The sequence below is a fragment of the Pseudomonas sp. LS2P72 genome (assembly GCF_054897865.1).
The window spans coordinates 3,948,159-4,005,161 of the sequence record NZ_CM142708.1 but is presented as its reverse complement, the minus strand read 5'-3'; the positions used below and the strand labels follow the sequence as shown (position 1 = coordinate 4,005,161).

The window sequence follows — 57,003 nt, the reverse complement described above, 5'->3', positions numbered from 1 at the left end:
ATCAGGTTAAAGGCAAGTGCGAAATATTATTATCAGGTTTATATGTCGATGTGTTTCGTTATTGGCTAATAGCTATGCTGGCATCATAACTAATGACGCTGCGCACCCGATAAATAGTGGTGAGAAAGAGGTGTTGTGCTCTAAGGGTAAAATACTACCGTTTATATCCGAGGCGGAGTGTTGCGCAATATATACAGCCCAACGTTAACTTCAGCGTTGATACTGCCCCGGTGTCGCCGCCAGATGCTGTTTGAACACCCGCTGAAAGTGGGCCTGATCGGCAAATCCCGCCTCCAGCGCCACATCGGCGATCAGCTTGCCGCTGCGTAACCGGTCCCGGGCAAACTGGATGCGCCGGTTGAGCAAAAACGCATGGGGCGTCATCCCGTAATGCTGTTTGAATGCGCGGATCAGGTAGGACGGCGATAACTGGGCCGCCGCGCAAATGTCTTCGAGCTTGAGCAGTTGCGTACAGTTGTCGCGGATGTAGTCGGCTGCCCGTTCCAGTTTGAAATTGGGCTCGCGCAACGGTTGATCAATCGGATTGAGTCGCTGCTGCACGTCGGTGAAAAACTCCACGGCCGCGCTTTGCTTGTGCAACACGTCTTGCTGCGCATCGACCAGCACGTCGTACAAACCGTTCAGGCCGGCAAACAGGTCGCTGTCGTCAGTGTGGGTGATGGAAAACCGGCGAAACGCCAAGTCCTGGCTGAAGCCGAGCTGGTGCTGCAAATCGGTCAGCCAGGGTGTCTCGACGTACAGCATCAGGTACGACCACGGCTCGTCATCGATGGGATTGCAGGCGTGGACATCACCGGGATTCATCAGCACCACGGTGCCGGCACTGACCTGAAATTGCGATTGCTCGTGGAGGTAGGTACTGCGCCCGGCCGTGATCGCACCGATGGAAAAATGCTCGTGGGAATGCCGGGTGTAACAGACCTCGCGGCCGTCGGCGATAGAACGGGCTTCGATGAAGGGCAGGGCGTCGTCGCGCCAGAAGCGCGGGGCTTTGTCAGCGTCTTTGGCAACGGCGGGCTTCATGGTCAGCGTCCTCGGCAGGTCAGCGTCGAAGTGTATTAGCTCTCACCGTCAAAGGCTCGTTGCAGTGCAGCGATGTCGAGTTTTTTCATCTGCAACATCGCCGTCATGGCGCGTTGTGATTTTGCCGTGTCAGGGTCCTTCATCATGTCGGTCAGGGCCACCGGCACGATCTGCCAGGACACGCCGAATTTGTCCTTGAGCCAGCCGCATTGCTGGGCCTCAACGGGCCCACCCACGGACAGACGCCCCCAGAAGTGGTCGACTTCTTCCTGAGTATGGCAATTGACCTGAAACGAAACGGCTTCATTGAACTTGAAAACGGGACCGCCATTGAGGCCGGTAAAACTCTGCCCGTCCAGTTCGAAACTGACCGTCATCACCGAGCCTTCGGGCCTGCCATGGATCTCCTGTCCGGCCTTGCCGTAGTGAGTGGTGGCGCTGATTTTCGAATGATCGAAGATCGCACAGTAGAACTTCGCGGCCTCCTCGGCTTGATCGTCGAACCACAGGCAGGGCGTGAGTTTTTGAACGCGATGCATGGTGTAGCTCCTCTACGAATGACTCAGGCTGGACTTTCAGCGTAGTCAGCCTCGGGTCGTCTGGCCGTACCGTAGATCGACAAGTTGAAGGAGTTTCCTTGCGATGGAATCAAGGGGCGGCGGTCAGGTGCAGCTGGGAAAGTACAGGTACAACGCCGAGCTGAGTGGCACGAAGGGGCAGCACCCGCTCCAGGCGTACATCCGCCAACTCGTCGGCAATCTCCAGATCACAGGCATAGGCCAAACCTGAACCGCTGCGTGCGGCCGCCACCAACAACTTGCGGTCATTGACGATCACGCCACCCTTGACGCCCACGGTGAAGGAACACCTTCGTCGCCGATAAGTTGCAGGCGTGGCGTGAGCTGTCGGTGTCCACCGGCTTCTAAGCCCCAACCGCTCCGTGTAGCAGCTGCCGAGCCCGCGAGGCTGCGTTCGGCGACGAAGTCGTCGTAAACCTTGCGCATGCAGTTTTCCTGGCACACCGCAGTGCCTGACTTCACGACGACTTCGTCGCCGAACGCAGCCTCGCGGGCTCGGCAGCTGCTACACAGTGCGGGTTACTTCAGTCTTTTTTGTGTGACCGGTGGTCGATGAACCGGTCTCGCCCGGCAATTTGCGCTTAGCTGTAGGGATAACCCGAGGTTCCCGAGAGCCCGCCGACCCTGTAGGAGCCGAGCTTGCTCGCGATGGCGTCAGGTCTGACACACCGCGTTATCGTTCATCGCGAGCAAGCTCGGCTCCTACAAGGGCCTAACGAGAGCCTCTTCAGAACACCGTGAGTCTGAGGAAAATCGCAATGCTGACCCTCAACATCAATGGCAAGGACCAGGCGCTGGATGTCCCCGCGGACATGCCGCTCCTGTGGGTACTGCGCGATGTCGCGCACCTGACTGGCACCAAATTCGGTTGCGGCATGGCCCAGTGTGGCGCCTGCACCGTGCACGTCGATGGTGCGCCGCTGCGCTCCTGCATCACGCCCGCCACCGCGGTGGCCCATGGGCAAAAAATCCTCACCATCGAAGGCCTGTCCACCGACGGTTCGCACCCGGTGCAGCAAGCCTGGGCCGAACTCGACGTGGTTCAGTGTGGTTACTGCCAGTCCGGTCAGATCATGTCGGCCGCCGCGTTGCTGGCGAAAATCCCCAAGCCCACCGACAGCGACATCGATCAGGCGCTGTCCGGCAATATCTGCCGCTGCGGCACCTACCCAAGGATCCGCGCAGCGGTCAAACGCGCCGCCGAGATCGGTTGATGCCACGTTGACGGGAGTCTGAACAATGAACAGCCTCAATCCTCTGTCACGCCGTGGTTTCCTCAAGGGCAGCGCAGTGCTGGGCGGCGGTCTGGTGGTGGCGTTTGTCATCCCCGGTGGTCATCGCTTTGCCATGAGTGCGGAGAATGAAGGAAACGTTTTCGCGCCCAATGCGTTTTTACGAATCGGCAATGACAACAGCGTCACCATGCTGCTCGGCCATTCGGAAATGGGCCAGGGCATCTGGACCGGCCTGACCATGTTGATCGCCGAAGAGCTGGACGCCGACTGGTCGAAGATTCGTGTTGAGCATGCACCGGCTTCGGCCGCCGAGTACGGCCTGGCCGGGTTTGGCGGGATGCAGATTACCGGTGGTTCGACCTCGACCTGGATGGAATTCGACCGTTATCGGCAGGCCGGTGCAGCGGCGCGATTGATGTTGATCGACGCGGCGGCTAAGCGCTTCAACGTTGCGCCTTCCGAAATTCGCACCGAATCGGGTGTGGTGGTTGCTGGCGACAACCGCGCCACCTACGGCGAACTGGCCGATGACGCCGGCAAGTTGCCGGTGCCGGATCCAGCGTCGATCAAGCTCAAGGAGTCCAAGGACTGGAAAATCATTGGTAAACCGACCAAGCGTCTGGACACTCCGGAGAAAATCACCGGCCGCGCCAAGTTCGGCATGGACGTGCAGTTCGACGGCTTGATGACCGCCATGGTCGCGCGCTCGCCGGTGTTCGGTGGCAGCGTCAAATCCTTCGAAGGCGCCGAGGCGCTGGCGATTCCGGGCGTGCACAAAGTGGTGCAGGTGCCCACCGGGGTGGCGGTGATTGCCGATCATTACTGGGCGGCGAAGCTGGGGCGCGATGCGTTGAAGGTCGATTGGGATCTGGGGCCGAACACCGGGCTCGACAGTCAGACACTGCTGGAAAGCTTCCGCAAACTCGCCACCACCCCTGGCGCTTCGGCCAGTCAGGCCGGTGATGTCGCGGCAGGCCTGGGTAAAGCATTGAAGACCATCGATGTCGAGTACAACGTGCCGTACCTGGCCCATGCGCCGATGGAGCCGCTCAACTGCACAGTGAAAATCACCAAAGACAAATGCGAAATCTGGACCGGCACCCAGTTCCAGACCCTGGATCAAATGGTCGCCGGGAAAATCACCGGGCTCAAACCCGAGCAGGTGGAGATTCACACCGAGTTTCTCGGCGGTGGTTTCGGTCGCCGGGCCAATCCAACCTCTGATTTTGTCGCTGAAGCCGTGGAAGTCGCCAAGGCAGCGGGCGCACCGGTGAAAACCGTCTGGTCCCGGGAGGACGACATTCGCGGTGGATACTACCGCTCGGCATTCCTCCATCAGGCCCGTATCGGCCTCGATGCCGGTGGTCTGCCGATCGCCTGGAAGCATGTGATGGTCGGGCAGTCGATCATGGCGGGCACGTCATTCGAGGCGACCATGGTCAAGAATGGCATCGACAAGACCTCTGTTGAAGGGGTCGCGGACAGTCCGTACCTTGAAGGGGTGGCGAATCACCAGGTGGATCTGCATTCGCCACAAACCGGTATCCGCGTGCTCTGGCTGCGTTCGGTAGGGCACACCCACACCGCATTCGTGATGGAGTCGCTGATCGACGAACTGGCCGAGGCGGCCGGCAAGGATCCGGTCGAGTACCGACGAACCTTGCTCAAGGACCATCCGCGGCATCTTGGCGTGTTGAACCTGGCCGTCGAGAAAGCCAACTGGAAGGCGCCACTGCCGGACGGCCATGCGTTGGGCATTGCGGTGCATGAGTCTTTCGGCAGCTACGTCGCCCAGGTGGCCGAGGTGTCCCAGGACAACCTGGCGATCCGCGTACACCGCGTGGTGTGTGCGGTGGATTGCGGCATTGCGGTCAACCCGATGAGCATCGCGGCGCAAATGGAATCGGCCATCACCTTTGGCCTCGGGTTTACCTTGCACAGCAAACTGACCTTCAAGAACGGCCAAGTGGTGCAGTCTAATTACCACGACTATCAAGTGCTGCGGCTCAATGAAATGCCGGTGGTGCAAGTGCATATCGTGCCCAGCAGCGACAAACCCGGCGGCATCGGCGAGGCCGGTGTGCCGCCCACGGCGCCGGCAGTGGCCAACGCGGTGTTCGCCCTGACCGGCCAACGCCTGCGGGAACTGCCGCTGCAACTGTCGGGGGTGTGAGATGAGACGACATCTGATTCTTGGCGCGGTGGTATTGATCGGCCTGGTCGGCTACGCCGAAGACCTGTTCGCTGACGATAAGGAAGCGATCAAGGCGTTCGATACCGTGCAAAAGGTCTTCCAGAGCCCGCGCTGCCAGAACTGCCATATCCCCGGCGATTCGCCGTTGCAGTTCGACGGCGGCATTCCTCACGCAATGAACGTCGTGCGGGGCATGGACGGCAAGGGAGCAGCGGGTTTGCCCTGCGCTACCTGCCACGCCGAGCGTAATCCGCCTGCCAGTTACGGCGCCCACACACCGCCGGGGGCGCCACACTGGAGCCTGCCGCCCGCCGCGCACAAAATGGCCTGGATCGGTCTGCCGGCCGACCAGTTGTGCGCAATGATCAAGGACCGTTCCAGCAATGGCGACCGCGATTTCGCCGCGCTGATCAAGCATGTCAGCGACGACAAATTAGTGCTGTGGGGCTGGAATCCGGGTGAGGGAAGGGCGCCGGTGCCGGTGCCGCACGACATTTTCGTCACCCAGTTCAAGCTTTGGGCAGACGCGGGAGGGCCCTGTCCGGTCGTGGGTAGTTGACCGGCGGTCCGTTAACAGGGAGTCAAACCGGGTATTGACGGCTCTAAGAAATATACCCGCCAATGGAGTGAGTAATGCTGATCCCAGGCAAACCGGTAAAACCAGGCGCATGCGCCGACCCGTTGCGCACGCCACTGCAGGAGCGCGAGCTGCTGCGTGACCTGGCCCGCAAGGCCGAGGAGGAGTTGATGGGCGTGCAGATGGCGAGCATGGACGAGTTGACGCTGCTCTCCAACCGACACGGTTTTACAGCGCTGGCCCAACAAGGGCTGTATGTCTGCCACCAGCTGAAGAAGCCAGCGACGCTGCTGCTCTTCAATATTGATGACTTCAAGCACATCAATTATCTCTATGGTCGTGCCGAGGGCGATAACGCCCTGAAAACCTTTGCTGATGTGCTGCGCATTGCCTTTCGCGAAAGCGACGTGATCGGCCGCTTGGGCAGCGACAAATTCGTCGCGTTGCTGACCGGATCAAGCATTGTGGAGATTCCCGCGATCAGGGCGCGACTCGAAGAAATACTCGAAGAGCGCAATGCCACGGTGCATCGCGGTTATGACATCCACTTCAGTATCGGACAAATCGAGTGCAACCCTCTGCTTCCCGGCTCGATCGAAGAGCTGACGGCGCAAGCCGATGCGTTCACTTGGCAAATAGCTGAGTCTCATCCTTGAATGCCTTGAACTCAAGCGCGTTGCCGCAGGGATCGACGAGAAACATCGTTGCTTGCTCACCCACCATGCCCTGAAAGCGAATGCCCGGTTCGATCACGAATCGGGTGTCGAGGGCTTTCAGTCGCTTGGCCAGAGCCTCCCATTCCGCCATGCCCAACACCACGCCGAAATGCGGTACCGGTACGTCATGACCGTCGACAGCATTGGTGTGCGCAGTTTCTTGAGAGGCGTTTTTCGGCGCCAGGTGAATGACGAGTTGATGGCCGAAAAAATTGAAATCGACCCAATGATCGCTTGAGCGACCTTCTTCCAGGCCGAACACTTCGCCATAAAAATTCCGTGCGGCAGTCAGGTCGTTGACCGGGATGGCCAAGTGAAAAGGGGAGAGTTGCATCGGATGTGCCTCGGCTGTGTGGATTCAGACTGAGTTTAGCTCTGTGCTTTTTGATTAAAAGACGATAATTTTTGCATCGAGCTCAAATTTTTTCGATCAATCGAGTACGCCATGCTGCGGGAACTGAAAACCTTCATTGCGGTGACGCGCTACGGCACTTTTGCCGCGGCCGGGATGCACATCGGCCTGACCCAGTCGGCTGTCAGCGCGCAGATTCGCAATCTGGAACAAGCCTTGGGCATTCGTTTGTTCGACCGCACCGGACGTCAGGCGCTGCTCAATGCGGCGGGCCATCGGGCATTGCCGATGGCCAGGGAAATACTGGAGACCTTCAGCCGCATGGCGGTCAGCGATGATGTCAGCGAGTATCGCGGCGAGTTGAAAATAGGCGCGGTGGCCACGGCCCAGACCGGACTGCTGCCCCAGGCGTTGCTTCGACTGAGGCAACAGGCGCCGTTGCTGGAGCCGAAACTGGTGCCCGGCGTGTCGCTGAACCTGTTGAGCCAGGTGGACACCGGTGAGGTGGATCTGGCGATTCTGATCAAGCCGCCGTTCGAGTTGCCCAAAGAACTGTCAGCGCAGGTCATCCGCAAGGAACCGTTTGTATTGATCGTGCCGGCGGACCTTGAAGGTGATGAGCCGTTGCAGATCCTCGCGAGCCATCCGCACGTGCGCTACGACCGCAATTCGTTCGGTGGAAGATTGGTGACGCGGTTTTTGCGTGAGCAGCAGATTGATGTGCAGGTGGCTTTGGAGCTGGATGAGTTGGAAGCCATCGTGAAGATGGTTGAATGCGGGTTGGGGGTGTCGCTACTACCCGAGGCGGGGCTCTGGCTCGAGCATGGGGCGAAGGTACGGATCATCCCGTTGGGGGAGTTGACGTTCTACCGCGAGATCGTCCTGTTGCAGCGCTATAGCCAGCGCACACAACCAATCCAGCAGCTATTTTCCAGCTGCCTGACACACATTTCCGGCTAAACACCAAACCCTGTGGGAGCGAGCCTGCTCGCGATAGCGGACTAACCGTCAAAATTGATGTTGACTGACACTCCGCCATCGCGAGCAGGCTCGCTCCCACAGGGGATCTGCGCCAGACCTGAAATTACAGGCACAAAAAACCCGCCTGAACAGGCGGGTTTTTTAGTGGGCTGACCGAAGATTACTCTTCCAGGCTACCCATGGCCGTGGTGTTGAAGCCACCGTCCACGTACATGATTTCGCCGCTGATGCCGGACGCCAGGTCCGAGCACAGAAAGGCGCCGGCGTTGCCGACTTCGTCGATGGTGACGTTACGACGCAGCGGGGTTTGCGCTTCGTTGGCGGCCAGCATCTTGCGGAAGTTCTTGATGCCGGAAGCGGCGAGGGTACGGATAGGGCCAGCCGATACGCAGTTGACGCGGGTGCCGTCCGGGCCCAGGGAGCCGGCCAGGTAACGAACGCCAGCTTCCAGGGAAGCTTTGGCCATGCCCATTACGTTGTAGTTCGGCATGGTGCGCTCGGCACCCAGGTACGACAGGGTCAGCAGGCTGCCGTTGCGGCCTTTCATCATTTCGCGGCCGGCTTTGGCCAGGGCCACGAAGCTGTAGGCGCTGATGTCGTGAGCGATGCGGAAACCTTCACGGGTGGTGGCTTCGGTGAAGTCGCCATCCAGTTGGTCGCCCGGGGCGAAGCCGACGGAGTGCACGATGCAGTCCAGGCCGTCCCACTTCTTGCCCAGCTCGACGAAAACCTTGGCGATTTCTTCATCGCTGGCCACGTCGCACGGGAAGCACAGGTCAGGGTTGGAACCCCAGCTTTGTGCGAACTCTTCGACACGACCCTTGAGTTTGTCGTTCTGATAAGTGAAGGCAAGCTCAGCGCCCTCGCGATGCATGGCGGCAGCGATGCCGGATGCGATGGACAGCTTGCTGGCGACACCGACGATCAGTACGCGCTTACCGGCGAGAAAACCCATGTGTTGCTCCTCTCTTTCAGGTTATTGCGCAGTGGCTGGGGCCAGGAAAGCGGCTTCCAGCAACTGCTGTGTATACGGATGTTTGGGGGCCGCAAAAATACTTTGCGCGTCTCCCTGTTCGACCACTTGGCCTTGCTTGACCACCATCAACTGGTGGCTCAGCGCTTTGACGACAGCCAGGTCATGGCTGATAAACAGATACGTCAGGTTGTACTTGGTTTGCAGTGAACGCAAAAGCTCCACCACTTGGCGTTGCACTGTCCGGTCGAGGGCCGATGTCGGCTCGTCCAGCAGAATCAACGCCGGTTTTAGCACTAATGCCCGGGCAATGGCGATTCTCTGCCGTTGCCCGCCGGAAAATTCGTGGGGGTAGCGGTGCCGGGTTTCCGGATCCAGACCTACCTCCTTGAGTGCCGCAATAATCGCCAGTTCCTGTTCCGCCTCGGTGCCCATCTTGTGGATCCGCAGGCCTTCACCGACGATCTGGCTCACGCACATCCGTGGGCTCAGGCTGCCGAACGGGTCCTGAAACACCACCTGCATCTGCCGCCGCAGCGGTCGAACCTGTTGCTGCGTCAGGCAGTCTAGCTGCTTGCCATCAAAACGGATGGCACCTTTGCTGCCGATCAGCCGCAAAATCGCCAAACCCAGCGTCGACTTGCCCGAACCGCTTTCTCCCACAATCCCCAGGGTCTGGCCCTGAGGCAGGCTGAAGTTGATTCCGTCCACCGCTTTGATGTGGTCGACGGTCTTTTTCAGAAAGCCTTTCTTGATCGGGAACCAGACTTTCAGGTCCTCGACTTGCAGCAATGGCGGGCCGATAACGTTAGTTGCCGGCTTGCCGCTGGGCTCCGCTGCCAGCAGTTCCCGAGTGTACGGATGCTGTGGCGCGCGGAACAACTCTTCGCACGATGCCTGTTCGACGATGCAACCGCGCTGCATGACACATACGCGATGCGCAATTCTTCGTACAAGGTTCAAATCGTGACTGATCAGTAGCAGTGCCATGCCCAATCGGGCCTGTAATTCCTTGAGCAATTCGAGGATTTTCAGCTGAACGGTGACGTCCAGCGCGGTGGTCGGCTCGTCGGCGATCAGCAGTTCCGGCTCATTGGCCAGCGCCATGGCAATCATCACCCGCTGGCGCTGGCCGCCGGACAATTCGTGGGGCAAAGCCTTGAGGCGCTTGTGCGGCTCAGGAATGCCGACCATTTCCAGCAACTCGAGCGTGCGCTTGGTCGCGATTTTGCCGATCAGGCCTTTGTGAACGCCCAACACCTCGTTGATCTGCTTCTCGATCGAGTGCAGCGGATTGAGCGAGGTCATCGGCTCCTGGAAGATCATTGCGATCCGGTTGCCGCGGATGTGGCGGATGGTTTTCTCTTTCAGGTCCAACAGGTTCTGGTCGGAATAGGTAATGGTGCCGGACGGGTGCCGGGCCAGCGGGTAGGGCAGCAGCCGCAGGATCGAGTGGGCGGTCACCGATTTACCGGAACCACTTTCGCCCACCAGCGCCAGGGTTTCGCCGCGCTTGATATCGAAGCTCACGCCTTCGACCACCCGTTGAACACGCTCGCCGACGACAAATTCGACGGCCAGGTCGCGCACTTCGATCAGATTGTCCTGATTCATTTCACTTCCTCGGGTCGAAGGCATCGCGAGCGGACTCGCCGATGAACACCAGCAAACTCAACATCAACGCCAGCACGGCAAACGCGCTCATGCCGAGCCATGGCGCTTGCAGGTTGGATTTGCCCTGGGCCACCAATTCACCCAGCGACGGCGCGCCAGGCGGCAGACCGAAGCCCAGAAAGTCGAGAGCGGTCAGGGTGCCGATGGCGCCGGTCAGGATAAACGGCATGAAGGTCATGGTCGAGACCATGGCATTGGGCAGGATGTGGCGGAACATGATCGCACCATTCTGCATCCCCAACGCCCGCGCGGCGCGCACGTATTCCAGATTACGCCCTCGCAGGAATTCGGCGCGGACCACGTCCACCAGGCTCATCCACGAGAACAGCAGCATGATCCCCAGCAGCCACCAGAAATTCGGCTGGACGAAACTGGCGAGAATGATCAGCAGGTACAGCACCGGCAGCCCGGACCAGATCTCCAGAAAGCGCTGCCCGGCCAGATCGACCCAGCCGCCATAAAAACCCTGCAAGGCTCCGGCAATCACGCCGATGATCGAGCTGAGAATGGTCAGCGTCAGGGCGAACAGCACCGAAATCCGGAAACCATAAATCACCCGAGCCAACACATCGCGACCCTGATCGTCGGTGCCTAGCAGGTTATCGGCCGAGGGCGGTGCGGGGGCCGGGACTTTCAGGTCGTAATTGATGCTCTGGTAGCTGTAGGGGATCGGCGCCCACAAGACCCAAGCGTCCTTGGCCTTGAGCAGTTCGCGGATGTACGGGCTCTTGTAGTTGGCTTCCAACGGGAATTCGCCGCCGAACGCGGTTTCCGGGTAGCGCTTGAGTGCCGGGAAGTACCAGGCATTGTCGTAATGCACCACCAGCGGTTTGTCGTTGGCGATCAGTTCGGCACCGAGGCTTGCGCCGAACAGAATCAGGAACAGCCACAGCGACCACCAGCCACGCTTGTTGGCCTTGAACAGTTCGAAACGTCGGCGATTGAGAGGGGACAGATTCATCTCAATGCTCCCGGCTTTCGAAGTCGATGCGCGGATCGACAAAGGTGTAGGTGAGGTCGCCGATGAGTTTCACCACCAAACCCAACAGGGTGAATATGAACAGCGTGCCAAAAACTACCGGGTAATCGCGGTTGATCGCCGCCTCAAAACTCATCAGGCCGAGGCCGTCGAGGGAGAAGATCACTTCCACCAGCAACGAGCCGGTGAAGAAGATGCCGATAAACGCCGACGGGAACCCGGCGATCACCAGCAGCATGGCGTTGCGGAATACATGGCCGTAGAGCACGCGGTGATGGGTCAGGCCCTTGGCCTTGGCGGTGACCACGTACTGCTTGTTAATCTCGTCGAGGAAGCTGTTTTTGGTCAGCAGCGTCATGGTCGCGAAGTTGCCGATCACCAGCGCCGTCACCGGCAATGCCAGGTGCCAGAAGTAATCGAGAATTTTGCCGCCCATGCTCAACTCGTCGAAGTTGTTGGAGGTCAGTCCTCTGAGCGGGAACCAGTCGAAATAGCTGCCGCCGGCGAACACCACGATCAGCAGAATGGCGAACAGGAACGCCGGGATCGCATAGCCGACGATGATCGCCGAACTGGTCCAGACGTCGAAGTGGCTGCCGTGTCGTGTCGCCTTGGCGATCCCCAGCGGGATCGACACCAGGTACATGATCAGCGTGCTCCACAACCCGAGGGAGATCGACACCGGCAGCTTTTCCTTGATCAGGTCGATGACTTTGGCGTCGCGGAAGAAGCTGTCGCCGAAATCCAGCGTGGCGTAGTTCTTGATCATGATCCACAAGCGTTCCGGCGCCGATTTATCGAAGCCATACATGTGCTCGATTTCCTTGACCAGCGCCGGGTCCAGGCCTTGGGCGCCGCGATAAGCGGAGCCGGCCACCGAGACTTCGGCACCGCCGCCGGCGATACGGCTGGTGGCGCCTTCGAAGCCTTCGAGCTTGGCGATCATCTGCTCCACGGGCCCGCCAGGGGCGGCCTGGATGATCACGAAGTTGATCAGCAAAATGCCGAGCAAGGTCGGGATGATCAGCAGCAGTCGCCGAAAAATATACGCCAGCATCTGATTACTCCGTGCCCGCAGGGTCGGCTTGCAGTTTGGTTTCGACTTCTATCGCCGGGGTGGCGTCTGGCTTGACCCACCAGGTGTTAATGCCGATGTCGTACTTGGGGGAAACTTTCGGATGACCGATGTGGTTCCAGTACGCGACGCGCCAGGTTTTGATGTGCCAGTTGGGGATCACGTAATAACCCCATTGCAGCACGCGGTCCAGCGCACGGGCGTGGGCCACCAGGCTTTTGCGCGAATCGGCATTGATCAGTTGCTCGACCAATTGGTCCACCACCGGGTCTTTCAAGCCCATGGAATTACGGCTGCCGGGTTTGTCGGCGGCGTCAGACATCCAGAATTCACGCTGTTCATTGCCCGGTGAATTGGACTGCGGGAAGCTGCCGACAATCATGTCGAAGTCCCGTGAACGCACGCGGTTGATGTACTGCGAGACGTCGACCCGGCGGATGACCAGGTCGATGCCCAGGTCACTGATGTTGCGCTTGAACGGCAGCAACACCCGCTCGAATTCGGTTTGGGCCAGCAGGAACTCGATGGTCACCGGTTTGCCATTGGCGTCGACCATCTTGTCATCGACGATCCGCCAGCCCGCCTCTTGCAGCAGTTGATAGGCTTTGCGCTGCTGGGCACGGATCATGCCGCTGGCGTCGGTCACCGGGTTCTGAAACGCCTCGCTGAACACCTGCTCGGGAATCTTGCCGCGGAACGGGTCGAGGATCGCCAATTGATCGGCGTCCGGCAGGCCGCTGGCAGCCATTTCCGAATTTTCGAAGTAACTGCGGGTGCGCGCGTAGGCACCGTTGAACAGTTGCTTGTTGGTCCATTCGAAATCCAGCAACAGGGTCAGGGCCTGGCGCACGCGCACGTCCTGGAACACCGGGCGGCGCAGGTTGAATACAAAGCCTTGCATGCCGGTGGGGTTACCGTTGGGGATCTGTTCCTTGATCAACCGGCCCTCGGTGACGGCCGGAATGTTGTAGGCGTTGGCCCAGTTCTTGGCTGCCATTTCGAGCCAGTAATCGAACTGCCCGGCCTTGAGCGCTTCCAGGGCCACGGTGTTGTCGCGGTAGTAGTCGGTGGTCATCACATCGAAGTTGTAGAACCCGCGGTTCGCCGGCAGGTCCTTGGCCCAGTAATCCTTGACCCGCTCATAGCGCACCGAACGCCCGGCCTTGACCTCGCTGACCTTGTACGGGCCGCTGCCCAACGGTATTTCCAGGTTGCCCTTGGTAAAATCGCGCGTCGCCCACCAATGCTTGGGCAGCACCGGCAACTGGCCGAGGATCAGAGGCAGCTCGCGGTTGTTGTTGTGTTTGAACTTGAACAACACCGTCAGCGGATCTTCAGCGACCACTTCCTCGACATCGCTGTAGTAACCGCGGAACAGCGGCGCGCCGTCCTTGATCAGGGTCTGGAAGCTGAACACCACGTCCTCGGCGCGCATCGGATGCCCGTCGTGGAAGCGCGCCTCGGGGCGCAGGTAGAAACGCACCCAGCTGTTGTCCGGGGCCTTTTCAATCTTGCCGGCGACCAGGCCGTACTCGGTGAACGGTTCATCCAGGCCCTGTTTGGCAAGAGTGTCGTAGATCATGCTGATGTCGTCGGCCGCGACACCCTTGTTGATGAAGGGGTTGAGGCTGTCAAAGCCGCCGAAACCGGCCTGACGGAAGATCCCGCCCTTGGGCGCGTCCGGGTTTACATAATCGAAATGTTTGAAATCGGCCGGGTATTTCGGCGGCTCGTTGTACAGGGTCAGGGCATGTTGCGGGGCGGCACAGGCCAGCCCGGCGAACAACAGACCGCTGGCCTGCAAGAGCAGGGTGCGTACGGGTTTCATCGATCTTTCTCCGAAGATTTCAGCCACCACGCGCTCAGGCCCAATGTGTAGGGCGGCGTGGTGACGAAGGCGAACCGGTTGCGGTAGGCCAGGCGGTGATAATTGAGATACCAGTTGGGAATGATGTAGTGCTGCCACAGCAACACCCGGTCCAGGGCCTTGCCGGCGGCGACCTGTTCATCGCGGGTCTGGGCGGCGAGCAATTGTTCGAGTAAATGATCGACCACCGGATTGGCGATGCCGGCGTAGTTTTTGCTGCCCTTGACCCCGACCTGGCTGGAATGAAAGTACTGCCATTGTTCCAGGCCCGGACTGAGCGTCTGGTTGAGGGTCATCAGGATCATGTCGAAATCGAACTGGTCGAGGCGTTGTTTGTACTGGGCGCGATCAACCGTGCGCAGCCGGGCATCGATGCCGATGCTGGCGAGGTTCTCGACGTATGGCTGAAGGATGCGCTCCAGGTTCGGGTTGACCAGTAGGATCTCCAGACGCAACGGTTGGCCGATGGTGTTCTGTAGCCGTTGATCGTTGAGCTTCCAGCCGGCCTCGGCGAGTAACTCCAGGGCCTTGCGCATGGTTTCCCGCGGAATGCCGCGGCCTTCGGTCTGCGGCAGGCTGAACGGCTCGGTGAGCAGCTTGGCGGGCAACTGATCGCGATAGGGCTTGAGCAATAGCCACTCATGACCGACCGGTAGCCCGGTGGCGGAGAACTCGCTGTTGGGGTAATAACTCATGGCGCGCTTGTAGGCGCCGCTGAACAGTGTGCGGTTGGTCCACTCGAAGTCGAACATCAGCCCCAGCGCTTCGCGGACCTTGGCCTCGGCGAAGGTTGGTCGCCGGGTGTTCATGAACAAGCCCTGGCTCTGGGTCGGGATCTGGTGCGCGATTTGCGCCTTGGTCACATCGCCACGGCGCACGGCCGGGAAGTTGTATCCGTTGGCCCAGTTCTTCGCCTGGTGCTCGATGTAGATGTCGAATTCGCCGGCCTTGAAGGCTTCGAACGCGACGTCGCTGTCGCGGTAGAACTCGACTTCCATTCGATCGAAGTTGTATTTGCCGCGATTGACCGGCAGGTCCTTGCCCCAGTAATCCTTGACTCGTTCGAAAATGATCTGCCGCCCAGGCTCTACCGACGTGATGCGATACGGTCCGCTGCCCAGTGGCGCTTCGAAGGTGGTGGCCTTGAAGTCGCGACCTTTCCAGTAATGCTGGGGCAACACCGGCAATTCGCCCAGGCGCAGGATCAGCAACGGATTGCCGGCGCGCTTGAAGACAAAACGAATGCGCTGCGGATTGAGGATGTCGACCCGCGACACTTCCTGAAGGTTGGTGCGGTATTGCGGATGGCCTTCCTTGAGCAACAAACGGTAGGAAAACGCCACGTCATAGGCGGTAATCGGTGTGCCGTCGTGGAAACGCGCTTCGGGGCGCAAATTGAACACCACCCAGCTGCGGTCTTCGCTGTATTCCACTGATTGGGCGATCAGGCCATAGCTGGAGGTCGGCTCATCGCCGGACGGCGCGTATTGACCGGTGCCGACCATCAGCGGTTCATTGAGTTCGTTGATGCCGTATTGCAGGAAATTCGGCGTGGAAACCGGGCTTGAACCTTTGAACGTGTAGGGGTTGAGCGTATCGAAGGTGCCAAACGCCATCACCCGCAACGTACCGCCCTTGGGCGCTTGCGGGTTGACCCAGTCGAAGTGGGTAAATCTGGCTGAGTACTTGAGCGTGCCGAACTGCGCATAACCATGGCTTTCGCTGATCGTCGCGCTTGCGGGGGAGCTCAAGGCCAGGCAGATCAGGAGCAGGAGGAGGGGACACTTCAAGTCAGGGATCCGATCCAGGCGGCTTGGGCTTTGTGGCCCGTACAGTAACAGCTTGTATCGACAGGAAAAAGACGGGGCTTAATGCGGGGGTAATTGCGTCAATGGTCTCCCTGTAGCAACTGGCGAAGTGTGGCGAGGGGATTTATCCCCGTTGGGCTGCGAAGCGGCCCCATCAGTTCATCGGCAACACGCATTTACAGAATTGACGACTGCTTCGCAGCCGAACGGGGCGGTGCGACGTTTCGCTAAATCCCCTCGCCACACTTCGCCAGCTACAAGGATTTGGGTAAATCCTTGGGATCGAGTAGGAGGCGGCTTCACAGCCGCCGTCCTCTCACACCACCGTACGTACGGTTCCGTATACGGCGGTTCAGGTTATGCGGCTAAGCCGGTTTATCGTATCCAGTATCGAGACCAACCCGAGTCGATCCCACAGCTTCTTCGGTAGCGCCTGATTCATATGCGACGCTCCCGAGTTCCACCATGGGCCTCGGCCATTGGTCGCCGATTTCCACGCCCGCGCCTCGTCGAGTCCCAAACGTATCAAGTTGCGCGCCCTCGTAGAGGGCCGCTTCCATTGACGCCAGATGACACAACGAAGTTTGTGACGCACCCATCCGTCCAGTTCCTCAAGTGGCCGCTTGCTCTGAGTCAGCTTGAAGTAGCCAGCCCAACCACGCAGTACGGGCGTTACTTGCTCGACGATATACCTCATTGAGCGAGCCCGTATCCGACGCAAGATTTCCCTGAGTCGATCGCGTAGGCGGTGCAGGCTTATGCTCGCTACCCTCAGCTTTGGCTGTTTATGCCAGCTCATCCCATAGCCCAAGTAGTCGCAGACCCAAGGCCGTGCTACGCAGCTCTTTTCCCGATTCAGCGTCAGTTTCAGACGCTGATTCAGGTAGCGCTCAACCCCAGCCAACACTCGCTCACCCGCACGACGACTGCGCACATAAATGTTGGCGTCGTCGGCATAACGCACGAAGCGATGGCCTCGCCGTTCCAGTTCGCGATCGAGTTCGTTGAGCAGGATGTTCGACAGCAACGGCGAGAGCGGGCCGCCTTGCGGCGTCCCTTCCTGCCGTCGGCTGACGAGTCCGCCCGACATCGTTCCCGCTTCGAGGTAACGACGGATCAGCGCGAGCACCCGCTTATCTTCGATTTGACGCGTCACGTAAGCCATCAGGACATCGTGGTTGACCCGATCAAAGAACTTCTCGAGATCAAGTTCCACGCACCAGCGGTGACCCGCTGCCACATGGTCCCGAGCGGTTTCGAGGGCTTGGTGGGCGCTTCTGCCCGGACGAAAACCGTAGCTGTAGTCCGAGAACAGCGGGTCGAAGATCGGCGTGAGCTGTTGCAGCAGAGCCTGCTGGATCAGGCGATCCACGACGCTGGGGATACCCAGCTGTCTTGTGCCGCCTTTGGGTTTGGGGATGTCGACGGCGCATACACCTTGCGGGTGGTACTCACCGGCCAGCAACCGATCCTTGAGGGTCGGCCAATACTGTTTTACGTAGCCCGCCAAGTCATCGACCGTCATGCCATCGGCACCCGGTGCGCCCTTGTTGCTGACCACGCGGTGATACGCACGCTTGAGGTTCGCCGGTGCAAGCACCCGCGCCATCAGCGTGTCCGGCTCCGCGTTCGTCCACGCCACAGACGCCGTCGATACCTCTGCCCTGTCAGCCGTCATCCTCGGATACTGTCCGGGACTCGGGGTAACAGTCTTCTCTGGGAGAAATTTCTGCATTTCGATACTCGACGAGACTCTGACGCCTACTGGCGGCATAACCTGTTCGGCCCTTGGTGACGTGGTTATTCGTCACTTACTACGGCCTCGGCTGACTTCTGCACGTTCATCCCGTCGCCTCTCGACGCTCGGTAGCACAGTGGCAAACGTGCAGATCTCCCAGGGTAATTCGCGCGACCTTCCTGCTTATGCCTGTCGGATTTACGTCACAGCGTTCCGTGCAAGTATTGGGCTTTGACGATTTGGGCCGTCTTACCCCGCTGCGCCGCCTCTATCCGCTTCCTGTTCGTCAGGCCAGCATTTTGCCTCGGGCTTCCTTCAGATTCGCAGTCACCCGCGACACCCTTGCCTCTGGCTAACACTTCCCCTTGCCGGGTGTGTAGAGGACTCTCACCTCCAAGTCACCAGCGTGGCCACCACAGCCAAACTGGTTGCGCTTACGCGCAACGCGCCATGCCTGGCGCACCCAAAAAAAAGCCCCTGAAATCAGGGGCTCATTTAGCGTGGGGAAGCCACCGTCAGCATCTGGCCAGGCTTAAGCGCCTGGCCAACACGTGGGTTCCAGCGCTTGAGGTGTTGCATTTCAACGTTGAAACGCTTGGCCACCATGTACAGCGAATCACCTTGCTTGACCTTGTATTGGGTCTGCGGCTTCTGTTTGTCAGCTTTGCTGTTTGTTTTGCTGTTCGCCGCCACGACGGTGTTGACCCGACCGCTGCTGCGCTTGGTGGTGTCCTGCATGACCAGTGTCTGGCCAACCTTGAGGTTTTTGCCGGTCAGCTTGTTCCAGCGTTGCAGGTCCTTGATATCGACCTTGTTGGCCTTGGCGATGGTGCCGAGGTTGTCGCCGCGTTTAACGCGGTAGGCGCGTTTGAGACTGGCGAGTTCGGCGTCGTCCGAGCCTTCGAATACCGGCTTGAGCGGCTTCTTGCTGATCAACTCTTCAGGACGCATGGTCGACAGGCTGGCAGTCAGCAATTGCGCCTTGGACGTTGGGACCAGCAAATGCTGGGGGCCATCGATGGTGGTGCGCTGCTTGAAGGCCGGGTTGAGCTGGAACAGTTCGTCTTCGTCGATATTAGCCACCGCGGCGACCTTGGACAGGTCCATGCGCTGGTTGATTTCGACGACCTGGAAGTAGGGTTCGTTGGCGATCGGGTTCAGGTTCACGCCGTAGGCTTCAGGTGCCAGCACCACTTGCGACAGGGCCAGCAGTTTCGGCACGTAGGCCTGGGTTTCGGCCGGCAGCGGCAGGTTCCAGTAGTCGGTCGGCAAGCCGAGCTTTTCGTTACGCTCGATGGCCCGGCTGACCGTGCCTTCGCCGGCGTTATAGGCCGCCAGCGCCAGCAGCCAGTCGCCGTTGAACATGTCGTGCAGGCGGGTCAGGTAATCCATGGCCGCGGTGGTCGAGGCGGTGATATCGCGACGGCCATCATAGAAGCGGGTTTGACGCAGGTTGAAGTAACGCCCGGTGGAAGGGATGAATTGCCACAAGCCAACCGCGTTGGCCCGGGAATAAGCCATCGGGTTGTAGGCGCTTTCAATCACCGGCAACAGCGCCAGTTCCAGCGGCATGTTGCGTTCTTCAAGGCGTTCGACGATGTAGTGAATGTAAAGGCTGCCGCGTTCGCCGGCGTTTTCGAGGAAGGACGGGTTGCTGGCGAACCACAGGCGCTGTTGCTCGATGCGCGGGTTGACACCTACGTTGTCCTGCAACTGGAAGCCTTGGCGCATGCGCTCCCAGACATCTTGTGGAATTTGTGGAGTCGGTTTTTCGCTGAGCCAGATAGGTTTCTGCTTGGCCCGGGCGGCGATATTCGGAGTGTGTGTCGCTTCGGTCTGCGGCACATGGCTTGAGCAGCCCGCCAAAGTGGCGGACACAGCCACCGCAATGGCTTGAGCCAAGCGGGTCAATGCGTCTGAATTGATGGCTTTACGAATAGATGACGACATTGGCTGGAAGTAAGTTCCGGGCAAAAATGTCGGGCGATTCTAGAAAGCGTACCCCCTGCGGTCAACCATTCAGAATTTTTGTACCAAGGTGATGGCTACTTAGAACTTATCTTTCCAAGCACGTAGAGCCGCAAAAACCGCACTCGGAGCCCGGTTTTGGGTTCCATTCCGTTCGTCCACTTTTTCTTTAACGGATGTTTCGTCGACACGTAAAAAAGGGTTGGTAAGCTTTTCAAGTGCCAGAGTAGAGGGCAGCGTCATGATTCCGGCTTCACGTTGTGCGGTGACTTTTTCCAGACGTGCGGCGGTGTCCGGATTGCCCGGTTCGACCGCTGCGGCAAACTTCAGATTGCTCAGGGTGTACTCGTGAGTGCAGTAGACCAGCGTATCTTCAGGCAGCGCGGCCAGGCGCGTCAGCGAGGTATGCATTTGCTCCGGCGTGCCTTCGAACAAGCGCCCGCAACCGGCGGCAAACAGGGTGTCACCGCAGAACAGCAAACCATGATGGTAATAGGCGATATGTCCCAGGGTGTGGCCGGGGACTGCAAAAACATCGAAGTTCAAGCCCAGCACGCTGACGCGGTCGTTGTCCTTGAGCGCCACGTCCCGCAGCGGTATGGTTTCGCTGGCCGGACCGTAGACTGTCGCGTCTGTCTCTTTTTTAAGCTGCTCGACGCCGCCGACGTGGTCATGATGATGGTGAGTGATCAAAATATCACTCAACACCCAACCCGGATGCGCTGCGAGCCAGGCCTTCACTGGCGCGGCATCGCCCGGATCGACCACGGCGCAGCGCTGGGTGCTGTGGTCTTGTAACAACCAGATGTAGTTGTCGGTGAAGGCGGGCAGGGCACTGATCTGTATCATCGTCGGATTCGCCAAGCGGAAAACATTGGCGCATCTTAGAACTTCCTGGCGCGTTGGAGAATGCAATGACCGATAAAGCGTTCGCTCAGGCTGATCCTGAATGGCTGACATTGATCAGCGCGGCCCGTGAATGGCTGTCCGGCCCCATCGGGCAATTTCTGCTGGACGAAGAACGTCGCATGCTCGAAGACGAGTTGGGACGGTTCTTCGGTGGCTACCTGGTACATTACGGCCCGTCGGCCCAAACGCCGCCGTCGGCGCCGCAAGTCCAGCGCAATGTGCGGCTCGGCGCGCCGTTGCCGGGTGTCGAGATCGTCTGCGAAGAGCAGGCGTGGCCTTTGAGCGAGCATGCCGCCGATGTGGTGGTGTTGCAGCATGGGCTGGATTTCTGCCTGTCGCCCCACGGTTTGCTGCGTGAAGCGGCGAGCAGCGTACGGCCCGGCGGGCATCTGCTGATCGTCGGGATCAACCCCTGGAGCACCTGGGGTTTGCGTCACGTTTTCGCTCACGACGCCTTGCGCAAGGCTCGCTGCATCTCCCCGTCGCGGGTCGGCGACTGGCTGAACCTGCTGGGTTTCGCGCTGGAGAAACGCCGCTTCGGATGCTATCGTCCGCCGCTTGCGTCACCCACCTGGCAGGCTCGTCTGGCCGGTTGGGAACGCAAGGCCGGTGACTGGCAACTGTCAGGTGGCGGCTTCTATTTATTGGTCGCGCGCAAGATCGTGGTGGGCCTGCGGCCCGTCCGTCAGGAGCGGCGCGAACCGATGGGCAAGCTGATTCCATTGCCGATGGCCAAGGTCAATCGTCGCCGCATCGATCCGTAATACACTTTTTATTTTCCCGGCCGGGTTTGCCCCGGCCTCGGGCATCGTCGATCACCGATCGGCGAGCCACCGCATTTTCTGGATAGATTGGCATGAGCGATAGCGTAGAACTCTTCACTGACGGCGCCTGCAAAGGCAACCCTGGCCCGGGCGGCTGGGGCGCTTTGCTGGTGTGCAAGGGCATTGAAAAAGAACTGTGGGGCGGCGAAGCCAACACCACCAACAACCGCATGGAGCTGATGGGCGCGATCCGTGGCCTTGAAGAACTCAAACGCTCCTGCGACGTGCTGCTGGTCACCGACTCGCAGTACGTGATGAAAGGCATCAACGAGTGGATGGACAACTGGAAGAAGCGCGGCTGGAAAACCGCCGCGAAAGAACCGGTGAAAAACGCTGATCTGTGGAAGCTGCTGGATGAGCAGGTCAATCGCCACAACGTCACCTGGAAATGGGTGCGCGGGCACATCGGTCACCATGGCAACGAACGGGCTGACCAATTGGCCAACCGTGGCGTGGATGAAGTGCGCGGTTACAAACAGGCTTGATTCAGTTTTTGCCAATACATCGCGTCGCGGCCAATCGCGAGCAGGCTCGCTCCCACATTGGAATGCGTTCCCCTGTGGGAGCGAGCCTGCTCGCGATGGGTGCAACACGGTGTACCTGAAAGACCCCGGCGGGCGTGTTAACATCGCCGCTTTTGCACGAATGACCCGTTGAGAGCTGAGCACTGATGGCCACCAGATCCGTTGTACTCGATACCGAAACCACCGGCATGCCGGTGACCGACGGCCACCGGATTATCGAAATCGGTTGTGTCGAGTTGATCGGTCGGCGCCTGACGGGCCGGCATTTCCACGTTTACCTGCAACCGGACCGCGAGAGTGATGAAGGCGCCATTGGCGTCCACGGCATCACCAACGAATTTTTGGTCGGCAAGCCGCGCTTCACTGAAGTCGCCGATGAGTTCTTTGAATTCATCAAGGGTGCGCAGCTGATCATCCATAACGCGGCGTTCGACGTTGGCTTCATTAACAACGAATTCGCCCTGATGGGTCAGCACGATCGTGCGGACATCACGCAGCACTGCTCGATTCTCGACACCCTGATGATGGCCCGGGAGCGTCACCCGGGGCAGCGCAACAGTCTCGACGCCTTGTGCAAACGCTATGGCGTCGACAACTCCGGTCGCGAACTGCACGGCGCCTTGCTCGACTCCGAGATCCTCGCCGACGTTTACCTGACCATGACGGGCGGCCAGACCAGTCTGTCGCTGGCCGGTAATGCCTCCGACGGCAACGGTTCGGGTGAAGGTGCGGACAATTCCGCCACCGAGATCCGTCGTCTGCCAGCCGACCGTCAGCCGACGCGGATTATCCGTGCCAGCGAAGATGACCTGGCGCAACACGTGGCGCGCCTGGAAGCCATCGCCAGATCCGCCGGCGCTGCGTCGCTCTGGCAGCAACTGGCCGAGGCCAAGGCTCAAGCCTGATTTTTCGCCACACAATGGTGCGCCCGATGACCTTCTTCGGGGCGCCGCACTCGCTACATGCGCTCGAACCCTCTACCCTGAGGTGATTGGCGGACCACGGTCTGCCGCCTCAGGACACTGAGCCTCATGTATAAAGATTTGAAATTTCCGGTCCTGATCGTCCATCGCGACATCAAGGCCGACACCGTCGCCGGTGATCGCGTGCGCGGCATCGCCCGGGAGCTGGAGCAGGAAGGCTTCAGCATTGTCTCGGCGGTGGATTACACCGAAGGGCGTCTGGTCGCCTCGACCCACCACGGTCTTTCCTGCATGTTGATTGCGGCCGAAGACGCCAGCACTCACTCTCATCTATTGCACAACATGGCCGAGCTGATTGGCCTGGCGCGGGTGCGTGCGCCTGACTTGCCTATCTTCGCGCTGGGTGAGCAGGTGACCCTGGAGAACGCTCCGGCCGACGCCATGGCCGAACTCAACCAGCTGCGCGGGATTCTTTACCTGTTCGAAGACACCGTGCCTTTTCTGGCCAGGCAGGTCGCCCGAGCGGCACGCAAGTATCTGGATGGTCTGCTGCCGCCGTTTTTCAAAGCGCTGGTGCAGCACACGGCCGACTCCAATTATTCCTGGCACACACCCGGCCATGGCGGCGGCGTGGCGTACCACAAGAGCCCGGTGGGCCAAGCGTTTCACCAGTTCTTCGGGGAAAATACCCTGCGTTCCGATTTGTCGGTGTCGGTGCCGGAACTCGGTTCTTTGCTCGATCACACCGGTCCGCTGGCAGAAGCCGAGGCCCGTGCTGCCCGCAATTTCGGCGCCGATCACACCTTCTTTGTGATCAATGGCACCTCGACCGCCAACAAAATCGTATGGCATTCGATGGTCGCTCGCGATGACTTGGTGTTGGTGGATCGCAACTGCCACAAGTCGATATTGCACTCGATCATCATGACCGGCGCCATTCCGCTGTACCTGTGCCCGGAGCGCAATGAGCTGGGGATCATCGGCCCGATTCCATTGAGCGAATTCAGTCGTGAATCGATTCAGGCCAAGATCGACGCCAGCCCGCTGACCAAGGGCCGGGCGCCCAAGGTCAAGTTGGCGGTGGTGACCAATTCGACGTACGACGGCCTCTGCTACAACGCTGAGCTGATCAAGCAGCAACTGGGCAACAGCGTCGAGGTCTTGCATTTCGATGAGGCCTGGTACGCCTACGCGGCGTTTCACGAGTTCTTCGCCGGACGTTACGGCATGGGCACTTCCCGTAGTGAAGACGGCCCGCTGGTGTTCACCACCCATTCCACCCACAAACTGCTGGCGGCGTTCAGCCAGGCGTCGATGATTCACGTCCAGGACGGTGGCGCGCGGCAACTGGATCGGGATCGCTTCAATGAAGCGTTCATGATGCACATCTCTACCTCGCCGCAGTACAGCATCATTGCTTCGCTGGATGTGGCGTCGGCCATGATGGAAGGTCCGGCCGGGCGTTCGCTGTTGCAGGAAATGTTTGACGAAGCGCTGAGCTTTCGCCGGGCGCTGGCCAATTTGCGCCAGCACATCGCCGCTGACGATTGGTGGTTTTCCATCTGGCAGCCGCCGTCGGTGGAGGGCATCAACCGTGTGGTCACCGATGACTGGCTGCTGCAACCCGACGCCGACTGGCACGGCTTTGGCGGCGTGACCGACGACTACGTGCTGCTTGATCCGATCAAGGTCACGTTGGTGATGCCGGGGCTGACGGCTGGTGGCGCCCTCAGCGAGCGCGGGATTCCGGCGGCGGTGGTCAGCAAATTCCTTTGGGAGCGGGGGTTGGTCGTTGAAAAGACCGGGCTGTATTCGTTCCTGGTGTTGTTCTCCATGGGCATCACCAAGGGTAAATGGAGCACGCTGCTGACCGAGTTGCTGGAGTTCAAGCGCAGCTACGATGCCAATGTCAGCCTCGCGACGTGCCTGCCGTGCGTGGCACAAGAGAATGTCGCGCGCTATCAGGGCATGGGTTTGCGCGATCTGTGCGATCAACTGCACGCCTGCTATCGCAGCAATGCCACGGCCAAACACCTCAAGCGCATGTACACGGTGCTACCGGAAATCGCCATGAAGCCGTCTGACGCCTATGATCAGTTGGTGCGTGGCGAAGTTGAAGCGGTGTCGATCGATGCCCTGGATGGGCGGATCGCCGCGGTGATGCTGGTGCCGTATCCACCGGGGATTCCGTTGATCATGCCCGGCGAGCGTTTTACCGAGTCGACGCGCTCGATCATCGACTACCTGGTATTTGCGCGCACGTTCGATAGCAGCTTCCCGGGGTTTGTCGCTGATGTGCACGGATTGCAACACGAAGACGAGGGCAATGGACGGCATTACACCGTTGATTGCATCAAGGAATGAGGACCTTTCCCAGTATGCAACCGATCATGAATCCGAAATACCCAGGGCTGTCGGTGCGCATTGCCGACGATGGTTTTGCAGCCTACATCTGGGGCAGTGATTTCAGTTTTGAAGTCGCGACCTACGGTGCCGCCGAAATCGGTAAACCGGTGGAGCAGTGGCCGGTGACGCCGATCACGCCCTATCGCAAGTGCTACGGCATTGATCCCGAAGAGTTCAGCAGTTTCCGCGATGCCGCTGACAGCGCGATTTTCATGGCTTATCTCGATGATGAGCCGGTGGGTCACCTGGTGGTCAGCACCAACTGGAATGGCTTTGCCCATATCGACGAGTTGGCGGTGCATGCGCCAGCGCGCCGTCATGGCGTGGCCAAGGCGTTGCTGGATGTGGCGCAGTTCTGGAGCCGCAAAAAGAAACTGCCGGGGATCATGCTCGAAACCCAGAACAACAACCTGGGGGCCTGCCGGCTCTATGAGCGCCGCGGTTACGTCTTGGGCGGAATCGATCATCTGCGTTATCGCGGGATCGATCGGAACACCGCCGAAGTGGCGCTGTTCTGGTATCGATTGTTCGATAATCCGCTGGAAACCCCGGTTAGTTCGCCAACATCGCCACGGCTTGTTCCGTGATGATGCCCAGCAATGCCTGAATCGCCGGTGATGGCTCGCCGTTCTTGAGGGTCAAGGCATATAGGCTGATCGGCACGGCCGGCGCCAGCGGGCAGGCATCCAGCCCGGCCGATTTAGCCCCGAGGGCGGTGAAAGGGTCGACGATGGCCAGGCCTTCACCAGCCTCGACCATGCTGCGCATCATCTGGTGAGTCTGAACCCGGGTTTGAATGACCGGGGCAGGGCGCAGGGCATGCAGCTTGTTTTCCAGCGCCGGGCTCAGCGGATCATGGCCTTCCAGGCCCACCATCGATTGGCCGGCCAGGTCCTGCAGCGAGATGTACTTTTGTTTGGGTTGCAACCAGCCGTGGGGCGCGAGCAGCTGAAGTTTCCCCTGGGCGATCACCTGGCAATGAATGTCGGCGTGATCGGGGTCATGCAGGCTTAGGCCCAGATCGCTTTCGCGCAGCAGCAGGTTTTTGACGATCTCGCGAGTAGGTTGACTCAGAAGGGTGCAAGGGGCGTCAGGCAGGCGTCGGCGCAGGGCGGCAATGCTCTGTGGCAGTAGTTGCTGGGAAAGGGGCGGCGTGCAGACGATCCGCAAGGGCGGAGCCTGATATTGCTTGAGGCTGTTGGCCAGGCGCTGGACCGGCTCGAGCGCTTCATAGACGTGGGCGATCTGGACCTGCAATTCCCGCGCCTCGCGCGTGGCCTGCAAACGTCCACGCACGCTGGAAAACAGCATGAAACCCAACTGATCCTCGGCGTCGCGCAGAATCCCTTCGACTTCGGCCACAGGCAACTGCAGCCATTCGGCGGCGGTGCCCAGGTGACCGGTCTGCAGGAGCGCCTGGATCACTTCGATATGACGTAAACGCATGCGTGAAGTCCATGTTCAGCAGGTGAGGGAGTCAGTGGCTGAATCCTAACTCAAGTGCGCGCATATGACTTCTGCTCATAACGCGGGGTTATGAAGCGACGTTGGTTTCCGGCCGGCTGCCGACATAGGTGTCGGGCTCGCGCACGATAGTGACGTCCGATTGCACCAGCAAAAACTGGTTGTCATCAAGCTTCTTTACGCGATCGCCAATGGCCAGCTTGTAAGTGGTGACAGGCACCGAGCCAGTGAGGCCGTCTGCCGACGGGGTGGATTCCTGGAACTCATGCACGGAATAAACGCGGCCTTCCGCGTCTCTTGCATGGAACTGACCGACGAGTACTGCTGCCATCTGCTTAGAACCTCTGGGGATAAATCACTCAATTTGCGGCTCTGTAGACCGTGGTTGGGCGAGGTAAGTTTTCCTACAGGAAAAAAATAGTCAGGGGCGGCGTTTTTCAGTCGCCCACTGCTTGAATCGTCATCTATAACTACAAGCTCTTTCCATCGGACAGTCGAGAATCTTCCATGAGCAACGTCTATACGATCGCTGTACTGGTCGGCAGCTTGAGAAAGGAATCGATCAATCGCAAGGTGGCGCTGGCCCTGGCCGACCTGGCGCCTGCCAATCTCAAACTGGTTATCGTCGAAATCGGCGATCTGCCGCTCTACAACGAGGACATCGATGGTGCTACACCGCCGGCAGCCTACAGCACTTTCCGGCAACAAGTGAGCTCATCCGACGCCGTGCTGTTCGTCACCCCCGAATACAACCGTTCGGTGCCTGCGCCAATGAAGAACGCGATTGATGTGGGTTCGCGTCCGTATGGCAAGAGTGCCTGGAGCGGCAAGCCCGGAGCGGTGATCAGTGCTTCGCCGGGCGCTATCGGCGGTTTTGGTGCCAACCATCACCTGCGCCAGTCCATGGTGTTTCTGGATGTGCCGTGCATGCAGCAACCGGAAGCCTATCTGAGCGGCGCCGGTTCAGCGTTCGACGAGGCGGGTAACCTGTCCGAGTCGCTAAAACCGTTTTTGCAAAAATTCATCAATGCTTATGGGCAGTGGGTCGAACAACACAAGAAGGAGTGACAAATCCCCTGGGTTACGGGGAGCTGGCCAGTCGGCTACAGATCATTGCTTCCATTTCCGACAGCCACGCGGCGGTTTGCTCCGCCGCCGGTTGCGCAGTGATGCAATAACGACGGCCACCCCAGGCCATGATTACCCAGGCATCAATGGTTGGTGCCGACGGTTGAGTGGGCAAGTCCTCGCAGGAGGCGAAGGCTTCACGCCATTTCTGCGACAGCTCCTGGAATAGCCGTCGGTGATGTTTGGGTTCGGCGATCCGGTGTTCGATCGCCAACACATCATCGTTGAACAGTGGTTGAAACGTATCGTCAGGGTCGCAGGTCAGGCGTATCAAACGTTTGACCCGGACGGGCCAGTTCAGCTCTTTCGCGTGCACGACGTGCTCATCGAGGCGCAGTAACAAGGCGTCCAGGCAGTGCCGAATGTAGCCTGACAACAAGGCTTCCTTGCTCGGGAAGTAATCGTACAACGTGCCAATGGCGACGCCTGCTTCCAGGGCCACCGCGCGCGTAGTCAAACCCGACCAGCCGTCGCGTTGCCAAATCCGAACAAATGCTTCGTAAATCGCCTCTACGGTGAAAATCGCCCGGGCCTGGCTCGGCCGTTTCAGCGGCTTTGCGCGGGGATTGAGGGTGGGCGCGATGCCCTTGTTGTTTCCGAACCCGCTCTTCATCGGCTGCCACTACTCTGGTGCTACCCGCCATTCACTCGCAGCAGGAGTCTGAAAGATGCAAAGTCCGAGCACGGTAACACGGCTGATCACCCGCAAAAACGCCCTTGACCAAAGCCGAATCGAGCAGGAGCAACGTAGCCTGATTCCGGCGGCCGGCGAGGTGATTTTCAAGATCGACCGGTGCGCGTTGACCACCAACAACATTACTTACGCGGCCTATGGCAATTCGATGAACTACTGGGAGTTCTTTCCTACAGGGTTGGCGGAATGGGGACACGTCCCGACGTGGGGCTTTGCTGATGTCATTGCGTCTGATGTGGCAGGTCTCAAAGTCGGGGAGCGCTTCTACGGGTATTTTCCGATTGCCAGCCATCTGTGGATGCGCCCGGAACGGGTCACCGAGCGTGGTTTCTATGACGCCGCCGAGCATCGGCAGGCACTGACGTCGGCCTACAATCAATACACCCGTTGCAGCTGGGATTCGTACTACAGCCCTGAAACCGAAAACCTGCAAATTTTACTCAAGCCGTTATTCCTGACGTCGTCGATGCTCGCGGACTTCCTCCAGGACAACCAGTTTTTCGGCGCAACCCGGCTGGTGTTCTCCAGCGCTTCGAGTAAAACCGCCTATGGCACGGCGGTCTGCCTGGAAAATCACCCTGACCTGGAACGTGTGGCCCTGACCTCGACCGGCAACAAGGCGTTTGTCGAGCAACTCGGTTGTTACGAGCGAACGGTGGCCTACGCAGAACTGGCGAGCCTGGCCAATGACCGTCCTACGTTGTATGTGGATTTTTCCGGCGACCTGGATTTACGTGATCAAGTCCACCAGCATTTTGCCGGGCAGTTGGTTTACAGCTGCTTCGCCGGTTCTGCGCAAAGCACCGATGAGGCTCGATTGACGGCTATTGAGGGACCGCAGCCGGTGTTCTTTTTTGCGCCGATCCAGATCCGCAAGCGCAATACCGAGTGGGGGCCGGAAGGGGTCAGTCAGCATATTGGTGAGGGTTTGCAGCGTTTCTACCGGCAGTTGACCGCGGCTGATAAACCATTGCTGGAAGTGGTCGAGGACAAAGGCTATGAAGCCGCGCAGAGCGTGATTGCCCGGCTGTTCCACGGCCAGATCGCACCGATCGAGGGGCATGTGATTCGGCTGTAGCACATTGATCTGTGGTAGCAGCTGCCTTGTGGCGAGGGGATTTATCCCCGTTCGGCGGCGAAGCCGTCGTAATCCATTGGACGCGGTGTGGCTGAAAAAACAGGGCCGCTTCGCAGCCCAACGGGGATAAATCCCCTCGCCACAGTGCGTTTAGGGGAAGGCCGCAAGTTTGGGCTTTACTCCGCTCGTGTGTTGCGGCTGAATCGCGGTTTGTTTTTCCGACAAGGCTGTACTGCATGTTGACCGCATCGTTGATTTTCCTGCTGACCATCACTTTGGTGATCTGGCAGCCAAAAGGCCTTGGCGTTGGCTGGAGTGCGGTATTCGGCGCGGTGCTTGCGCTGATTTTCGGGGTCGTACACCTGAGCGATATCCCGCTGGTGTGGCAGATTATCTGGAACGCCACCGGGACGTTTGTCGCACTGATTGTCATCAGTCTGCTGCTGGACGAGGCGGGGTTCTTCGCCTGGGCGGCATTGCATGTGGCCCGTTGGGGGCGGGGCAGCGGGCGCAAGCTGTTTGCTTATATGGTGCTGCTCGGTGCGTTGGTGTCGGCGTTGTTCGCCAACGACGGGGCAGCGCTGATTCTCACGCCCATCGTGATTTCCATGCTGCTGGCGTTGCGCTTTTCTCCGGCGGCGACCCTGGCGTTCGTCATGGGCGCCGGTTTCATCGCTGACACGGCGAGTCTGCCGTTGGTGGTGTCGAACCTGGTGAACATCGTTTCCGCAGACTTCTTCAACATCAGTTTCAACCGTTACGCGGCGGTAATGATCCCGGTCAACCTGGTGAGTGTCGCGGCGACCCTGGCGATGCTGATGTGGTTTTTCCGTCGTGCCATTCCCAAGGATTACGATCCCGAGCAACTGGCGCATCCTGCTTCGGCGATCCACGACAACGCCACGTTTTATGCCGGTTGGGCCGTGTTGGTGATTCTGCTGCTCGGCTGTTTCGCGCTGGAACCGCTGGGGATTCCGATCAGTGCCATTTCTGCGGTGTGCGCGGCGTTGCTGCTGGCCATCGCCGCCCGTGGTCACAAGATTTCCACGCGCAAAGTCATCAAGGAAGCGCCGTGGCATATCGTTATTTTCTCGCTGGGCATGTACCTGGTGGTGTATGGCCTGCGCAACGCCGGGCTCACGGGGTATCTGGCCGGATGGCTGGATGGTTTTGCCGCTTACGGTGTGTGGGGCGCGGCCATGGGCACGGGCGTGTTGACGGCGCTGCTGTCGTCGATGATGAACAATCTGCCGACGGTGCTGATCGGTTTGCTGTCGATCGATGCCAGCCAGGCGACCGGGGTGGTGAAGGAGGCGATGATCTACGCCAACGTCATCGGCAGCGACCTGGGGCCGAAGATTACGCCGATCGGCAGCCTGGCGACGTTGCTGTGGTTGCATGTGCTGGAACGCAAGAGCATTCGGATCGGCTGGGGGTACTACTTCAAGGTCGGGATTGTGCTGACGGTGCCGGTGTTGTTGGTGACGTTGGCGGCGCTGGCTGTGCGGTTGACGATTTAAATCGAGTTGGCCTCATCGCGGGCAAGCCTTGCTCCTACAGGAGTCGATCACGAATTTTGCGAACGACACCAATCCTGTAGGAGCAAGCGGTGCGGCGATCCGACTTGCCCGCGATGAGGCCCGCCCAGACGCTACAAAACTCAGCCACTGCCAGGAACGTTAGGCCAAAGATCCGCCACCAGAAACAGCCGCTCGGCTTCTTCCCAATCGCCCTGGGCGTTTTCTGTGAGTCGCACCAGCAACTGCGCCGGGGCCAGTGGCTCCAGATCGCTGAGCCAGGCATTCAGCTGTTCAGTGCTCCAGGTCTGCTCCACCGGATAGTGCGCCGGCGCCAGCCAGGCATGGCGGGGCAGGGGTTGCCAGCGACCGAACGGGCGTTGCACGAAAAATTCTGCCCAGTCCTTCTGATGCAGCCAGCTACCGCGTAAATGCTGGGGATGTGCACCGCTCGGTGGCTCGGCCGGCCCCGGCCACGGATACAGCAAATAGCCGCCCATCCACAAATGTGCACTGAACTGCTGGATATCCAGCGCCGCCAATACTTCGCGGCTCTCCGGTCGCGCCGAAATCGGCAATTGATGCTGCGTCAGATGGGCCAGTTTGCGGTCCAGCCGATCGTGGCAACCGGGACCGAGCCACTGCGCCGTGTCGTGTCCGTCGCCATTTTGCGGGCCAAGGTAAAGTTTGATCGCCAGTTCCAGATGATGCACGCCGTCACGATCGCGCAGCAGCATGTCCAACTCGCCCAGCGTGTGGCCTTCACGACGGATCGGCATGTTGGCGGCAATCAGGTCGATACCCGGCGCGTGCCGCACGGCGTATTGCCAGAGGCGTTCGTAGTACAAGCCCAATCGCCGGGTCCGGGCCTGCGCCAGCCAGTGCAACAAGTCATAACTGTCCTGATCGAGTTGCCGCAGCCACCGTTCCAGCTGCTCCGGCACCTGTACCCAGTCACTGCCGGTCAGCGGGTGACGCTGCGGCCACGTCGTGACGCCAAGCATCGGCGGCGCGAGGATGACCCAGGCCAGGTCGCGCACTTCGGGGTGGCGCAACTGGTGGGGTAACTGCAGCAAATCGGGAAATAGGATCATCTTGCGAGCATAGCCTCAATCGTGAGTACACCGTTGTGGCTGAAAGGATTTTGTCTATCCCGCGCTTTCGCCCATAATCGTGTTTTTCGCCGCCGCGCAGGAACCTCATGGAGCAATTTCGTAATATCGGCATCATCGGTCGCCTGGGCAGTTCTCAGGTGCTGGATACCGTCCGCCGACTGAAACGGTTTCTGCTCGATCGTCACCTGCACGTGATCCTCGAAGACACCATCGCCGAAGTGCTGCCGGGTCATGGCTTGCAAACCTCGTCGCGCAAGATGCTCGGCGAAGTCTGTGACATGGTGATTGTGGTCGGTGGTGACGGCAGCCTGCTCGGTGCCGCCCGCGCACTGGCCCGACACAATATTCCGGTGCTCGGCATCAACCGTGGCAGCCTGGGCTTCCTGACCGATATTCGCCCCGATGAGCTGGAAGTCAAAGTCGCCGAAGTGCTCGACGGCCACTATCTGGTGGAAAACCGCTTCCTGCTGCAAGCCGAAGTCCGCCGCCACGCCGAGGCCATCGGTCAGGGCGACGCGCTGAACGATGTGGTGCTGCATCCCGGCAAATCGACGCGGATGATCGAGTTCGAGTTGTACATCGACGGCCAGTTCGTCTGCAGCCAGAAGGCCGACGGCCTGATCGTCGCCACACCGACCGGTTCGACCGCTTACGCGCTGTCGGCGGGTGGACCGATCATGCATCCCAAGCTCGACGCTATTGTGATTGTGCCGATGTACCCCCATACCTTGTCGGGCAGGCCGATTGTGGTCGATGGCAACAGTGAGCTGAAAATCGTCGTGTCCAAAGATATGCAGATTTACCCGCAAGTCTCCTGTGACGGGCAGAATCATTTCACCTGCGCGCCGGGTGACACCATCACCATCAGCAAGAAGGCCCAGAAGCTGCGGCTGATTCACCCGCTTGACCACAACTACTATGAAGTCTGCCGGACCAAACTCGGCTGGGGCAGCAAGTTGGGTGGTGGAGGCGACTGATGCTCGATCCCGCGCGTAGCTACGACCTGATCGGTGACGTGCACGGTTGCGCTCTGACCCTTGAGCACTTGCTCGACCGGCTCGGTTATCAAAAACACGCTGGCGTCTGGCGGCATCCGTCGCGTATGGCGGTGTTCGTCGGCGATATCATCGACCGCGGCCCGCGGATTCGCGAGGCGCTGCACATCGTTCACGACATGGTCGAAGCCGGCCAGGCGCTGTGCATCATGGGTAATCATGAATTCAACGCCCTCGGCTGGAGCACGCCGGCGCCTCCGGGCAGCGGCAAGCAGTTCGTGCGTGAACACACCCCGCGCCATGCCCGTTTGCTGAACGAAACCCTGACCCAATTCGAAGACCATCCGGCTGACTGGCATGACTTCCTGCAATGGTTCTATGAGATGCCATTGTTCGTCGATGCCGGGCGTTTCCGGGTGGTGCATGCCTGCTGGGACGCGGGGCTGATCGAACCATTACGCGCGCTATTCCCCAACGGTTGCGTCGATGAACATTTCCTCCAGGCCTCGGCCGTGCCGGGCAGTTTCGCCTGCACCGTGTTCGACCGCCTGTTGCGCGGCACAGACATGCGCTTGCCGCATGGGCTGACCATGACCAGCGGCGATGGCCTGACGCGTTCGTTCTTCCGCACCAAGTTCTGGGAAGACGACCCGCAAACCTACGGAGACATTGTGTTCCAGCCCGACGCCTTGCCCGAACCCGTGGCCCGGACGCCGCTGTCGTCCACTGAAAAAAACACCCTGCTGCGCTATGGCGTCAATGAGCCATTGTTGTTCGTGGGCCACTACTGGCGCAGCGGCAAACCGGTGCCGATCCGGCCGAATCTGGCCTGTCTGGATTACAGCGCGGTGCTTTACGGCAAGTTGGTCGCCTATCGTCTGGACCAGGAAACCCGCCTCGACCCGCACAAATTTGTCTGGGTCGATGTCGAGCGGCCGGAGGTGCTGCGATGAGTGCCGTTGCTGTTTTACGGCTGCCGCTGGCGGTGGACTTGAGCGGGTTCGTCAAACTGCTGCAACGCATGCAGGTGCCGCATCGGGTCAGTGAAGAGGCGGGCGAGCAAGTGCTGTGGGTGCCGGCCAACATCAGCGAAGACGTGCGCACGTTGTACGAACGCTTCCCGGCCGGTGATCCCGATCAACAGCTGGACATTCCGGTGGCGCAAACCATAAAGCGCCCAAGTTTCGTCGAGCAACTGCGCCACGCCAAGGCGACAGCGTTCGTGTTGCTGCTGAGCCTGCTTGTCGGCGCGGTGACGCTGCTGGGCGAAAACCTCGACACGATGCGCTGGCTGACCTTCCTCGATTTTCGCGTTGTCGGCGAGTACATCCACTTCGTGCCATTGGCCGACAGCCTGGCGGCGGGGCAGTGGTGGCGTCTGGTGACGCCGATGCTGATCCACTTCGGCATCCTGCACCTGGCCATGAACGGCATGTGGTACTGGGAGCTGGGGCGGCGCATCGAGTCGCGCCAGGGCAGTATCAACCTCATCGGCCTGACGTTGCTGTTCGGGCTGGTCTCGAACTACGCCCAGTTTGTTTTCAGTGGTCCGACGCTGTTTGGCGGCTTGTCCGGCGTGCTGTACGGCTTGCTCGGGCATTGCTGGATCTTTCAGCTGTTGTCGCCAAACCCGGCTTATCGCCTGCCGCGCGGCGTGCTGGTGATGATGCTGGTGTGGCTGCTGCTGTGCCTGTCCGGGCTGGTCTCGATGATCGGCTTCGGTGAAATTGCCAATGCGGCCCACGTCGGCGGGTTGCTCATCGGATGCTTGACCGGTTTGTTGGGTGGTTTGTACAACCGCCGTAAACTGGCCGTCTAACTAGTTATGTCAATAAAGAGCGCGGAGCCCTTGATGTCCTCTTTTAACGAAATGATCAACAACATCACCCCCGATATCTACCAGAGCCTGAAACTGGCGGTGGAAATCGGTAAATGGTCCGACGGTGGCAAACTCACCGCCGAACAACGCGAACTGTCGCTGCAAGCGATGATCGCCTGGGAAATCCAGAACCTGCCCGAAGACCAGCGCACCGGTTATATGGGCGTGCAGGAGTGCGGCTCCAAGTCGATCGAAGTGCCGAATATCCTGTTCAAATCGGATGCCGTCCATTGATCGAGATTGGCCGCGGTGCAATCAGCAAAATGTCGGCGCGCCTTGACGGGCCGAACGTGCAGTACGCGTTTCGTCTGGACGACGTCGAGGTGCCGGTCAATCCATTGATCGGGACCACGGTGCGCCTGGAATACCTTGGGGCGATTCATTGCTCCCATTGCGGACGCAAGACCAAAACCAGTTTCAGCCAGGGTTATTGCTACCCGTGCATGACCAAACTGGCCCAGTGCGACATCTGCATCATGAGCCCGGAGCGTTGCCACTACGACGCCGGCACCTGCCGTGAGCCGGAGTGGGGCGAGAAGTTCTGCATGACGGATCACATTGTGTATCTGTCCAATTCTTCTGGGGTGAAGGTCGGGATTACCCGCGCCACCCAGCTGCCGACCCGCTGGATCGATCAGGGCGCCCGTCAGGCGCTGCCGATCATGCGGGTTTCGACCCGTCAGCAGTCGGGCTTCGTCGAAGACCTGTTCCGCAGTCAGGTGGCGGACAAGACCAATTGGCGTGCTTTACTCAAGGGCGACGCGGTGTCGGTCGACCTGGCGCAGGTTCGTGATCAGCTGTTCGACAGCTGCGCCGAAGGATTGCAAAGTTTGCAGGAACGATTCGGCCTACAGGCGATCCAGACTATTGCCGATGTAGAAACGCTCGAAATCCGCTATCCGATCGAGCAATACCCGGCCAAAATCGTCAGCTTCAACCTGGACAAGAACCCGATCGCCGAAGGCACGCTGCTAGGGATCAAAGGCCAATACCTGATCTTCGACACTGGCGTGATCAATATTCGTAAATACACGGCCTACCAGCTCGCCGTGCATCAGTAAGGACTCCAGCATGCGCACCGAACAACCGAAGATGATCTACCTGAAGGACTATCAGGCGCCCGAGTACCTGATCGACGAGACGCACCTGACCTTCGAGTTGTTCGAGGACCACAGCCTGGTCCATGCGCAACTGGTGATGCGCCGCAATCCTGAGCGTGGCCCGGGCCTGCCGCCGCTGGTGCTGGATGGCCAGCAGCTTGAATTGCTGTCGGTGTCCCTGGCTGATTGCGAGTTGGCCGAAGCGGACTACCAACTGACCGAAAATCACCTGACCCTGCACCCGGCCAGCACCACCTTCACGGTCGACACCAGCGTCAAGATCCACCCGGAAACCAACACCGCGCTGGAAGGCCTGTACAAATCCGGCACGATGTTCTGCACCCAGTGCGAGGCCGAAGGCTTCCGCAAGATCACCTATTACCTCGACCGTCCGGACGTGATGAGTACGTTCACCACCACGGTGGTTGCCGAGCAGCACAGCTATCCGGTGTTGCTGTCCAACGGCAACCCGATTGCCTCAGGTCCCGGCGAAGACGGCCGGCACTGGGCGACCTGGGAAGATCCGTTCAAGAAACCTGCCTACCTGTTCGCGCTGGTGGCCGGTGATTTGTGGTGCGTCGAAGACACCTTCACCACCATGACCGAGCGCTCCGTGGCGCTGCGCATTTATGTCGAGCCGGAAAACATCGACAAGTGCCAGCACGCCATGAACAGCCTGAAGAAATCCATGCGCTGGGACGAAGAGGTGTACGGTCGCGAGTACGACCTGGACATCTTCATGATTGTCGCGGTCAACGATTTCAACATGGGCGCCATGGAGAACAAGGGTCTCAACATCTTTAACTCCAGCGCCGTGCTGGCCCGCGCTGAAACCGCGACCGACGCCGCGCACCAGCGGGTCGAGGCGATTGTTGCCCACGAATACTTCCACAACTGGTCGGGCAACCGTGTGACCTGCCGCGACTGGTTTCAGTTGTCGCTGAAGGAAGGCTTCACCGTGTTCCGCGATTCGGGCTTCTCCGCCGACATGAACTCGGCCACGGTCAAGCGCATCCAGGACGTGGCCTACCTGCGCACCCACCAGTTCGCCGAAGATGCCGGCCCCATGGCTCACGCCGTGCGCCCGGACAGCTTCATCGAGATTTCCAACTTCTACACCCTGACCGTGTACGAAAAGGGTTCGGAAGTAGTCGGCATGATCCATACCTTGCTCGGCGCCGAAGGCTTCCGCAAAGGCAGCGACCTGTACTTCGATCGTCATGACGGCCAGGCCGTGACGTGCGACGACTTCATTAAAGCCATGGAAGATGCCAACGGTGTCGACCTGACCCAGTTCAAACGCTGGTACAGCCAGGCTGGCACACCGCGCCTGGCGGTCAGCGAGTCCTACGACGCTGCGGCGAAAACCTACAGCCTGACGTTCCGTCAAAGCTGCCCGGAAACCCCGGACAAAGTTGAGAAGTTGCCGTTCGTGATCCCGGTCGAGTTGGGCCTGCTGGACGCCAAAGGTGCGGCCATTGCGTTGCGTCTTTCCGGTGAAGCCGGCGCTCAGGGCACCTCACGGGTCATTTCGGTGACCGAAGCCGAGCAGACATTCACCTTCATCGACATCGCTGAACAGCCATTGCCTTCGTTACTGCGTGGCTTCTCGGCGCCGGTGAAACTGAGCTTCCCGTACAACCGCGATCAGCTGATGTTCCTGATGCAGCACGACAGCGACGGTTTCAACCGCTGGGATGCCGGTCAGCAATTGTCAGTTCAGGTGTTGCAAGAGTTGATCGAACAGCAACAGAAGGGTGAAGCGCTGGTGCTGGACCAGCGTTTGGTTGCAGCGCTGCGTACCGTGCTGTCCGACGAGACGCTGGATCAGGCGATGGTCGCCGAAATGCTTTCGCTGCCGGGCGAGGCGTATCTGACCGAGATCAGTGAAGTGGCTGACGTAGACGCCATTCACATCGCCCGCGAGTTCGCTCGTAAACAACTGGCTGAAGGTTTGTTCGAGGCGTTGTGGCTGCGTTATCAGGCCAACCGCGATCTGTCGAAAAAGACGCCGTATGTGGCCGAAGCCGAGCATTTTGCCCGCCGCGCGTTGCAGAACATTGCGCTGTCGTACCTGATGCTCAGCGGTAAACCGGAAGTCCTGGCGGCCACGCTTGAGCAGTTCGAGACCAGCGACAACATGACCGAGCGCCTGACGGCATTGGCGGTATTGGTCAATTCGCCGTTCGAAGAGCAGAAAGCCACGGCGCTGGCGACCTTCGCCGAACACTTCAAGGATAATCCGCTGGTCATGGATCAGTGGTTCAGCGTTCAGGCCGGCAGCACATTGCCGGGAGGTCTGGAGCGGGTCAAAGCCTTGATGCAACACCCGGCGTTCACGATCAAGAACCCGAACAAGGTGCGGGCGCTGGTGGGGGCGTTTGCCGGGCAGAACCTGATCAATTTCCATGCGGCTGACGGGTCCGGGTATCGGTTCCTGGCGGATCTGGTGATTGAGTTGAACGGGTTTAATCCGCAGATCGCTTCTCGGCAGTTGGCGCCGCTGACTCGCTGGCGCAAATATGACGATGCGCGTCAGGCGTTGATGAAAGGTGAGCTGGAGCGGATTCGCGCTTCGGGTCAGCTGTCGAGCGACGTGTTTGAAGTGGTCAGCAAAAGCCTGGCTTGACTCTGGGTTCGCTCCTGCAGTGGTTCACGCGAACCCTGTAGGAGCTGAGCTTGCTCGCGAAGGCGGCCTGACAGCCGACCATTTTCTTTGAGGTGTACATATCCATTCCTGCGGGAACGGGGGTTTCGCCCTTACGGCAACTCACTTTTTTTTCAAACGCCAAAAAAAAGTAAGCAAAAAAAGGCTCGCCCCGAGCGTCCGGCCCCTCGCTAAGGCTCGGCGTTCCTTCGCTCCGGCGTCCATCTGGGGGCATCGCCTCCGGTCGGCTTCGCTTCGACCTCCTCTCGATGTGTTCGACTTCGTCGAACGGCGCTACGCGCCTGCCCCCCAGATGAACGCCTCCACTCAGCCTCCCGAAGGGGCGGGCAGATCAAAATCAAAAGCTGCAGGCGAGCTAACGCTCGGCCTGTTGAGTGGTGAGAAACGGGCGTAAACCCATCTCCTGTAGGAGCTGTCGAGTGAACGAGGCTGCGATCTTTTGATCTGGCTGTGGCTGTGGCTGTGGCTGTGGCTGCGGCTGTGGCTTTAGATGTTGATCCTGCTTTTGATCTTTCGCCCCTTCGGCAGGCCGAGCGTAGGTGTTCATCAGGGGGTTAGGCGCGTAGCGCCGTGCGGCGAAGCCGCACACATCGAGAGGAGGTCGTCGCGAAGCAGACCGTAGGCGATGCCCCTTATGGACACCGTAGCGAGGGAACACTGAGCTTTAGCGAAGTGCCGTACGCCGGGGCGAAGCCTTTTGGTTCCTTTTTGGCGTTTGAAAAAGGGACTCGCTGTAAAAGCGAAACCATAATCAGCCGTTACCGCAGCAACGGATATGTACACCAACCAACCAACCAACCAATCACCGCACCTGATACCCAACCATTCAGCCAACCCGCATATCGCCCAGGTTAACAAAACATAACGTGGCGTCGATTGTCAGACCTTTCCAAACCCCGATAGGATAAGCCAGCTTCCGAAGGGGCTCTAGATTGCGTATTTCAGGACTAAACTCCAGTAAAGGCAATCGCAAAGAGCACCCTTATGGCGCCCAGAAAGGTTGAACGGCCTAACAATAATAATGGGGGAAGGTCTATGAGTGAGCCTGTCATGGGTGTGGGTATCTGCCGCCCGCCGGCATTACGCAAATTCGCGTTGCTGGCTACAGCGCTCTCGCTGTTGGGCTGTGCCGTGCTGTCGGCACCTGCGCTGGCCGCTGCTGCGCCAGCATCCGACATTGTCTATTCCGTTGAGTCTGCCAAAGCCAGCAAGAGCCTGATGCTCGACGTCGTGCACGCCGGCAAGCGTCTGGTGGCGGTCGGGGATCGCGGGCACATTTTGTATTCCGATGACCAGGGCGCGACCTGGGCCCAAGCCAAGGTGCCGACGCGGCAACTGCTGACGTCGGTGTATTTCGTCGATGATAAACACGGTTGGGCGGTCGGCCATGATGCGCAGATCCTCGCGAGCGAGGACGGCGGCATCACCTGGACCAAGCAATTCGAAGACCTGAAACGTGAATCGCCGCTGCTCGACGTCTGGTTCCAGGACGTCAATAGCGGCTTTGCCGTGGGTGCTTACGGCGCGTTGCTGACAACCACGGACGGCGGCAAGAACTGGGAAGATGTCAGCGATCGCCTCGACAACGAAGACCAGTACCACCTCAACGCCATCGCGGCGGTCAAGGATTCCGGTCTGTTCATCGTCGGCGAGCAGGGCAGCATGTTCCGCTCCGCCGACTGGGGTCAGACCTGGGAGAAGCTTGAAGGTCCCTATGAAGGCTCGCTGTTCGGCGTGATCGGCACCGCTCAAGCCAACACGCTGCTGGCCTACGGGCTGCGTGGCAATCTGTTTCGCTCCACCGATTTCGGCGGGACCTGGGAGCCGGTTGAGCTCAAGGCCGCTCGCGGTGCGCTGGAGTTCGGCCTGTCCGGCGCGACGCTGCTCGACAACGGTTCCATCGTGATCGTCGGCAACGGTGGCTCGGTGATCCGCAGCGACGACAACGGCGAAACCTTCAGCGTGTTCAACCGTCCGGATCGCATTTCCGTTTCGGCAGTCACCGCAGCGGGCAACGGCAATCTGATTCTGGCAGGACAGGGTGGCGTTCGCGTCACTTCGCCAACCGGCGCCGGCGCAGAGAATGGAAAAAACGGGTCGTCCAAATGAGCCGGGCAAATAATAAGAAGGCGGGTCTATGACATCCTTGAGCAGTCATCATCAAGACAAGGCGACGTTTCTTGAACGCCTGATTTTCAACAACCGCCCGGCAGTGATCACTATCTGCCTGCTGGTGAGTATTTTCCTGTTCTGGCAGGCGACGCTGATCCGTCCGTCCACCAGTTTCGAAAAAATGATCCCGCTCGACCATCCGTTCATTCAAAAGATGATGGAGCATCGCAACGATCTGGCGAACCTGGGCAACACAGTGCGCATCTCGGTGGAAGCCACTGATGGCGACATCTTCTCCAAGGAGTACATGGAGACCCTGCGTCAGATCAACGACGAGGTGTTCTACATCTCCGGTGTTGACCGTTCCGGCCTCAAGTCGCTATGGAGCCCGAGCGTGCGCTGGACCGAAGTGACGGAGGAGGGCTTCGCCGGTGGTGAAGTGATTCCCCAGAGCTACAACGGCTCCCAGCAAAGCCTCGACCTGTTGCGCAACAACGTGCTCAAGTCCGGTCAGGTCGGGCGTCTGGTGGCCAACGACTTCAAGTCGAGCATTGTCGATATCCCGCTGCTGGAGTCCTACCCGGACCCGCAAGACCAAGGCAAGTTGCTGGCGCTGGACTACCGCAAGTTCTCCCACGAGCTGGAAGAGAAGATCCGCGACAAGTTCGAAGCGCAGAACCCCAACGTGCAGATCCACATCGTCGGTTTCGCCAAGAAAGTCGGCGACCTGATCGATGGGCTGGTCATGGTGGTGATGTTCTTCGGCGTCGCCTTCATCATCACGTTGATCCTGCTCTACTGGTTCACCAACTGCATGCGCAGCACCGTGGCGGTGTTGAGTACGACGCTGGTTGCGGTGGTCTGGCAGCTGGGCTTGATGCACTTCTTTGGCTTCGGGCTCGATCCCTACTCGATGCTGGTGCCGTTCCTGATTTTCGCCATTGGTATTTCCCACGGCGTGCAAAAGATCAACGGTATCGCCTTGCAGTCCAGCGAGGCGGACAACGCACTGACTGCCGCGCGACGCACATTCCGTCAGTTGTTCCTGCCGGGGATGATTGCGATCCTCGCGGATGCGGTGGGTTTCATCACGCTGCTGATCATCGACATCGGCGTGATTCGTGAACTGGCCATCGGCGCCTCCATCGGCGTGGCGGTAATCGTGTTCACCAACCTGATTCTGCTGCCAGTGGCGATTTCCTACGTCGGCATCAGCAAACGCGCCGTCGAACGCAGCAAGAAAGACGCACACCGCGAACACCCGTTCTGGCGTCTGCTGTCGAACTTTGCCAGCCCGAAAGTCGCACCGGTGTCCATCGCGCTGGCCTTGCTGGCCTTTGGTGGCGGCCTCTGGTACAGCCAGAACCTGAAAATCGGTGACCTTGACCAAGGTGCTCCAGAGCTGCGTCCGGACTCGCGCTACAACAAGGACAACAACTTCATCATCAGCAATTATTCCACCAGTTCCGATGTGTTGGTGGTGATGGTCAAGACCAAGTCCGAAGGCTGCTCGCGCTACGAAGCCATGGCGCCGATCGACGAGCTGATGTGGAAGATGCAGAACACCGAGGGCGTGCAGTCGGCGATCTCGCTGGTGACGGTGTCCAAGCAGATGATCAAGGGCATGAACGAAGGCAACCTGAAATGGGAGACCCTGTCGCGTAACCCGGACGTGCTGAACAACTCGATCGCTCGGGCTGATGGCCTGTACAACAACAGTTGCTCCCTGGCGCCGGTGCTGGTGTTCCTCAACGACCACAAGGCCGCCACGCTGGATCGTGCCGTGCATGCGGTGCAGGACTTCGCCAAGGAGAACAACAAGGAAGGCCTGGAATTCATCCTCGCCGCCGGTAACGCCGGGATCGAGGCCGCCACCAACGAGGTGATCAAGGAATCCGAGCTGACCATCCTGATCCTGGTGTACATCTGCGTGGCGACCATGTGCATGATCACCTTCCGTTCATGGGCGGCGACGTTGTGCATCGTGCTGCCGCTGGTCCTGACCTCGGTACTAGGCAACGCCCTGATGGCTTTCATGGGCATTGGCGTGAAAGTCGCAACCCTGCCGGTTGTGGCACTCGGGGTGGGGATTGGCGTGGACTACGGGATCTACATCTACAGCCGTCTGGAAAGCTTCCTGCGTGCCGGTCTTCCGTTGCAGGAAGCCTATTACCAGACGCTGAAATCCACCGGTAAAGCCGTGTTGTTCACCGGTCTGTGCCTGGCGATCGGCGTGTGCACCTGGATTTTCTCGGCCATCAAGTTCCAGGCCGACATGGGCCTGATGCTGACCTTCATGCTGCTCTGGAACATGTTCGGCGCACTGTGGCTGTTGCCAGCGCTGGCGCGATTCCTGATCAAACCGGAGAAACTGGCGGGGCAGAAGGGCAATTCGCTGTTTGCTCACTGATCCCAGGTTGAAATAGAAAAGCCGCAACCATGGTTGCGGCTTTTTTACATCCCGAAATTCACACTGGCCCCCCCTGTAGGAGTGAGCCTGCTCGCGATAGCGGTCTAACATTCAACATCTATGTTGAATGACACTCCGTCATCGCGAGCAGGCTCGCTCCCACAGGGGAGTTTTGTAGCTGTTGGATCGTGTTGTGTCAGGAAGGATCAGCGCCGAGCACCGCATTCAACGCACTACGTGCATCATCCAACTGCACCAACGTCGCATGCCGCGCACCCAGCGCATCACGATTCTCGATCGCCGTCAGAATCGCCTTGTGCCGGGGCAATGCCAGTTCATGCAGATTCGGTCTCTGGTTGGAATGCTTCAAGGCTTCGGCAATCGCCACCGACAGCATGTTGCACAGGTTAGCCAGCAAGTCGTTATGGGTCGCATCGGCAATCCGGCTATGGAAATCCAGGTCCGGTTGCAACAGCGCTTCCGGCGTCGGCGCCGCTTCCATACGTTGGTAGGCTTCACCGATCGAGGCGATGTCATCGTCCGTGGCGAACTGCGCCGCGAGGGCGGCCGCTGCGGGTTCAATGATGCTGCGCACGCTGGTCAGCAAATCGAAGAATTCATTTTGCGGGCTGCTTTGCATCAGCCAGTGCAGCACATCCGGATCGAGCATGTGCCATTCCTTGCGCTGCTTGACCACCGTGCCCACTCGCGGACGGGAATACACCAGACCCTTGGCGACCAAAACCCGGGTAGCTTCGCGCAGGACTGGACGGCTGACCGCGTACTCCTCGCACAACAGGGCTTCGGCGGGCAGTTTGTCACACGGCTTGAAGCGTCCGGAAACGATCTGCATGCCCAGTTCCTGGACGATGCGCGAGTGCATGCTTTTGCGGACGGAGGGTTTGCGGTAATCCATGGGGAACGGCGCGATCCTGGGCGATGGGGTGCCGCGCATGATAACAGGCGCGGCGAGGACGGTCGCCAGAGCAAGCACAGTCCTGAATCAGATGATCATCTGTAGGAGCAAAGCTTGCTCGCGATAGCGGAGTGTCAGCCAACATAGATGCTGAATGTTAAACCGCTATCGCGAGCAAGCTTTGCTCCTACAGAGGGTGTGGGTGATCAGTGGGAGTGGCGCGGAACTTCAGAGCCACGGCAACCGACCAGGAAGTCGAAATCGCAACCCTGGTCCGCCTGCAGTACATGATCAATGTACAACTGACGATAACCGCCCACGATCAATTGCTGCGGTGGCTGCAAATCCGCCATGCGCGCCGCCAGTTCGGCGTCGGGAATGTCCAGGTGCAGACGACCGTTGGCGCAGTCGAGTTCGATCCAGTCACCTTCCTTCACGGTTGCCAGAGGTCCGCCAGCGGCCGCTTCCGGCGCTACGTGCAGAACGACAGTGCCGTACGCCGTGCCGCTCATGCGCGCATCGGAAATGCGCACCATGTCTGTCACGCCTTGGGCCAGCAACTTGGCCGGCAAGCCCATGTTGCCGACCTCGGCCATGCCCGGATAACCCTTCGGACCGCAGTTTTTCATCACCAGGATCGAGTTGGCATCCACCTCCAGCTCCGGATCGTTGATCCGTGCCTTGTACATGTCGAAGTTTTCGAACACCACCGCACGGCCGCGATGCTGCATGAGTTCGGCGCTGGCGGCGGAGGGCTTGAGCACTGCGCCCAGTGGCGCCAGATTCCCGCGCAACACACAGATGCCGCCGTCAGCGCGGATCGGGTTGTCGAGGGTGCGGATCACTTCGTCCTGGCCATAGATCGGCGCGTCTTTAGTGTTCTCGCCGAGGGTCTTGCCGTTAACGGTCAGGGCATTCGGATTGGGAATCAGGTTGGCCTCACCCAGACGACGCAGCACCGCTGGCAGGCCACCGGCGTAGTAGAACTCTTCCATCAGGAAACGCCCGGACGGTTGCAGGTCGACGATGGTCGGCATGCCGCGACCGATGCGGGTCCAGTCATCCAGATCCAGCTCCACGCCGATGCGCCCGGCAATGGCTTTCAAATGGATCACGGCATTGGTCGAACCACCGATGGCGGCGTTCACCCGAATGGCGTTTTCGAAGGCTTCTTTGGTGAGGATTTTTGACAGCTTCAAGTCTTCGCGAACCATCTCCACCGCGCGCATGCCGGACATGTGCGCCAGCACATAACGGCGCGCATCGACCGCCGGAATCGCCGCGTTGTGGGGCAGGGAAGTGCCCAGTGCTTCAGCCATGCAAGCCATGGTCGACGCGGTGCCCATGGTGTTGCAGGTACCGGCCGAGCGGGACATGCCACCCTCGGCCGCAAGGAAATCGTCGATGGTGATGGTGCCAGCCTTGACCTGTTCGCTGAGCTGCCAGACCACGGTGCCCGAGCCAATGTCCTGACCTTTGTGCTTGCCGTTGAGCATAGGCCCTCCGGTGACGACGATCGCCGGCACGTCGCAACTGGCCGCACCCATCAACAACGCCGGGGTGGTTTTGTCGCAGCCGGTCAGCAGCACGACACCGTCAATCGGGTTGCCGCGAATCGCTTCTTCGACGTCCATGCTCGCCAGGTTGCGGGTGAGCATGGCGGTCGGACGCAGGTTTGATTCACCGTTGGAGAACACCGGGAATTCCACGGGAAAGCCCCCAGCCTCGATCACCCCACGTTTGACGTGCTCCGCAATCTGGCGGAAATGCGCGTTGCACGGGGTCAGTTCCGACCAGGTGTTGCAGATGCCGATGATCGGCTTGCCGTGGAACTGGTGGTCAGCGATGCCCTGATTCTTCATCCAGCTGCGGTACATGAAGCCGTTCTTGTCGGCAGTGCCAAACCATTGGGCGGAGCGCAGGGTGGGTTTCTTATCAGACATGATCGGTTCTCTTATTGTATGACTATATTGTTCGAGCTGAGGCGTAACATAAGCGCAAATTTGGCCGTTTGGAAGTGTTGTTGCATAAATAGTATTACTATATAGTCCGTTTCAACGGAGGGATTGCCCTGGCGGTTTTCTGCGAGAGGCGTCCCCCGAGGTTCTATAACAACAACAATCGGAGACCGATCTCATGAGCCAGGAATTGCGGCTTATTCGTCGCATCACGCTGAAACTGATTCCCTTCCTGATCCTGCTGTACCTGATCGCCTATGTGGATCGCTCCGCCGTAGGCTTCGCCAAATTGCACATGGGCGCCGACCTCGGCATCGGTGACGCGGCTTACGGCTTGGGTGCCGGGCTGTTTTTCATTGGCTATTTCCTGCTGGAAATCCCTAGCAACCTGATGCTCGAACGCTTTGGCGCGCGGCGCTGGTTCGCGCGGATCATGGTCACCTGGGGCGCCATCACCATCGGTATGGCCTTCGTCCAGGGGCCGCACAGTTTCTATGTGATGCGCTTTCTGCTCGGCGCGGCGGAAGCCGGGTTCTTTCCGGGCGTTCTCTACTACATCACCCAGTGGTTCCCGGTGCGCCATCGCGGCAAGATCCTCGGGTTATTCATCCTTTCCCAACCCATCGCCATGTTGATCACCGGCCCGGTGTCCGGCGGTCTGCTCGGCATGGACGGCATTCTTGGCCTGCATGGCTGGCAGTGGCTGTTCATCGTCATCGGTGCCCCGGCGATCCTGTTGACCTGGCCGGTGCTGCGTTGGCTGCCGGATGGTCCGAAACAGGTGAAGTGGATGGACCAGGCCGAAAAGGACTGGCTGACCGGCGAACTGAAAAAGGATCTTGAGGAATACGGCCAGACCCGCCATGGCAATCCGTTGCACGCCCTCAAGGACAAACGTGTGTTGCTGCTGGCGCTGTTCTATCTGCCGGTGACCCTGAGCATCTACGGCCTGGGCTTGTGGCTGCCGACCCTGATCAAGCAGTTCGGTGGCACGGATCTGGTGACCGGTTTCGTGTCGTCGGTGCCGTACATCTTCGGGATCATCGGTTTGCTGATCATTCCGCGCAGTTCCGATCGCTTGAATGATCGCTACGGCCACTTGGCCGTGCTTTACGTGTTGGGTGCCATCGGCTTGTTTCTCAGCGCCTGGCTCACCGTGCCGGTGCTGCAACTGGCAGCGTTGTGCCTGGTGGCCTTCGCGCTGTTTTCCTGCACTGCGGTGTTCTGGACCTTGCCGGGCCGCTTCTTTGCCGGCGCCAGTGCGGCGGCCGGAATCGCCTTGATCAACTCGGTGGGCAACCTCGGCGGCTACATCGGTCCGTTCGTGATCGGCGCGCTCAAGGAATACACCGGCAATCTGGCTTCGGGTCTGTACTTCTTGTCCGGTGTGATGGTGTTCGGGCTGGTTTTGACCGGTGTGGTTTATCGCCTGTTGGAACGCAAGCACGTACTGCCGGCCGACCAGTTCGCTGCCAGCGCCCGAGGCGCGACCCGCACCTAAGGTTTCACACCTATCAACTGTGGGAGCGAGCCTGCTCGCGAAAGCGGAGTGTCAGTCACCATTACTGTTGGATGGACGGCCTCATCGCGAGCAGGCTCGCTCCCACATTGGTTTTGTGGCGTTTTCGGTTTGTCCAAAGGAGAAAATCATGCGTTTAGTTCAGTTCGAATTGAGTAACGGCGAGCGCCGGGTGGGCGTGGTCGATGACGGTCTGGTGCGCGAAGTGCAGGACGCACGCACGGTTCGCGACCTGGCGTTGGCCGCGATCGAGGCGGGCGTCAATCTTGAGCAACAGGTGAAAGCCCTGGGCCTGGGTGTCAGCCATGACTACGTAGAACTGTTGGCCACGTTGCGCATCCTGCCGCCATTGGATCACCCGGACCCGGCGCACATGCTGGTCAGCGGCACTGGCCTGACCCATTTGGGCAGCGCGTCGGCACGGGACAAAATGCATCAGCAAGTCGGCGACGAAGCGGCGATGACCGACACCATGCGCATCTTCAAATGGGGCGTGGAGGGCGGCAAACCGACGGCGGGGCAGGCCGGCGTACAACCGGAATGGTTCTACAAGGGCGACGGCAGCATCGTCGTGCGTCCGGGCCAACCGTTCCCGCTGCCGCCGTTTGCCGAAGACGCGGGGGAGGAGCCGGAGCTCAGCGGCCTCTACGTCATTGGCCACGACGGCAAACCGTATCGACTCGGTTTTGCCGTGGGTAACGAGTTCTCCGACCATGTGATGGAACGCAAAAACTACCTCTACCTGGCCCATTCCAAACTGCGCAGTTGCAGTTATGGCCCGGAACTTCGGGTCGGCGAATTGCCGGAGCATTTGGCAGGCACCAGCCGCATCCTGCGTAACGGTGAAGTGCTGTGGCAGAACGAATTTCTCAGTGGCGAGGCCAACATGTGCCACAGCCTGGAGAACCTCGAGTACCACCATTTCAAGTACAGCCAGTTCCTGCGCCCGGGCGATGTGCACATTCACTTCTTCGGCACTGCGACGCTGTCCTTTGCCGACGGCATTCGCACCCGGCCGGGTGACGTGTTCGAGATCAGTCAGGCCGAGTTCGGTGCACCGTTGATCAACGGGATTGCACCGGTTGAAGCAGCGTTCGAGCCCGGCACCGTTGGCACCCTTTAAGGAGATAGGCATGACCCAGATTCTTGGTCACAACTACATCGGCGGTCAGCGCAGCGCTGCCGGCGAAATCATCGTCAACAGCGTTGATGCCAGCACGAGCGAAAACCTGCCTTACAGTTTCCACCAGGCCACCCTTGAAGAAGTCGATTCCGCCGCCAGGGCTGCCGCCACGGCTTATCCGACTTATCGCAGCCTGAGCGCCGAACGCAGAGCGCAATTTCTCGACGCGATTGCCGATGAACTGGACGCGCTGGGCGATGACTTTGTTGCGCTGGTCTGCCGCGAAACCGCGCTGCCAGATGCACGCATTCAAGGCGAGCGCGGTCGCACCAGCGGCCAGATGCGTCTGTTCGCCAAAGTACTGCGTCGCGGTGATTTCTACGGAGCGCGGATCGATCGGGCATTGCCCGAGCGCCAACCGTTGCCGCGTCCGGACTTGCGTCAGTACCGCATCGGCCTCGGCCCGGTGGCTGTGTTTGGTGCGAGCAATTTTCCGTTGGCGTTTTCCACGGCGGGCGGTGACACCGCGTCGGCGTTGGCCGCTGGTTGCCCGGTGGTGTTCAAGGCTCACAGCGGTCACATGGCCACAGCCGAACAGGTGGCCGACGCGATCATCCGCGCCGCAGAAAAAACCGGGATGCCGGCCGGCGTGTTCAACATGATCTACGGCGGAGGGGTCGGCGAAGCGCTGGTCAAGCATCCGGCGATCCAGGCGGTTGGCTTTACTGGTTCATTGAAGGGCGGTCGTGCGTTGTGCGACATGGCCGCCGCGCGTCCACAACCGATCCCGGTGTTCGCCGAGATGTCGAGCATCAACCCGGTGATCGTGTTGCCGCAGGCGCTGCTAGTTCGCGCCGAATCGGTCGCCCGCGACCTGACCGCTTCGGTGGTTCAGGGCTGTGGTCAGTTCTGCACCAATCCCGGTTTGGTGATCGGTATTCGCTCGCCGCAGTTCACCACCTTCATGCAACAGGTGACGGGCCTGATCGGCGATCAGCCGGCGCAAACCATGCTCAATGCCGGGACCTTGAGCAGCTATGGCCAAGGCCTGCAAAAACTCCTCGCGCATCCCGGCATTGAGCATCTGGCCGGCAATCCGCAACAAGGCAATCAGGCACAACCACAGCTGTTCAAGGCCGATGTCAGCCTGTTGATCAATGGCGACGAAGTGCTGCAGGAGGAAGTGTTCGGCCCGACCACGGTGTTTGTCGAAGTCGCCGATCAGGCGCAACTCAGCGCCGCAGTGAACGGCCTGCACGGGCAGCTGACGGCGACGATCATTGGCGAACCGGCGGACTTCGAGCAGTTTGCTGAGCTGACGCCGTTGCTGGAACAGAAGGTCGGACGGATCCTGCTCAACGGCTATCCGACCGGCGTGGAAGTCTGCGATTCGATGGTCCATGGCGGGCCGTATCCGGCAACTTCCGATGCGCGCGGCACGTCGGTCGGCACGTTGGCCATCGACCGTTTTCTGCGCCCGGTATGCTTCCAGAACTACCCCGACAGCCTGCTGCCGGACGCGTTGAAGAATGGCAATCCGCTGCGTATTCAGCGGTTGGTGGATGGCCAACCATCCCGCGAAGCCCTCTAACGGCGAGCACAATCCCTGTGGGAGCGAGCCTGCTCGCGAAAGCGGTGGTTCAGCTTGCATCGATGTCGGATGTACCGCCGTCTTCGCGAGCAGGCTCGCTCCCACATTGGTCTCAGGCGCAATGAGCTATCATTGCGTCTTTCCCATTCAAAGATTGACTGCCATGACTGCCGCAACCGACACCTTGCTCGCCACCCTCGAACACTGCGATATGGTGGAAATCGACGGGCTGCACGCCTTCGAATTCTCCCTCGATGAAGACGATAACCTGCACATCGAATGCCTGGACGGTCGTGTGTCCAGGCACTGGGAGTTCACCCCGGCCGAAGTCCAGGCCGCGACCTTCGATCCAACCCTGCAAAGCTGGCTGATTACCGGCAGTTCCGGTGAGCACCGGTTGGTGTGCATGACCGCGTTCCGCGGTGATGACGACGAGGAAGAAGCGAATGAGGATGCGTAAGCTCTGGCCACTGTTGATGGCCGGCAGCGTCGGCGCGATGGGTTTTCAGGTTGCGTCGGCCGACGACTATCAGTTGCTGGTCGGCTCCTACACAGCCGGTCAGAGCCAGGGGATTTATCGCCTGAACTTCGACAGCGCTACCGGGCAGATTGATGCCAAGCCGCTGCAAGTGGTCAAGAGCGAAAATCCATCCTGGCTGACCCTGTCCAAGGACCAGCGTCAGCTGTTCGTGGTCAACGAAAACGGCCCGGGACAGACTGATCCGGTAGGGCGTGTCAGCAGTTATGCGATCGATCCCGAAACCCATGAATTGAGCCTGATCAATCAGGTGCAAAGCCTGGGCAACGAGCCGACGCATTCGAGTCTCGGCTATGAAGCCGGTCACCTGTTTGTCAGCAACTATTCGGTGTCTGAAGATCCGGGTGGCACCCTGGCGGTGCTGCCGGTAGGCGCCGATGGCAAGCTCAAACCGGTGGTGCAGATGAGCAGCCATCCATCAAGCCGGGTCAATCCCGAGCGGCAGATGTCGGCGCACGTGCATTCAACGGTTTCCTCGCCGGACGGCAAGTATGTGTTCTCCAATGACTTGGGCGCCGACAAGATCTTTGCCTACCGCTTCGACCCCAAGGCCAACCCGGAACTGCCCTTGATCGCCGCTTCGCCGGCGTCTGTCCATTTGCCACCCGGCAGCGGGCCGCGTCATCTGCTGTTCAGCGCCGATGGCAAGCACGCGTGGCTGACCATGGAAATGAGTGCGCAGGTCGCGGTGTTCGATTACAAGGACGGCCAACTCAAGCAAACGCAAATGGTCGAGTTGGCGACGGGGCAACCCGCTTCGGACAAGGCAGCCGCTGCGCTTCACGCGTCGAGTGATGGCAAGTTCCTCTATGTCAGCAACCGTGGCACCGCCAATCAGTTGCTGGTGTTCGCCATCAATCCTGCGACCGGGCACCTCAAGGAGCTGCAGCGCCGTTCCGTAGAAGGTGATCACCCGCGTGAGTTCAGCCTCGATCCGAGTGGCAGGTTCTTGTTGATCGCCAATCAGAAAAGCAACCAGATTGTCGTCGTCGAGCGCGATTCAAAGACAGGCCTGCTGGGTCAAACCGTGCAAAAACTGCCGATGGATGCCCCGAGCGACCTCAAGTTTCTGGTGCGTCAATAGGCCGCAGGCCCCGGTTGATGGGGCCTGCATCCTTCTATTAATGACGCTGATATCTGCTAATGCTACAAAAGATTTCAAGGCGCCAACCTCGAAGGTTAAGTTTGCTTCACGGCCCCACCGGGCAAGCAAGCCAACTGAATCCGAGGAACACCGCCATGAACTTAAATCTCTTCTCCGTCATCGCCGCTTCCGCCATCTCTGCCACCGTTGCGTTGCCAGCCAGCGCCAACGTTGAAATCAGCGACAAAAAATCCCACGCCCAAAGCTACACCCAGAAATACCTGCAACAGAGCGCCAACTTCTACGCGGCTCTGGATCACAAGACCCAAGCCTGAAATGTGAACCCTGCACCCTTTATGCAGGAGCGAAGTCACTTGCGCCGATCGAGCTGAAAAGCTTTGAGAAACCCGAGTGATGTCGCTCCTGCATAACGCGTTTACGACAGCATCATATTGCTATCAATGTAGTGCTTGATATCACATGGCCATAAGTTTAAATTTGACGCTGATTTTTTGACTCCTTCTCATGATAAGGATCGACAGCATGGCAATGCGTCTGGCCGTGGTTCTTCTGTTTCTCTATTCCACCCCCATTCTTTCGGCTGCCCAGCCCGTTCCAGATGAGCCGGATGCGGCCCGCGAACGCATGATGAGTTTTATTGAAGACTGAGATAGTTTGGTTTAATGATTAACGAAGCTGATGGTCACTATGGATAACCCTGAGTGGTTATCACCGCTTTTTTGATCGATTCTGCGGGCATCGAAACATGCCTGCGGAGAACATCATGGCCAGCGCAATCATCACTTCTGCCAAACACGGCGCCTACCTGGCTATCGCTCTTTACTTAGCCATGGTGCTGGTTTTCAGCCTCTCGCCTCAATCGCAACAGACCCTCGATGCGCCGATTCAAGTCACTCATCCCGGCATCCAGTTTGAACACCGTTCGCAAAGCGCGATGGTCGATCAGGCTGAACTCGCAGGAGTCGCCGGGGCATGAAAGGGCACAGACTTTGGGTCATCGCCTTCCTGGCGTTCATGACCAATGGATCTTCCTTGCTGGGGATCGGACAGGGCTCGGCGGGGTCGGTGGCACGGACTATCGAAGCGAATCACAACCTTGCTCGCAACATTGAAACCGCGAAGGCCCTGGGGCTGCTGGCCGGCAATCCGCCAATGGAACGGCAGGACGATTTCTTCGGGCCGTTCCAGGTGGATTGCTCGGTGTTGCAGATGTGTGAAGTGTTGGCGTGAGTCGCCTAGACGCGCACCTTGTAGCAGGGATCGGCGCGGCTACGTGCCCATCACCCCCATAAATAGCTCCGACTCCAGAAACCGCTGCAACCAGGCCTGCAAACGCCGATAGGGCGTCTGCCCGAACCACTCACGATCCACATGGGCGAACTGCCGCACGAACGGCATCAGTGCCACATCCGCCAGACTCGGATGCTCGGCCAGCAAGTAGTCGCGTCCTTCCAGCAACTCATCGAGCCTGCGCAAAAACACCTCGCCCTCGGCGCGATAAAACGTCATCGGCTGCTCGGGGTATCGTTCGGCGTACTTGTAGCGATTCAGGTGCACCTTGAACACCTGATCGTTTTCTTCGATCAGCTCGGCGATGAGTTGCTGACCGACAGGATCATCCTTGAGCAACCAATCCTGCGGATCGCGCTGCGCCAACGCCCACTGCATGATCGCCAGGCTTTCATCGATCACCTGACCGTCGACGCTCAGCACCGGTACCGTGCCTTTGCTCGACAGCGCCAGCATCTCTGCAGGTTTGGCCTTCAGGCTGACCTCGACAATGTTCACCGCCACGCCGGAGTAGCGCAGGGCCATGCGCGCCCGCATCGCGTAGGGGCAGCGGCGGAAGGAATACAGCGTATTCATTTCACCTCCAGCGTACTCAGGCCGTTGCCCTGACGACGGACCTGAATCTGCACCGGAATCCGTTCATGCATTTCCTGCACGTGTGAAATCACCGCGACTTTTCGTCCCTGCGCTTGCAAGCCGTCGAGAGCATCCATGGCCAGTTGCAGGGATTCCGGATCAAGGCTGCCGAAGCCTTCATCGATGAACAATGATTCGATTTTCAGCGTGCTCGATGCCATGGACGCCAAACCAAGCGCGAGGGCCAGCGACACCAGGAACGTCTCGCCGCCGGACAACGAATGCACCGAACGCAGTTCATCACCCATCTCGGTGTCCATCACCAACAACCCGAGCATGCTGCCGCCACGTTTGAGGCGATAGCGCCGCACCAGTTGCCGTAACTGAACGTTGGCGTGATGCACCAGCAGGTCGAGGTTGTAGGCCTGGGCGATCTTACGGAAGGTGTCGCCCGTGGCCGAACCGATCAGAGCATTCAAACGTGCCCAGCGCTGATATTCGGTGTAGGCGTCGGCAATCTGCTGCGCGAGGGCCTGATTGGCGTTTTGTCGGCGCTGATCCTCGGCCTGTTCGGCGCGCAGTTCGGCGCAACGGTGCTCGCTGGCGGTGAACAGGTTTTGCAGCTCGGCAAGCGCCGTCGCCAGTTGTTCGGCGTCTAGATTGCCGTTGTGCTGTGTTTGATGATTGAGCAGGCGCTGATCGCGTTCCTGCAACAGGACCTTGGTCTGTTCGATGGCTTTTTCGCTTTGCTGCAATTGCTGACGCAGCTCGCTGACCTGCTGGTCGTCGACACTCAGCAGATCTTCCAGACCATCGTCATCCAGTTCCGGATGCAATGCGCGCCAGTCGGCGATCTTGCTGCTCAGCTCGCGATCTTCGGTTTCCAGTGCCTGCGAGCGTTCCTGCTGGGCCTTGAGTTCGGCGCCCAGCTGCACCAGCCGCGTACGCACGGTTTGCAGTTCCTGATTGGCCGTCGCCTCAGCATTGCGCGCCTGTTCGACGGCTTGATCCAATTGCTGCTGCCACTGCTCGGCGCTGGAGTGTTCGCCGAGCAATTGCGTGAGTTTTTGCTGGCAGGCCTGTTGCTGGTCGGCGAGGGCGGTGAACTGCTGTCGGGCCGTTTCCAACTGCTGGATGCGCGTGAGTTGGCGGTCCTGTTCTTTCTCCAGCGTCTGCTGCCGTTGTTGCTGTTCGCTGAGTTCATCGCGTTGCTGATCGAGTTGTTCCAGGCGCTGGCTGATCTGCCGGTCCAATTGCATGAAGGTCGCGGCCGGTTCGTTGCGCAGCGCTTGCAGCGTATCGGCCGGGAGCAGCGTGCTGAACGCTGTCAACTCTTCGTCCAGACGCTGGCGATCACTGCTCAACTCACGTTGCTGGTTGGCCAGGTGCTGGGCTGCTTGCTGGCTCGCCGCTTCAGCGCTACGCAGTTGCTGTTGAAGGCGCGCGGCGTCCTGTTGCAGGGTGAGCAGGGCGGTTTGCCGTTGTTCGTCCTGAGTGATGCTTTGGTTCAACTGGTTGTTTTGCTGCACCAGCCAGGCATCGCGTTTAGGCGAATCCTGCGTCAACAGCTGCGCAGATAACGGATGTGCTTCAAGGCTCGGTGCCAGGCTCTGCTGCTGGGTTGCGAGGTGTTCTTGCTGTTGCAGCAACTCCTTTTGCTGCGCAATAACGCCGCCCACTTCAGCGCGCAGTTCAGTGAGCTTTTCTTTCAGCAGGTCGACGGCTTTTTGTGCGTTGGCCTGTTCGCTTTCATCATGCCGACCCAGGCTTTGCAGCAGGGCTTCGGGTTGATGATAGGGATGGTCGGGGCTGCCGCAGACCGGGCACGGTTGATCGTCCTGCAACTGCTCGCGCAGTTCTTCGACGCTGGCGCTGCGGGCCAGGCGCTGGCGTTCCAGCAGTTCGCGGGTGACGTTCAGGGTCTGTTCGGCAACGACCAATTCGTTCTTGGCCTTCACTCCGTCCTGAGTCAGACGTTCTCGTTCTTGCTGAGCGGTGAGCTGGCGCTGCTGGAGTTCGGACGCGCGCTTGTCCAGTTCCTGCTGACTGGCCCACAGGCGCGTCAGCTCTTCAAAGGCTCGCTGCTGTTTGCGGTTGTCTTGCAACAGACTACCGAGAATCCGGATCTGCTCGGCCACTGCCTCCGGTTCGGCGCCAGCCTCCTTGTACAGCACTTCAAGGCTCTGGCGCTGAGTGGACAGGTCCTCGGCAGCGCGAGCGGCGCTCTGTTCCAGGGCGGCCAGTTCGGCCTGGCCCTTGTTCAGGCGATTGCCGATCAGCATCAGCTGTTGCAGGCGATCACGGTAGGCGTTCCAGGCATCGCTCAAAGGCGCCAGAGGGGTGCTTTGCTCAAGCTCCCCGGCAATCCGCTGCAAACGTTCGGCGACCTGTTTCTGTTGGTCGAGCAAACCTTGGATCGTGTTTTGGCCTTGAGTGCAGGCCAGTTCCGCCTGCTGCTTGAGGTCGGCACTGAGGCTGGCGTCTTTGACCAGACGGGCGAGGGTGCTTTGCGCTTCGAAGGCCTGACGCAGCAGCGGAGCGCTTATGGTGTGTTGGCTTTGGGACTCGACCAGCGCGGTCTGCGCAGCACTCAGGCTGTGTTCGAGTTGCGCCTGGCGCTCGTTCAACTCGGTTTGCTGTTGGGTGTGCTGCTGAATCTGCGCGGCCAGCGGTGTGAGCTGGGCAGTGAGTTCTGTTTTTCGGGCGAACTGGTGCCGTTGCGGGGCCAATTGCTCCAGGCGAGTCAGCTTCAGACGTTCGCCGGCCAGACCTTCCCAGTGCTGCCGGGCCGATTGCAGCTGCTCGGTGGCGCTCTGTTGTTCGTCCTGCAACTGGCGCAAATCCTTGAGCCAGGTGTGTTGCAGTTCCAATTGCCTGAGTTG

Annotated in this window: 51 protein-coding genes (1 of these 51 cut by a window edge); 30 read left to right on the top strand and 21 right to left on the bottom strand. The window is 59.6% G+C overall.

The genetic code is table 11. The annotated features are described in order from the left end of the window. Positions 1–210: 210 nt before the first annotated feature. From ACYZUA_RS18180 to ACYZUA_RS18170, 3 genes are all read right to left on the bottom strand, one after another. Positions 211–1,044: an AraC family ligand binding domain-containing protein gene (locus ACYZUA_RS18180; protein ID WP_461959984.1), complete on the bottom strand. Its 834-nt coding sequence runs from the start codon at positions 1,042–1,044 to the stop codon at positions 211–213. A 35-nt stretch (positions 1,045–1,079) separates the two neighbouring features. Continuing rightward, complete coding sequence (locus ACYZUA_RS18175; RefSeq protein ID WP_461959983.1) at positions 1,080–1,583, bottom strand: VOC family protein; 504 nt, start codon at positions 1,581–1,583, stop codon at positions 1,080–1,082. Positions 1,584–1,692: 109 nt separating this feature from the next. Continuing rightward, positions 1,693–1,899, bottom strand: a complete 207-nt coding sequence (locus ACYZUA_RS18170; protein WP_461959982.1) for a hypothetical protein — start codon at positions 1,897–1,899, stop codon at positions 1,693–1,695. A 481-nt stretch (positions 1,900–2,380) separates the two neighbouring features. Here ACYZUA_RS18170 and ACYZUA_RS18165 point away from each other — a divergent pair, with 481 nt between their 5' ends. The 4 genes from ACYZUA_RS18165 (at position 2,381) to ACYZUA_RS18150 (ending at position 6,284) form a co-directional block, all read left to right on the top strand. Further along, positions 2,381–2,836 (top strand): (2Fe-2S)-binding protein, encoded by a 456-nt coding sequence (locus tag ACYZUA_RS18165; protein ID WP_054615082.1) that lies wholly within the window; start codon positions 2,381–2,383, stop codon positions 2,834–2,836. A 25-nt stretch (positions 2,837–2,861) separates the two neighbouring features. After that, positions 2,862–5,030 (top strand): xanthine dehydrogenase family protein molybdopterin-binding subunit, encoded by a 2,169-nt coding sequence (locus tag ACYZUA_RS18160; RefSeq protein WP_461959981.1) that lies wholly within the window; start codon positions 2,862–2,864, stop codon positions 5,028–5,030. A 1-nt stretch (position 5,031) separates the two neighbouring features. Continuing rightward, entirely contained in the window at positions 5,032–5,610 is a 579-nt protein-coding gene (locus tag ACYZUA_RS18155) for a hypothetical protein (RefSeq protein WP_461959980.1), read from the top strand. 74 nt (positions 5,611–5,684) lie between these two features. Further along, positions 5,685–6,284, top strand: coding sequence for a GGDEF domain-containing protein (locus ACYZUA_RS18150; RefSeq protein WP_461959979.1), 600 nt, complete (start codon positions 5,685–5,687; stop codon positions 6,282–6,284). Here the strand turns inward: ACYZUA_RS18150 and ACYZUA_RS18145 are convergent. Next, entirely contained in the window at positions 6,253–6,678 is a 426-nt protein-coding gene (locus tag ACYZUA_RS18145) for a VOC family protein (RefSeq protein WP_461959978.1), read from the bottom strand. The genes ACYZUA_RS18150 and ACYZUA_RS18145 overlap by 32 nt on opposite strands. A gap of 111 nt (positions 6,679–6,789) precedes the next feature. Between ACYZUA_RS18145 and ACYZUA_RS18140 the strand changes: the two genes are divergently transcribed. Further along, positions 6,790–7,656: a LysR family transcriptional regulator gene (locus ACYZUA_RS18140; RefSeq protein WP_461959977.1), complete on the top strand. Its 867-nt coding sequence runs from the start codon at positions 6,790–6,792 to the stop codon at positions 7,654–7,656. Between the two features lie 181 nt (positions 7,657–7,837). Here the strand turns inward: ACYZUA_RS18140 and fabI are convergent, their stop codons facing one another. The 9 genes from fabI to gloB all read right to left on the bottom strand — a co-directional run bounded on the left by fabI (position 7,838) and on the right by gloB (position 20,608). After that, positions 7,838–8,632: an enoyl-ACP reductase FabI gene (gene fabI / locus ACYZUA_RS18135; protein ID WP_008152082.1), complete on the bottom strand. Its 795-nt coding sequence runs from the start codon at positions 8,630–8,632 to the stop codon at positions 7,838–7,840. A gap of 21 nt (positions 8,633–8,653) precedes the next feature. Then, the gene (locus tag ACYZUA_RS18130) at positions 8,654–10,264 is read right to left on the bottom strand and encodes an ABC transporter ATP-binding protein (protein ID WP_461959976.1); all 1,611 of its coding nucleotides are present in this window, start codon (positions 10,262–10,264) and stop codon (positions 8,654–8,656) included. Between the two features lies 1 nt (position 10,265). Next, entirely contained in the window at positions 10,266–11,285 is a 1,020-nt protein-coding gene (locus tag ACYZUA_RS18125) for an ABC transporter permease (RefSeq protein ID WP_008074378.1), read from the bottom strand. 1 nt (position 11,286) lies between these two features. Beyond that, a complete protein-coding gene (locus ACYZUA_RS18120; protein WP_461959975.1) occupies positions 11,287–12,360 on the bottom strand; it encodes a microcin C ABC transporter permease YejB in 1,074 nt (357 codons plus the stop codon). 4 nt (positions 12,361–12,364) lie between these two features. Further along, entirely contained in the window at positions 12,365–14,206 is a 1,842-nt protein-coding gene (locus ACYZUA_RS18115; protein WP_461959974.1) for an extracellular solute-binding protein, read from the bottom strand. Next, positions 14,203–16,035, bottom strand: a complete 1,833-nt coding sequence (locus ACYZUA_RS18110) for an extracellular solute-binding protein (RefSeq protein ID WP_461959973.1) — start codon at positions 16,033–16,035, stop codon at positions 14,203–14,205. Before ACYZUA_RS18110 ends, ACYZUA_RS18115 begins: the two co-directional genes overlap by 4 nt. 370 nt (positions 16,036–16,405) lie before the next feature. After that, positions 16,406–17,827 (bottom strand): group II intron reverse transcriptase/maturase, encoded by a 1,422-nt coding sequence (gene ltrA / locus ACYZUA_RS18105; protein ID WP_461959972.1) that lies wholly within the window; start codon positions 17,825–17,827, stop codon positions 16,406–16,408. Positions 17,828–18,286: 459 nt separating this feature from the next. Then, positions 18,287–19,741, bottom strand: coding sequence for a transglycosylase SLT domain-containing protein (locus tag ACYZUA_RS18100; protein WP_461959971.1), 1,455 nt, complete (start codon positions 19,739–19,741; stop codon positions 18,287–18,289). 99 nt (positions 19,742–19,840) lie between these two features. Beyond that, positions 19,841–20,608, bottom strand: a complete 768-nt coding sequence (gene gloB, locus ACYZUA_RS18095) for a hydroxyacylglutathione hydrolase (protein WP_461959970.1) — start codon at positions 20,606–20,608, stop codon at positions 19,841–19,843. Between the two features lie 65 nt (positions 20,609–20,673). On the opposite strand from gloB, the gene ACYZUA_RS18090 reads away from it, so the two are divergent. The 5 genes from ACYZUA_RS18090 to ACYZUA_RS18070 all read left to right on the top strand — a co-directional run bounded on the left by ACYZUA_RS18090 (position 20,674) and on the right by ACYZUA_RS18070 (position 25,932). Beyond that, a complete protein-coding gene (locus ACYZUA_RS18090; protein ID WP_461959969.1) occupies positions 20,674–21,432 on the top strand; it encodes a class I SAM-dependent methyltransferase in 759 nt (252 codons plus the stop codon). A gap of 92 nt (positions 21,433–21,524) precedes the next feature. Beyond that, entirely contained in the window at positions 21,525–21,977 is a 453-nt protein-coding gene (rnhA, locus tag ACYZUA_RS18085; RefSeq protein WP_008152099.1) for a ribonuclease HI, read from the top strand. Positions 21,978–22,162: 185 nt separating this feature from the next. Then, positions 22,163–22,921: a DNA polymerase III subunit epsilon gene (gene dnaQ, locus ACYZUA_RS18080; RefSeq protein WP_461959968.1), complete on the top strand. Its 759-nt coding sequence runs from the start codon at positions 22,163–22,165 to the stop codon at positions 22,919–22,921. Between the two features lie 126 nt (positions 22,922–23,047). Then, positions 23,048–25,303: an Orn/Lys/Arg family decarboxylase gene (locus ACYZUA_RS18075; protein WP_461959967.1), complete on the top strand. Its 2,256-nt coding sequence runs from the start codon at positions 23,048–23,050 to the stop codon at positions 25,301–25,303. Positions 25,304–25,317: 14 nt separating this feature from the next. Further along, complete coding sequence (locus ACYZUA_RS18070; protein WP_461959966.1) at positions 25,318–25,932, top strand: GNAT family N-acetyltransferase; 615 nt, start codon at positions 25,318–25,320, stop codon at positions 25,930–25,932. Here the strand turns inward: ACYZUA_RS18070 and ACYZUA_RS18065 are convergent. After that, positions 25,898–26,791 carry a LysR family transcriptional regulator gene (locus ACYZUA_RS18065; RefSeq protein ID WP_461959965.1) on the bottom strand — a complete coding sequence of 298 codons (894 nt, stop codon included), beginning with the start codon at positions 26,789–26,791 and terminating at the stop codon, positions 25,898–25,900. The two genes, ACYZUA_RS18070 and ACYZUA_RS18065, sit on opposite strands and share 35 nt — an antisense overlap. Before the next feature lie 88 nt (positions 26,792–26,879). Beyond that, complete coding sequence (locus tag ACYZUA_RS18060) at positions 26,880–27,140, bottom strand: hypothetical protein (protein WP_046048837.1); 261 nt, start codon at positions 27,138–27,140, stop codon at positions 26,880–26,882. 176 nt (positions 27,141–27,316) lie between these two features. Here ACYZUA_RS18060 and ACYZUA_RS18055 point away from each other — a divergent pair, with 176 nt between their 5' ends. Then, positions 27,317–27,877, top strand: coding sequence for an NADPH-dependent FMN reductase (locus tag ACYZUA_RS18055; RefSeq protein WP_461959964.1), 561 nt, complete (start codon positions 27,317–27,319; stop codon positions 27,875–27,877). A 13-nt stretch (positions 27,878–27,890) separates the two neighbouring features. Here ACYZUA_RS18055 and ACYZUA_RS18050 read toward each other — a convergent pair whose 3' ends face one another. Next, complete coding sequence (locus ACYZUA_RS18050) at positions 27,891–28,550, bottom strand: TetR/AcrR family transcriptional regulator (protein ID WP_461959963.1); 660 nt, start codon at positions 28,548–28,550, stop codon at positions 27,891–27,893. Positions 28,551–28,605: 55 nt separating this feature from the next. Between ACYZUA_RS18050 and ACYZUA_RS18045 the strand changes: the two genes are divergently transcribed. Further along, entirely contained in the window at positions 28,606–29,709 is a 1,104-nt protein-coding gene (locus ACYZUA_RS18045; RefSeq protein WP_461959962.1) for a DUF2855 family protein, read from the top strand. A 236-nt stretch (positions 29,710–29,945) separates the two neighbouring features. After that, positions 29,946–31,229: an arsenic transporter gene (locus ACYZUA_RS18040; protein ID WP_461959961.1), complete on the top strand. Its 1,284-nt coding sequence runs from the start codon at positions 29,946–29,948 to the stop codon at positions 31,227–31,229. A gap of 140 nt (positions 31,230–31,369) precedes the next feature. On the opposite strand, the gene ACYZUA_RS18035 is transcribed toward ACYZUA_RS18040, so the two are convergent. Beyond that, complete coding sequence (locus tag ACYZUA_RS18035) at positions 31,370–32,320, bottom strand: DUF1853 family protein (RefSeq protein WP_461959960.1); 951 nt, start codon at positions 32,318–32,320, stop codon at positions 31,370–31,372. A gap of 107 nt (positions 32,321–32,427) precedes the next feature. Here ACYZUA_RS18035 and ACYZUA_RS18030 point away from each other — a divergent pair, with 107 nt between their 5' ends. From ACYZUA_RS18030 to ACYZUA_RS17995, 8 genes are all read left to right on the top strand, one after another. Next, positions 32,428–33,318 carry an NAD(+) kinase gene (locus ACYZUA_RS18030; RefSeq protein WP_007906781.1) on the top strand — a complete coding sequence of 297 codons (891 nt, stop codon included), beginning with the start codon at positions 32,428–32,430 and terminating at the stop codon, positions 33,316–33,318. After that, positions 33,318–34,289: a metallophosphoesterase gene (locus tag ACYZUA_RS18025; RefSeq protein ID WP_461959959.1), complete on the top strand. Its 972-nt coding sequence runs from the start codon at positions 33,318–33,320 to the stop codon at positions 34,287–34,289. Before ACYZUA_RS18030 ends, ACYZUA_RS18025 begins: the two co-directional genes overlap by 1 nt. Next, positions 34,286–35,155, top strand: a complete 870-nt coding sequence (locus ACYZUA_RS18020; protein ID WP_283184335.1) for a rhomboid family intramembrane serine protease — start codon at positions 34,286–34,288, stop codon at positions 35,153–35,155. Before ACYZUA_RS18025 ends, ACYZUA_RS18020 begins: the two co-directional genes overlap by 4 nt. A gap of 33 nt (positions 35,156–35,188) precedes the next feature. After that, positions 35,189–35,449: a YeaC family protein gene (locus tag ACYZUA_RS18015; protein WP_008152127.1), complete on the top strand. Its 261-nt coding sequence runs from the start codon at positions 35,189–35,191 to the stop codon at positions 35,447–35,449. Further along, positions 35,446–36,276 (top strand): DUF2797 domain-containing protein, encoded by an 831-nt coding sequence (locus ACYZUA_RS18010; protein ID WP_461959958.1) that lies wholly within the window; start codon positions 35,446–35,448, stop codon positions 36,274–36,276. Before ACYZUA_RS18015 ends, ACYZUA_RS18010 begins: the two co-directional genes overlap by 4 nt. A 10-nt stretch (positions 36,277–36,286) precedes the next feature. Then, positions 36,287–38,944: an aminopeptidase N gene (gene pepN, locus ACYZUA_RS18005; RefSeq protein ID WP_461959957.1), complete on the top strand. Its 2,658-nt coding sequence runs from the start codon at positions 36,287–36,289 to the stop codon at positions 38,942–38,944. Between the two features lie 1,074 nt (positions 38,945–40,018). Beyond that, entirely contained in the window at positions 40,019–41,092 is a 1,074-nt protein-coding gene (locus tag ACYZUA_RS18000; RefSeq protein WP_461959956.1) for a WD40/YVTN/BNR-like repeat-containing protein, read from the top strand. A gap of 28 nt (positions 41,093–41,120) precedes the next feature. After that, a complete protein-coding gene (locus ACYZUA_RS17995; RefSeq protein WP_461959955.1) occupies positions 41,121–43,505 on the top strand; it encodes an efflux RND transporter permease subunit in 2,385 nt (794 codons plus the stop codon). A gap of 196 nt (positions 43,506–43,701) precedes the next feature. Here the strand turns inward: ACYZUA_RS17995 and ACYZUA_RS17990 are convergent, their stop codons facing one another. Both ACYZUA_RS17990 and ACYZUA_RS17985 read right to left on the bottom strand, forming a co-directional pair. Beyond that, complete coding sequence (locus ACYZUA_RS17990) at positions 43,702–44,421, bottom strand: FadR/GntR family transcriptional regulator (RefSeq protein ID WP_461959954.1); 720 nt, start codon at positions 44,419–44,421, stop codon at positions 43,702–43,704. 206 nt (positions 44,422–44,627) lie between these two features. Continuing rightward, complete coding sequence (locus tag ACYZUA_RS17985) at positions 44,628–46,364, bottom strand: IlvD/Edd family dehydratase (protein ID WP_150657573.1); 1,737 nt, start codon at positions 46,362–46,364, stop codon at positions 44,628–44,630. Between the two features lie 193 nt (positions 46,365–46,557). On the opposite strand from ACYZUA_RS17985, the gene ACYZUA_RS17980 reads away from it, so the two are divergent. The 9 genes from ACYZUA_RS17980 (at position 46,558) to ACYZUA_RS17940 (ending at position 53,485) form a co-directional block, all read left to right on the top strand. Continuing rightward, positions 46,558–47,880, top strand: coding sequence for an MFS transporter (locus tag ACYZUA_RS17980; protein WP_076030998.1), 1,323 nt, complete (start codon positions 46,558–46,560; stop codon positions 47,878–47,880). A 148-nt stretch (positions 47,881–48,028) separates the two neighbouring features. Further along, positions 48,029–49,021 carry an AraD1 family protein gene (araD1, locus tag ACYZUA_RS17975; protein ID WP_461959953.1) on the top strand — a complete coding sequence of 331 codons (993 nt, stop codon included), beginning with the start codon at positions 48,029–48,031 and terminating at the stop codon, positions 49,019–49,021. A 10-nt stretch (positions 49,022–49,031) separates the two neighbouring features. Further along, a complete protein-coding gene (locus ACYZUA_RS17970) occupies positions 49,032–50,612 on the top strand; it encodes an aldehyde dehydrogenase (NADP(+)) (protein WP_461959952.1) in 1,581 nt (526 codons plus the stop codon). Between the two features lie 163 nt (positions 50,613–50,775). Continuing rightward, entirely contained in the window at positions 50,776–51,072 is a 297-nt protein-coding gene (locus ACYZUA_RS17965; protein ID WP_461959951.1) for a DUF5629 family protein, read from the top strand. Continuing rightward, positions 51,065–52,234 (top strand): lactonase family protein, encoded by a 1,170-nt coding sequence (locus ACYZUA_RS17960; protein ID WP_461964032.1) that lies wholly within the window; start codon positions 51,065–51,067, stop codon positions 52,232–52,234. Before ACYZUA_RS17965 ends, ACYZUA_RS17960 begins: the two co-directional genes overlap by 8 nt. 155 nt (positions 52,235–52,389) lie before the next feature. Then, entirely contained in the window at positions 52,390–52,569 is a 180-nt protein-coding gene (locus tag ACYZUA_RS17955; RefSeq protein WP_461959950.1) for a hypothetical protein, read from the top strand. Positions 52,570–52,777: 208 nt separating this feature from the next. Then, positions 52,778–52,903 carry a hypothetical protein gene (locus tag ACYZUA_RS17950; RefSeq protein ID WP_256580464.1) on the top strand — a complete coding sequence of 42 codons (126 nt, stop codon included), beginning with the start codon at positions 52,778–52,780 and terminating at the stop codon, positions 52,901–52,903. A 115-nt stretch (positions 52,904–53,018) separates the two neighbouring features. Continuing rightward, positions 53,019–53,231, top strand: a complete 213-nt coding sequence (locus tag ACYZUA_RS17945; protein ID WP_461959949.1) for a hypothetical protein — start codon at positions 53,019–53,021, stop codon at positions 53,229–53,231. Next, the gene (locus ACYZUA_RS17940; RefSeq protein WP_461959948.1) at positions 53,228–53,485 is read left to right on the top strand and encodes a hypothetical protein; all 258 of its coding nucleotides are present in this window, start codon (positions 53,228–53,230) and stop codon (positions 53,483–53,485) included. Before ACYZUA_RS17945 ends, ACYZUA_RS17940 begins: the two co-directional genes overlap by 4 nt. 39 nt (positions 53,486–53,524) lie before the next feature. On the opposite strand, the gene ACYZUA_RS17935 is transcribed toward ACYZUA_RS17940, so the two are convergent. Both ACYZUA_RS17935 and ACYZUA_RS17930 read right to left on the bottom strand, forming a co-directional pair. Beyond that, positions 53,525–54,121: a glutathione S-transferase gene (locus ACYZUA_RS17935; RefSeq protein ID WP_461959947.1), complete on the bottom strand. Its 597-nt coding sequence runs from the start codon at positions 54,119–54,121 to the stop codon at positions 53,525–53,527. Further along, on the bottom strand, positions 54,118–57,003 hold the 3' portion of the coding sequence (locus ACYZUA_RS17930; RefSeq protein ID WP_461959946.1) for an AAA family ATPase. 756 nt of this gene lie beyond the right edge of the window; 2,886 of the gene's 3,642 nt are visible here — the last part of the coding sequence; the start codon falls outside the window, past its right edge — the gene reads right to left on this strand; it ends in the stop codon at positions 54,118–54,120. Before ACYZUA_RS17930 ends, ACYZUA_RS17935 begins: the two co-directional genes overlap by 4 nt.

Excerpts from the sequence above, each read along its gene's own strand:
- ACYZUA_RS18160 (WP_461959981.1), top strand. The coding sequence starts at position 2,862 with ATGAACAGCCTCAATCCTCTGTCACGCCGTGGTTTCCTCAAGGGCAGC.
- ACYZUA_RS18015 (WP_008152127.1), top strand. The coding sequence starts at position 35,189 with ATGTCCTCTTTTAACGAAATGATCAACAACATCACCCCCGATATCTAC.
- ACYZUA_RS18180 (WP_461959984.1), bottom strand. The coding sequence starts at position 1,044 with ATGAAGCCCGCCGTTGCCAAAGACGCTGACAAAGCCCCGCGCTTCTGG.
- ACYZUA_RS18075 (WP_461959967.1), top strand. The coding sequence starts at position 23,048 with ATGTATAAAGATTTGAAATTTCCGGTCCTGATCGTCCATCGCGACATC.
- ACYZUA_RS18020 (WP_283184335.1), top strand. The coding sequence starts at position 34,286 with ATGAGTGCCGTTGCTGTTTTACGGCTGCCGCTGGCGGTGGACTTGAGC.
- ACYZUA_RS18100 (WP_461959971.1), bottom strand. The coding sequence starts at position 19,741 with ATGTCGTCATCTATTCGTAAAGCCATCAATTCAGACGCATTGACCCGC.
- ACYZUA_RS18175 (WP_461959983.1), bottom strand. The coding sequence starts at position 1,583 with ATGCATCGCGTTCAAAAACTCACGCCCTGCCTGTGGTTCGACGATCAA.
- ACYZUA_RS17995 (WP_461959955.1), top strand. The coding sequence starts at position 41,121 with ATGACATCCTTGAGCAGTCATCATCAAGACAAGGCGACGTTTCTTGAA.
- pepN (WP_461959957.1), top strand. The coding sequence starts at position 36,287 with ATGCGCACCGAACAACCGAAGATGATCTACCTGAAGGACTATCAGGCG.
- ACYZUA_RS18145 (WP_461959978.1), bottom strand. The coding sequence starts at position 6,678 with ATGCAACTCTCCCCTTTTCACTTGGCCATCCCGGTCAACGACCTGACT.
- ACYZUA_RS17945 (WP_461959949.1), top strand. The coding sequence starts at position 53,019 with ATGGCCAGCGCAATCATCACTTCTGCCAAACACGGCGCCTACCTGGCT.
- ACYZUA_RS18055 (WP_461959964.1), top strand. The coding sequence starts at position 27,317 with ATGAGCAACGTCTATACGATCGCTGTACTGGTCGGCAGCTTGAGAAAG.
- ACYZUA_RS18155 (WP_461959980.1), top strand. The coding sequence starts at position 5,032 with ATGAGACGACATCTGATTCTTGGCGCGGTGGTATTGATCGGCCTGGTC.
- ACYZUA_RS18065 (WP_461959965.1), bottom strand. The coding sequence starts at position 26,791 with ATGCGTTTACGTCATATCGAAGTGATCCAGGCGCTCCTGCAGACCGGT.
- ACYZUA_RS17980 (WP_076030998.1), top strand. The coding sequence starts at position 46,558 with ATGAGCCAGGAATTGCGGCTTATTCGTCGCATCACGCTGAAACTGATT.
- ACYZUA_RS17970 (WP_461959952.1), top strand. The coding sequence starts at position 49,032 with ATGACCCAGATTCTTGGTCACAACTACATCGGCGGTCAGCGCAGCGCT.
- fabI (WP_008152082.1), bottom strand. The coding sequence starts at position 8,632 with ATGGGTTTTCTCGCCGGTAAGCGCGTACTGATCGTCGGTGTCGCCAGC.
- ACYZUA_RS18070 (WP_461959966.1), top strand. The coding sequence starts at position 25,318 with ATGCAACCGATCATGAATCCGAAATACCCAGGGCTGTCGGTGCGCATT.
- ACYZUA_RS17940 (WP_461959948.1), top strand. The coding sequence starts at position 53,228 with ATGAAAGGGCACAGACTTTGGGTCATCGCCTTCCTGGCGTTCATGACC.
- ACYZUA_RS17960 (WP_461964032.1), top strand. The coding sequence starts at position 51,065 with ATGCGTAAGCTCTGGCCACTGTTGATGGCCGGCAGCGTCGGCGCGATG.
- ACYZUA_RS18140 (WP_461959977.1), top strand. The coding sequence starts at position 6,790 with ATGCTGCGGGAACTGAAAACCTTCATTGCGGTGACGCGCTACGGCACT.
- ACYZUA_RS18000 (WP_461959956.1), top strand. The coding sequence starts at position 40,019 with ATGAGTGAGCCTGTCATGGGTGTGGGTATCTGCCGCCCGCCGGCATTA.
- ACYZUA_RS18130 (WP_461959976.1), bottom strand. The coding sequence starts at position 10,264 with ATGAATCAGGACAATCTGATCGAAGTGCGCGACCTGGCCGTCGAATTT.
- ACYZUA_RS18060 (WP_046048837.1), bottom strand. The coding sequence starts at position 27,140 with ATGGCAGCAGTACTCGTCGGTCAGTTCCATGCAAGAGACGCGGAAGGC.
- ACYZUA_RS17950 (WP_256580464.1), top strand. The coding sequence starts at position 52,778 with ATGGCAATGCGTCTGGCCGTGGTTCTTCTGTTTCTCTATTCCACCCCC.
- ACYZUA_RS17990 (WP_461959954.1), bottom strand. The coding sequence starts at position 44,421 with ATGGATTACCGCAAACCCTCCGTCCGCAAAAGCATGCACTCGCGCATC.
- ACYZUA_RS18050 (WP_461959963.1), bottom strand. The coding sequence starts at position 28,550 with ATGAAGAGCGGGTTCGGAAACAACAAGGGCATCGCGCCCACCCTCAAT.
- ACYZUA_RS18025 (WP_461959959.1), top strand. The coding sequence starts at position 33,318 with ATGCTCGATCCCGCGCGTAGCTACGACCTGATCGGTGACGTGCACGGT.
- dnaQ (WP_461959968.1), top strand. The coding sequence starts at position 22,163 with ATGGCCACCAGATCCGTTGTACTCGATACCGAAACCACCGGCATGCCG.
- ACYZUA_RS18030 (WP_007906781.1), top strand. The coding sequence starts at position 32,428 with ATGGAGCAATTTCGTAATATCGGCATCATCGGTCGCCTGGGCAGTTCT.
- ACYZUA_RS18125 (WP_008074378.1), bottom strand. The coding sequence starts at position 11,285 with ATGAATCTGTCCCCTCTCAATCGCCGACGTTTCGAACTGTTCAAGGCC.
- araD1 (WP_461959953.1), top strand. The coding sequence starts at position 48,029 with ATGCGTTTAGTTCAGTTCGAATTGAGTAACGGCGAGCGCCGGGTGGGC.
- ACYZUA_RS18115 (WP_461959974.1), bottom strand. The coding sequence starts at position 14,206 with ATGAAACCCGTACGCACCCTGCTCTTGCAGGCCAGCGGTCTGTTGTTC.
- ACYZUA_RS18040 (WP_461959961.1), top strand. The coding sequence starts at position 29,946 with ATGTTGACCGCATCGTTGATTTTCCTGCTGACCATCACTTTGGTGATC.
- ACYZUA_RS17985 (WP_150657573.1), bottom strand. The coding sequence starts at position 46,364 with ATGTCTGATAAGAAACCCACCCTGCGCTCCGCCCAATGGTTTGGCACT.
- gloB (WP_461959970.1), bottom strand. The coding sequence starts at position 20,608 with ATGATACAGATCAGTGCCCTGCCCGCCTTCACCGACAACTACATCTGG.
- ACYZUA_RS17935 (WP_461959947.1), bottom strand. The coding sequence starts at position 54,121 with ATGAATACGCTGTATTCCTTCCGCCGCTGCCCCTACGCGATGCGGGCG.
- rnhA (WP_008152099.1), top strand. The coding sequence starts at position 21,525 with ATGAGCGATAGCGTAGAACTCTTCACTGACGGCGCCTGCAAAGGCAAC.
- ACYZUA_RS18035 (WP_461959960.1), bottom strand. The coding sequence starts at position 32,320 with ATGATCCTATTTCCCGATTTGCTGCAGTTACCCCACCAGTTGCGCCAC.
- ACYZUA_RS18045 (WP_461959962.1), top strand. The coding sequence starts at position 28,606 with ATGCAAAGTCCGAGCACGGTAACACGGCTGATCACCCGCAAAAACGCC.
- ACYZUA_RS18120 (WP_461959975.1), bottom strand. The coding sequence starts at position 12,360 with ATGCTGGCGTATATTTTTCGGCGACTGCTGCTGATCATCCCGACCTTG.
- ACYZUA_RS18165 (WP_054615082.1), top strand. The coding sequence starts at position 2,381 with ATGCTGACCCTCAACATCAATGGCAAGGACCAGGCGCTGGATGTCCCC.
- ltrA (WP_461959972.1), bottom strand. The coding sequence starts at position 17,827 with ATGCCGCCAGTAGGCGTCAGAGTCTCGTCGAGTATCGAAATGCAGAAA.
- ACYZUA_RS17965 (WP_461959951.1), top strand. The coding sequence starts at position 50,776 with ATGACTGCCGCAACCGACACCTTGCTCGCCACCCTCGAACACTGCGAT.
- ACYZUA_RS18090 (WP_461959969.1), top strand. The coding sequence starts at position 20,674 with ATGACCGATAAAGCGTTCGCTCAGGCTGATCCTGAATGGCTGACATTG.
- ACYZUA_RS17955 (WP_461959950.1), top strand. The coding sequence starts at position 52,390 with ATGAACTTAAATCTCTTCTCCGTCATCGCCGCTTCCGCCATCTCTGCC.
- ACYZUA_RS18150 (WP_461959979.1), top strand. The coding sequence starts at position 5,685 with ATGCTGATCCCAGGCAAACCGGTAAAACCAGGCGCATGCGCCGACCCG.